The organism is Rufibacter radiotolerans, from assembly GCF_001078055.1.
GTDB lineage: Bacteria > Bacteroidota > Bacteroidia > Cytophagales > Hymenobacteraceae > Nibribacter > Nibribacter radiotolerans.
In genome coordinates, this window is the sequence record NZ_CP010777.1 from 2,810,343 (window position 1) to 2,868,013 (window position 57,671).

Genomic DNA, 57,671 nt, shown 5'->3' on the forward strand with positions numbered 1-57,671 from the left:
CTTCTCACTGTACAGTTTGCAGTCCAGCACCACCGGCAGCAATTGGTACAAGGCCCCGAAAATAACCATGGTAGCCCAACCCAGCACCGCCACGTGGGTAAGGGTAAGTAATTTAGGGTGAAAGTAATGGCCGCCAAAGGCATTGGTGGAGAACAGCAGCAAAATGCTGAGCACCAGAAAGGCGCCCGCCGCGAACGCGTAATGCGGCAGCACTACCCATTTACTGGGGGAATTGGAAATGCTTGCAGTGGCCATGATCAGGTTTCTTTGTAAATCAATAAATGCACCTCAGAAGGGTTCACTTCCTTAATGACAATCTCAAAATGGCGCTCCTGCAGTTTAGGCAGCAAAAACCGGGGCACCCGCTGGTGGGTCACGTGCAGGGCCTCCTCCGGGGCCAGGCGCTCCAGGGCATCCAGAATGGAGACCATGGGCTGGGGCATTTCCAGGTGCCGTACGTCCAGGTGGGTCAGGTGATCCTGGTATTTCTGCAGCAACTGCTCGTATTCCGCGCTGTTGGGGGCCGTAGCCGGAATAGTCTCCGCCGGGGCAGTAGGGTTTCCTTCTTTCCAGAAGTAGCAATAGACCAGGTCCTCGGCTTTCTCCTGGGTAAAGCTGACGTAGCCTCTTTTCTTCAGGATCTGGATGAGGGGCGTGGGTTCAAAGGTATTGATGATCACCAGGGCGTTCTGGCCGTTGATCTGGTCCACCCCTTTCATGATCTCCAGGAACGGGTCATTGCCCGAGGCGATGTCTTCGCGCACGTCCAGTTGGATCAAAGCGTTTTGGGGCAGTTTTTCCAAAAACCGGTGGAAAACAGCCGGGGTCGGGGCGGGTTTGACGGGCACCCCGGCACCCTGCTGCTTCACCGTAAAGCCTAATGGCACCAGTTTTTCAAAGAAGGTTTCTACGTCACAGCCGCCAATGCGGGCGGCATCAGCTATGGTGACCCTGCTGGCCAGAATCTTCCGGAGCAGGGGGTTGCGCAGTTTCTCAAAATGCCGGTTAATGCTGGCAATGGCCTCAATGGCGTCTGGATTGGCCTTGATGAGCGTTGAGATCTTGGTGGCGGCAGCTATTTCCATAGGTAGTGTTGGTTAGTAAGTGGGCAGGCAAACGGTATATTTATCTATCCACCTTTGGTTTTATGTGGCCTTTGATTCCTTCCCTCACAAAGGACCAAATGGCCACATTGGTCTGAAAAGTGGGCAAGGTCTCCTCCCCCATTTGTATCAAACCATTTCTTGTACAGGAGGACCTGGGCCCTCCTATCTATTCTTCCCAGAAAGCAGGCGTAAAATCATCTGCCACGGGTTGTCCTTTATGGTGGTGGGCCATCAGTTGGCCGGCCAGTTCCAGTTCCTCAGGGGCCACCACAGATTGCAGGTAGGGGAACAGTTCCCGCTCCTCCCACCTGATGTGGGCCGTAAGGTCTTTCTGCAGGGTCTGGAATTGATCTGAGGTATGGCGTTTGCCGTCACAGATGAGGTCAATCATCCATTGCAGCAGCCGGTGCTCTTCTTCTATGCGTTCCCGCAGGGTGTCTGTGGGAAGTAAAAAGCGGTCCACCAACCATTCTTCTTCCTGGCAGTGGGGCTTGAGAATGTTCTCCCAGAAAAATTTCACATAGGCCTGCAAGATCAACAGGTCGGTCTTGTTTTTCAGGCCGGCCTTTATCTTCCAGCAGAAGAGCAGCCCAAAATGGTGCTCCCGTGACAGCGGAACTAAACTCTTGTCTCTTTTCTGGGGTTTGATCGCCTTTTCCATGGCATTGGTGGGCTTGGCCCGTGAGGTAATAAGGGGCAGGCTTTTACTGGCCTGCCCTTCTTTTTCTACTTCAATACTTCTTTCTCTAATTCCAGCGCTTTAGGGAACAGGATGTTGTTCTCCAGGTGGATGTGGCGGTGCAAATCTTCCTCAAACTCCTGCAGCTTGGCAAAGGCTACCTGGTAGGTGGCGCAGGCATCGGCGGGCAGGGCGAAGTTGTTGGTTTTTTCTCTGATGGCTTCCAGCTCGCCACCGGCGGCCTCGTGCTCCATCTCCATCATATTGATAGGGCTCTGGATACTGCCAAAGGCGGGCTTGTCCAGTTTCTCTCCTTTCTGCTTGGCCTCATTCAGTTGCTTGATGAACGGGAACAGCACGCGCTCTTCTTTGGGCATATGGGACTCCAGTTCATTGGCCACGTTGGTGAAGTGCTTGGCCACCTCAATCAGTTCTGGGTGGTTGGCGCCGTGCACGCGGGCAATCTTGGTAGTGTACTCATACAGGGCCGGAATGGCTTCCCGCACGTATTTGTGGTGGACGTTCACAATGTAGTCGGCTAAGAAGGAAAGGTCCCAGCTCTGAAAATCGGTCTCGGCACCGGCTTTGGTATCTGGTAAGGCTTCCAGTTCGCGTTCTACCACGGCTGGGTTAATGCCTTTTTCCTCGCATACCTGGGCCACAGATTTTTTGCCGCCGCAGCAGAAGTCAATGCCGTATTTCTTGAACACCTGGGCTTTTCTGAAATCCTTGGCCACCAGTTCGCCAATGCTTTCCTCTTCCGTTGGCGTCAGTTTAGAGATCTTCACTTCCCATACTTCGGGACCCTGCTCCAGGTACTCCCATTTAAAGATATTGCCGCGCTCCCCCAGTAACTGGTAGTACAGCGGTTTAGGGTCATGGTCGTTGTGTATGATAAAAGCCTCGCCGCCGCGTAACGCGTCAAACCATTCAAAGATGGTAGGGTGTTTCATGCGTGGTTCCAGGGTGGTAACGTCTAGGGTCTCAATGGTTTCTGTAGTTGACATAGTAGTAAGTTTTATGTTTTTATTCAATCACCGGGGTAAAGGTAAAGGAGAGATTTATTAAATAAAAGATAAAAAGGTATTTTATTATTTTACTTTACGATTACCTTTACATCGGGTTGTCTGTTACTCCCCTTCCCCTATAGTTCCTGTAAAATATTTTGAGCGTTTAGGCGGGTATTTACCCTGACTATCAATCGTATACAAGTTTACAACAAAGGCCTCAAAGGCAAAATGATGGATGCTATTCTTGAAAGTGACCTTTGTCATGACAGGCGGCGGGACCACCGGTTAGCTTAGCAGCAGATTAGGCTCATTTACTTGCCCAAATCTTACCGTAGGGGTGCCTGATCTGCCTGTATTGGGTGGTGGGGGGAAAGGAATGTTTTAAGGGTGTTTTAGCCAAAACAGGCGCAAAACGCATTTTAGCCGCAGGCTAAATTTCAGTTCATGGGCAGCGCAGGCGCCAGCAACCGGTAGAGACTTTTAGATAAAACGTATTACCTATAGATGATGTCACTATGAAAAAGAGTACCCAGAAGCCCCAGGGGCTGGCCTTCTCCCGCCTCTTTACCCACCCCGGCCAATCGCCTTATGACGCGTTCCGCTATGAACTGCGCTCCTCTACCATTAGAAACCCCGCCGGCGATGTGGTGGCCGAACTGAAAGACGTGGAAGTGCCAGCCCAATGGTCCCAGATTGCCACGGATATCCTGGCGCAGAAATACCTCCGCCGCGCGGGTGTGCCGCAGCCAGACGGCGGCACCGGGGCCGAGTCCTCTGTGAAGCAAGTGGTGCACCGCATGGCTAACTGCTGGCGCAGCTGGGGCAGCCGGTATGGTTACTTCAAAACCGAGGATGACGCCCAGGTATTCTATGACGAACTGGTGTACATGCTGCTGGGCCAATACGCCGCCCCTAACTCGCCGCAGTGGTTCAACACGGGCCTGCATGAATCTTACGGCATCACCGGCAAAGCCGAGGGCCATTTTTACGTGGACCCCATCACGGAGGAACTAAAGGAAACTACCTCGGCGTATGAGCGGCCCCAGCCTCACGCCTGCTTTATCCTGTCGGTGCATGATGATCTGGCCAAGAAAGGCGGGCTCATGGATTTGCTGGTGCGGGAAGCGCGCATCTTTAAGTACGGCTCCGGCGTGGGCACCAACTTCTCCAGCATCAGGGGCAAAGAAGAACCTCTCTCCGGTGGCGGCACCTCCTCGGGCCTCATGTCGTTCCTGCGCGTAGGCGACCGCGCGGCCGGAGCTATCAAATCTGGAGGTACCACCCGCCGGGCGGCCAAAATGGTGAGCCTGGACCTGGACCACCCCGAGATTGAGGCCTTCATCAACTGGAAGAAAGACGAGGAGAAAAAAGTGGCGGCGCTTATTGCAGCCGGCTACTCGTCAGACTACGAGGGCGAAGCCTACAGCACGGTTTCCGGTCAGAACTCCAACAACTCGGTGCGGGTGCCCAATGCTTTCTTTGAGGCCCTGAAAAACAATGCCGACTGGCACCTCACCGCCCGCACCAACGGGCAAGTGATGAAAAGCATTCCGGCCCGGAAGCTCTGGCAGGAAATAGCGGAGGCCGCCTGGGCCTGCGCCGACCCTGGCGTACAGTTTGACACCACCATCAATGAGTGGCACACCTGCCCTGCCGAGGGCCCGATCAGGGGCTCTAACCCCTGCTCTGAGTACATGTTTCTGGATGATACCGCCTGTAACCTGGCCTCACTCAATCTGCTGCGCTTCTTTGATCTGAAGAAGCAGGAATTTGACGTAAAAGCCTTCGCGCACGCCAGCCGCCTCTGGACCGTGGTATTGGAGATATCAGTGCTTATGGCGCAGTTCCCTTCTGAGGTGGTGGCGCAGCGCTCCTATGAGTACCGCACCATTGGACTGGGCTACGCCAATCTGGGCGCCCTGCTTATGATCCAGGGGTTACCATATGACAGTGAAGCCGCCCGGGCCGTAGCAGCAGGAATCACGTCCCTCATGACCGGCACCGCCTACCAGACCTCCGCGGAGATGGCGGCTACCCTGGGCGCATTTGCCAAATATCAACCCAACCGGGAATCCATGCTGCGCGTGATCCGGAACCACCGTTACGCCAGCTTTAACCAGCAAGACCAGTACGAAGGCCTCAGCATCACGCCCCTGGGACTGGACCAGAACCTGTGCCCCCCTACCCTTCTAAAAGCAGCCCAAAACGCCTGGGACGTAGCCCTGCGCCAAGGCGAGATGCATGGTTACCGCAATGCCCAGGCCACCGTTATTGCCCCTACCGGCACCATTGGCCTGCTCATGGACTGTGACACCACCGGTGTGGAGCCCGACTATGCCCTGGTCAAATACAAGAAACTGGCCGGCGGCGGCTACTTCAAGATCATCAACCAGTCCATCCCCGAGGCGCTACGGAAACTTGGTTACTCAGCGGAACAGGTAGAAGCCATTGTCAACTACGCCAAAGGCCACGGTACTTTAGAGGGCGCCCCGCACCTCTCAAGGGAAGTGTTGCTGGCCAAAGGCTTCCTGCCCCAGGACTTGGAAAAACTGGAATCGGCGCTGGCCACGGCTTATGACCTCACTTCTTTGTTCAATGCCTATACCCTGGGCGAGGACTGCCTTCAACGATTAGGCTTTACCCCGGCCCAATACACGGCGCCTGACTTTAACCTGCTCCAGCGCCTGGGCTTTAGCCTGCAGCAGATCAATGAGGCCAATGACTTTGTGTGCGGCACCATGACCGTAGAGGGCGCCCCTTACCTGCGCGAAGAGCATTACCCGGTGTTTGACTGCGCTAACCGCTGCGGCCACAAAGGCACCCGGTTCATCAAGGCCGAGGGGCACATTCACATGATGGCGGCCGTACAGCCCTTTATCTCCGGGGCTATCTCCAAGACCATTAATTTACCGAATGAGGCCACCGTGGACGAAGTGGCGCACTGCTACCAGCTTTCCTGGGAACTGGGCCTGAAAGCCTGCTCCCTGTACCGCGATGGCAGCAAACTTTCCCAGCCGCTCACCGCCAAAAGTTCCGCTACCCAGGAAGAAGAAGCCCCTAAGGAAGAAGTGACCAGCCCCACAGAAACCATTCTTAACCCCGAACAGGTACTGAAGGCCGCCAAAGCCATACTCTCCGAATCGGGCCACCAGGCGTTCAGGCAGCACCTCACCGCCATGGTAGAGCGCCAAAAATTGCCTGACCGGCGCAAAGGGTTCACCCAGAAAGCCAAGATTGACGGCCACACGGTCTACATCAGAACCGGGGAGTATGCCGATGGGTCTTTGGGCGAGATCTTTATTGACATGTACAAGGAAGGCGCCTCGTTCCGGTCCATTTTGAACTGCTTCGCCATTGCCGTTTCATTGGGCTTGCAGTACGGGGTGCCGCTGGAGGAATTTGTGAACCGCTTTACCTTTACCCGCTTTGAGCCGGCCGGCCGCGTAGAGCACCCCAACATAAAATCTGCCACCTCGGTGTTTGATTACCTGTTCAGGTTGCTGGGCTATGAGTATTTGAACCGGGTAGACCTGGTGCACGTGCCGGAACAGGAAAAAGAAGTGCAGGCGGTGGTACCCACCCAAGCGTCTGCCCCGGTAGCCAAAGCGCAGGAGATGGCTTCTACTTCCAACGGGAACACCCACCAGGTCTTCACCCAAACCCGAACCGTTTTAATGGAGCAAACCCAACAGGTACTGGCCAGCATGATGGGCGATGCCCCTATCTGCAACGTCTGCGGTCACATTACCATCCGGTCCGGTACCTGCTACAAGTGCCTGAATTGCGGCAATAGTCTGGGTTGCAGTTAAGGAGATTTGACTAAAAGTCCGCTGTCTGTTTTGAGCCTGTTTTTGTGAAAACAGGCTCAAAACAGACAGCGGACTTTATTTTTCTCTGGTTCAAGTTTCCAACTTGGACCTAAAAATGATCTGAAGTTTCCAACTTCAGTAAGGCGAAGCCTTAAAAGCGCATAACTAATTATTATATAGTGGTAGCATAAAAAAGACAGGAACGTGGGAAGTAGTCATCCAGTCTGCCTGGGAGGAAACGCCGTTCAAGATGCAGACTCTCCCCTTGAGGGGAGCGCAAAAGGGTGTTTACACAGGAGAGCGCACTTTGTAGATAAGCTGAATCTAGTTCTGTACTTCCTATTGCCAAAAGTATTTAGTCAAGAATGCGTGCATCAGCAAATGTAAACACCCCTCTGCGCTCCCCTCAAGGGGAGAGTCTCGTTTATAGACACTTCGGATGATTTCTGACAGTATTAATTAGTCACGGAAGTAACTTCCGCGCCATAGAAAGAAGAATTTGCTTTTCTTTACAAGAGGAGGTAATTGAGAGGACTGCGCCTGTCTAAATCAACAGCAATTCTACTCTGCACTAAAGAACTAACCCAACTCAAGGATGCACCTGCACTTGCCTTACCTGTGACTCACTTTCTTCTACCCTAACCTCCTTTCCACGCAATTGCGCCAGGAAAAACAGCAGAATTCCCACCGGCAACAGCACGCTAAGCCCGAACATTCCTTCATAGAAGTGCGGAATATTCCCCAGGCCCAGCCAAAACAAGGTACCCTGCAGAAAGAGAAGCGCCTCAGTCCCCACAAAGGCAAACAGAAACAAACCCATTCCCCAGCGGCTTACCGTTTTCCGGAAACTCAGCCAGCCAAGCTGGGTGAAGAACGCGAACACAAACAGGCTAATAAAACCGATGAGCACCAGATGCAGGTACCCGATGATAAAGAACCTAAGCTTGAACGCCAGATCAGCCATGTAGGGGAAAGCCGTGAGCAGTTGCATGATGGTCTTTAGGGTGAACGCCAACAGGGCCAGCAGAACCAAGCCGCGGCCCCAAGGGCCAAACAAAGCCAGGATCTGTCGCCGGGCGGGCCAGAGCATTCGCAGGAAAAGGCCCAGCGCCGCTACTTGTACCAACGCTGAAGCTCCGCCTGCTAAAAACACGGCTATATCAGGTTTCGTCCAGAGGACGGAAAGCAGATATGCTGGCAGGCAGGACCAGAACATCTGGAGAAAAAAGGGGTTGGAGGTCTTTACCGGAAAAGTAATTTGATGGCGCTCCAGGAGCCAGAACACCAGCCCCAGCACCGCAAAGGTAAACCAGCCGTTGTACTGGAAGTGCAGGTAAAAGTAGATGGCGTTGTAGTAGAGCTCACTGAAGGTTCGGCCGGTGGCCATGATGGGTCCCATAGCCCAGGGACCCAAGGAAGAAAGCGCCAGAAAAAACAGGGCGGCTTTCACGAACCGAAGCGATACCGGGTGTTTCTGCTGGATGGCGGGAACGGACTTTACATCTTTCAGGAACCGGTAAATAAACCAGTAGCTGAGCAGAATGTGCGCCGAAGAAAACGTAATAGAAGCCGCCGCATAGCCCTGCACTGGAAACGTGAGCAGCATGCCCAGCACCGCGCCTTGCGAGAGCCAGAACTGCCAGGTATAGGTGCGTTTGTGCTGAAGCTCGGGCGGCAGATACGCCACCAGCAACCCTACAAACAGCGCCGAATACAGCCAACCCAGCAAAGCCACATGGGAGTGGGCGTGCAGCAGGAATTTATAGTTAAGCCCGGCCACGGGGGCCACGAACATCCACCGCAGAAGCAGGCCTAAAAAAGCCACCACCACCAGGTTAAGCAGGGCTACCAGCAGCCAGTTTCGTTTGGAATGAATGTTCACGGGGGCAAATTTAAAAAGCGGAAACGGTACTCTTTATACCGCTGCCTCTGGGTTAAGTTGGGCTGTGGCCACGGCTTGCTGTACCAGCGCCAGCAGATCTTGCTGGAAAGCGCGGCTGCGGTCTTTGGCGTACCAGGTATGCACCTGGGTCATAAGTTGCTCGTGTGTGGCATCGGGGTTTTCGGCTTTGTAGCCCAGCAGTTGTTCCTGAATGGCGGTTGGCCGGGCACCCCAGGTAAACAGATGCTCGCCCGTGGCAGCATCCAGACAAATGGCACGGGCCCCGTTGCTCAGGCAGGTATCCATGAGGGCAGGATTCTGGTCGCGGAGCAGGATAGTCAATTCTATAGACGGGATTTCTTCGGCGATGCCCGCCATGGCCGGAACCAGTTGGGCGCCATCGCCACACCAGGCTTCTACCAACACCAGCCATTTCCAGTCGGGTTGGTGGGTTTGCAGGAGCTTGCCAAGTTCTGGGGTAAGCGCAAACTGCTTTTCTACCCGCTTCATGCGCTGCAGGTTCAGTTTGGTGAAGTCAATGCGTTCTGGGGTGGGCTCGTCTCCGGTGGTGGTTTTCTGTTCCACTACTTCCTCCACCAGGGCCCGGTAGGCCACATAGGTCAACGGATTCACTAACTCAATTTCAGATATGGCCAATGTTTTCATCTTGCTGTTTTTTTATCTGACAAAGGTACCTTCCTCCCTTCCGCCAGAAAATGATATCCATCACCCCTGCCGCTGCCATTGCCCTAAAATCCTGACTACTACATACTGTAAAACAGCATGTTAGCGTTGGCCGTTTTGGGCCTGTTTTGGCCAAAACAGGCCCAAAACAGAATTCCTTTCTTCCTCCGCTCCGCGAAAGCCACCTCAAAAGAAAGACGCAGGCCTTGAGCCTGCGTCTTTAACCAACCTTCTAACAAAAAGTATTCATCGACCCAGCCCCAGAAGATGTACTTCTGTTTTGGGCCTACTTTCTACAAAACAGCCTTAAAACAGAACTGTTTTGGATATTTGGTTTTTTAAATGTCCTTTCTGGAAAAGATTCTGTTGGAGCTCAAAACAGGCACCAGAATCCAGACCACCAGCAGTCCGAAGGACAGCGTGATACCCCAGAGCCCGCCCAGTATACTCTTGTACAGTGCGCCTGTGTACCCCATGAGGGCAGACACGTCCAGGTTGAGCAGCACAATAATGCGGCCTAGGTCAATAGGGTTAAGGGCGGTGAGGCCCAGCGTGGCATTTTCCAGGGGATAATCACTGAAGGAATACAGGATGAACAACACAATGCCGTCATAGATAAGCGCGAAGTAAAACCAGAGCAGCAGTGAAATGCCTATGCCCTTTGCCTTGTCACGGGTGAGCACCGAGGCCAGAAATGCCAGCCCTACAAAGATGAAGGTGATGAGCACGCCCGTGAGGACCAGGTAAAGGCCCGTCACGCTGGCCCCGAACAACAACACCGGCACCCCTACCCCCAAAAGAAACGCCCCCGACAGCGAACAGGCCACGCCCAGGTATTCGCTCATGAAGATTTTCTTGCGGTTAATGGGTTGCGCTACCAGCAGCTCAATGAACTCATAGGAGTTGTAAAAGTGCGTGGTGGCAAAGACAATACTGATCAAAGGCACGGTGAGCAGGATCAGGTTCAACAGGCTAAGGATTCCTTTATCGGGGCTGCCGCCCAGGTTGAACAGGCCTATGGAGAGCAATAACAGGAACAGCGTGTAAGCCAGTACAATTTTGTTCCGGACAATGTCATAGAAAACGTATTTGATGATCTTGGTCATGGCTTAGTCCTCCTCGTTCATGATTTTGGCAATGGCCCGGCTCAGGCGTTCTTCCTTGGCCTGGGCCTTAAGGGTGGCAATGGTCTCATGGAATTTAAGCTGTCCGTCCATAAGGCACATCACCTCATCTGCTACCTCCTCCACCTCGCTCATAATGTGCGAGGTGATCAAAATCAGCTTCCCTTTTTTCTTTTCCTTCAGGATTTTGCACTTGAGAATCTCCGCGGAGATGGGGTCCAGGCCGGCGGTAGGTTCATCCAGGATCAGGATCTGGGGGTTGAACATGAACGCCAGGGCCGCGCTCACTTTCTGCTTGGTGCCCCCTGAGAGAGAACCCATGCTTTTGTCATACATGGCTTCCAGCCCGTAAAGGCCAATCAACTCCTCGTCAATCTCCTTTACGTCTTTCCTGATGTCCCGGATCATGCTCACCACCTGCCGTATTTTCATGTTCTCTGGGTAGCGGCCAATCTGGGGCATATAGCCAATCTGGCTGCGGTAAGCGTGCTTGTTAAGGATGCTCTTGCCAGAGAGTTTAATATCACCGCTGTCTGGCAGCACCATGCCCAGCAGGCATTTGCTCAACGTGGTCTTCCCTGACCCATTAGGCCCGATGATGGAAATAACCCGGCCCAGGGCAAAGTCAATGCTCACGTTGCGGAGCACCGGCAACTTGCCGTAAGACTTGCATAAGTTTTCTATCTTAATCATCTTTCTATCCTCCTCATCATCGGTTTTACATCCAGCAGATTCTCCGGAATGAAACTGGGCAGCACCTTTTCCAGGTTATCCATCATGTCTACCATAAAGCTGCGCATGAACATGACAGACGGTGGCACCTTCTCTACCAGCATGGAGTACAGGCTCACCGGCCGGTACGGCACGTCACCCACCTTGTCTTTGTTGAGGTCATAGCCCGCGTACTTGTCCCAGTAGTTGTGGGCGAAGTAGTTGTCTGTGGAGTTGCCGTTGGTGCTCACGTCAAAGGAGTTGCTGGTGAAGTTGTTGAGTTTGAAGGTGTCTTCAATGCAACTGGTGAGCAGCCGAATGGCCCAGCCGTTGTGGTCAAAGCTGTTCTTGTACACGGTGAGCCGGCTGGAGCTTTCCATGTAAATGCCGGCGGTGTTGCGCCTAAAGGTGTTGTGCTTGATCACGCTCTGCGAAATCTCCTTCAAAAGCAGGCCGTAAGACGCCGCGCCCCAGTTTTCTTCAAAGGTGTTGTGCTCCATTCTGATGTTGCGGGTATACATCACGGCCACACCAGCGCCGTTCCGCCGGAAGGTATTGTGGGTGTACACGTTGCCGTTGGAGAACATGAAATGCAGGCCGTAGCGCAGGTTGTGCTGGCTTAGGTTGTCTTTCACGTGGCTGTCTTCCACAAACTCCAGGTAAATACCGTCGCGGTGGCCTTTCACCTGGTTATTAGCGATAAGAGCGTTGTTGCAGTGCCAGAGATGGATGGCATTGCCCAGCGAAGACTCGTTCTGGTCGGTGACATCTTTGCCCCACACCACGTTTCCCCTGATCACGCAGTTGTCTGAGTTCTGCAGGTAAATCCCGAAGTAAGAGTTAAGGATGGTATTGTTCAGGATCTGTACCTGGCTGCGCTCCACCACCCGTATGGCGGCGTCATCCCTGATATAACTGGTTTTGATGTTTTTAAGCGTCAGCCCCTGCACCTTCACCCGGTCGGCGGTAACGGTGATGATCTGGCCTTTGTAGTTTCCGTCAATAACGGCGTTTTTCTGGCCCAAGAGGGTAATGGGTTTGTTGATCTCTATGCCGTGCTCGCGGTAAAGGCCCGCTTTTACCAGCACCGTGTCACCGGGCCGGGCTTTCTGCACGGCCTGTTTCACCGAGCTATAGGCACAGGTCTTGCACACGATAAGCGTGGCGGCTGTAGCCTCAAAAGCGCCCAGCAGCCCCAGCACCATGGCCAGGAAAAAGATATGTTTACTCAGGTCTTTCATTGTTTTGAACCGCCAACACGGCTTCGTTCCAGGTAAGCAGACGGCCGCCGTTTTCTTGTTGCAGCGCCACCGCCGACGATTTATTCTCTACCGCCAGTAAATGCATTCCCATGGGGCTGGGAATGGCTTTGCTTTGCACATAGGTAGCCTGGCGGGCATCTATCAGTTTAGAGGGATTGGTAAAGTCACTCACCAGCACAAAAGCGGCTTTATCCTGGAGCTCTGGTTGCTCTTTCAGATAAGCTATCAGGCATTCACCGGAGTCAAAGAAGAAGGCTTTCCCTTTCTCATTCACTATTTCGGCGCCGAAGCGGTTATCTGCCACGGTCATGTTGCAGTGGGCGCAGTTGGCGGCGCCAAACGGTATTGGTTTGGGCTCCACCTGGCAGCTCCCCATGATCCCAATGAGCAGCATCAGGATAAAAAGAAGGGATAAGTCTTTCATACCAGGGTTGGTTTAGGCCGCAGGATTTCCTGTGGTTTTGCCATTTTAGGCGTGAGAAAATAAATAAGCAGAGAAATCACCACCGCCAGAAACACTCCTAAACTACCCCAGCCGGGCAAAGAAAGCGCGTCAAAGTTGAGCAGGGTTTTACTTCCTAACAGCGGGGGAACATAGGTCATGCCCGGTACCTTAATGGGGGCGGTAGGGCTAAGGTTGGTGCCAAATTTTTCAAGCCACAGGTAGAAATCCAGCAGGCCCACGGCCCCGCCCAGCATGAGCAGCGCAGACCAGGCCAGCACCAGCCTGCGCCGGCCTATAAAAGCCACCAGCACCCCCGTCACTATAAACCCGATCACCAGGTAAGGCATGATGGTAAGTTCTTTGAAAGACTCGGCGTGGATGGGCTCCATGCCAATGTAGTGGTTGAGGATATTGAAGTTTTGGAGGGAGCTTTCGGTGTTACCGGAGATTTTATTGACCCAGATATGCATTTCCAGGCCTTCGGGGTATTGGGGGGCTTTCAGGTAAATCTTCCACATAGGAAAGAGAAACAACAGGCCCAGTGATAAGGCGGCTACCACCATCAGTACTCTAGAAGAGGTTTTCATCCTTAGTTGGGTTAGAAAAGGTTGGTTGGGGTTTCTGCTTGCAGGCTAAGCTGTTTTAAGCCTGTTTTGGCCAAAACGGCCCTAAAACGCACCCCCTGTTTTTGTTGGGCCAGGGCCCGGTCAGGTACCTGTTTCAAGCCAGTTTTTCTGAAAATAGGCCCAAACCAGGAAATTATTGGTGGGGGCTGCCGGAGCAGCCCCACCAATGTCAATCCTCTCTATTTCAGGGCTACACTGGCGGCTTTTTTCTTGCCGGTGGAGAACGAGATAGGCACGTTAGATCCTTTTGGAGACACCCTTAGGTAACCTTGCATCTCCTGGTGCAGGGCAGAGCAGAAGTCGGTGCAGTAGAAGGGGAACACACCCGCTTTCTTAGGCACCCATTTCAGGGTCTGGGTGGCACCTGGCATGATCAGGGTCTCGGCGTTGTTGGCGCCCATGATCGCAAAGCCGTGCGGTACGTCCCAGTCTTGCTCCAGGTTGGTCACGTGGAAGTACACCGTATCTCCTACCTGCACCCCCTCAATGTTGTCTGGGGTCATGTGGCTTCTGATGGCGGTCATTTTCACGCGCACCACGTTGCCCTGGCGGGTCACGCTGGCGTCACTTTCCTTCTTGGCCACATAGGCGTGCTTGTTCTCGTCCAGCTTATGGAATTTCACGCTCTTAGGGGCTACCAGGTCTGCTTTAATGGCCTGCGCGTAGTGCGGTTCGGCCACGGTTGGGAAGTCAAGGAGCAGCTTCATCTTCTCACCGCTGATGTCAATCAACTGCGCGGCGTGGGCCAGTTCTGGGCCAGTAGGCAGGTAACGGTCTTTGGTGATCTTGTTCATGGCCACCAGGTATTTGCCATATGGCTCTTTGGTGTCACCGCCCGGGATCATTAAGTGACCTACAGAGTAGTACACCGGAATTCTGTCTACCACTTTAAAGTCTTTCAGCTTCCATTTCACAATCTCAGAAGACACGAACATAGAGGTGTAGGCGTTTCCTTTGCCGTCAAACTCCGTGTGCAACGGCCCCAGGCCTGGTTCTTTCACCTCGGCGGCCAGTACAGACTCGTATTTCAATACCGGAATGCCATTTTTCTCGCCGTCAAACTGCTTGTTCTTGATGGCTTCCTGCATTTTAGAGAAAGAGAAAACCGGAATAGCCGAAGCCAGTTTACCACTCACCACCATAAACTCACCGCTTGGGTCTACGTCTATGCCATGCGGCGATTTAGGAGCAGGCAGCAGGTACATCAGACCTGGGCAGTCTTCGGGCAGCAGGTAGCGCACTTTTTTCTTCACCGTTGACTTGGCGGTGTGCGTGCCCTTGTCCATTTTGTTGTGGTAGTAGTTAGCCGGCATCTCGCGGGCTTTGCCTTCTTTGGCATATTTAGCCGCCAGTTTCCAGTTCACCGCCGCCAGGTAGTCCTTGTCATTCTGTGAGGCGCCTACTTCTTTCAAAGTACCGGCTTTCTCAGAATTATAGGTGGTAAAGAACACCCAGTCCTCAGAAGGTCCTTTGCCGCCGTTGGCCAGGTCATAGTCAAAGCCGGGCACCAGAATCTGGAAGTCCAGGTCCATGTCACCTTTCTCCTGGTCTACCTTGATAAAGGAGATAGAGCCCCTAAAGGTGTCTTTGTATGAGTCAAGGCTTACATCGCCGGTGCCGCCTTTCATGTCCAGCGGAACGCTGAAACGGGTACCGGCAATCACGTACTCATTGTTGTTGGTAGGGTACGGAGAGCAGTGGTTACCGGCGCTGTTAGGCAGTTCCATGATCTCCACGGTCTCAAACGTGGTCAAGTCAATTCTGGCTACCCGCGGGGTGTTGTTACCGTTCACAAACAGCCAGCGCCCGTCGGTCATGCCTTTGGAGCGCGACAGCTTAGGGTGATGGAGGTCATCCCAGGGAACAAAGCCGTGGGAAGTCTGTAGCATGGCCTTTGACTCTTCTGAGTAGCCATAGCCGTTCTCTGCGTGCTGTGAGAACACCGGAATGATCTTGAGCAGGCGGCCAGACGGCAGGCCATACACAGACACCTGGCCGTTAAACCCACCAGACAGGAAGGAGTACAGCTCATCATGCTTGCCCGGCGCCACATACACCTGTGAGGCGGCATCTGAAGAGAGCGCCGAGGCGGTAGCCCCGGTGGCGTCATTGCCATTGGTCTTTTGGCAGCCTTGCAGGGCCGTGCCGGCAGCTACCGTTAGGAGAAGAGCGGCGGCAGGCGCGGCCTTTCTCAGTTTATTCAGGATTGTTTCCATAGAATAGGGTGAGATTAATTAACCTTTAGATTTATCGTTTTGCCTCAGGTATTCCAGAAGGGCGCGGGCATCTTGCTCATTCACGTTCTGGTTGGTCATTTGCGTTAAGTGCTCGGCCAGAAGTTTCTTGGCGGTGGGGTCCTGCTTGGTCATTTCCTCAGGATTGATGACCATGTTCATGATCCACTCCGGTTTGCGGCGTTCGGTCACCCCGGCCAGGCCAGGACCTACAACTTTTTGGTCAGACAACTGGTGGCAGGCCGAGCATTTTCCCTCAAAAAGGGACTTGCCGGTAGCAGCCAGCGCCTGGTCTACCTCTGCCCCTACTTCTACTGATTTCACCGGCCCCACCCCTTTGCCTTCATCTGCGGCGGGCGCCTCAGCGGCCACGGGTGCCTCTGTGGTGGTCTCTTCCTTAATGTTATATTCTTCTTTGGTTTCTTTCTTTTCTGAGGAGCAACTAAACAAAAGAGCGGCGCACACCAGCGCTACCGCGTTCACTTTCAGCGGAGTTTTGATGCGGTTAATAAATTGGATAAGCTGTTTTTTCATGGGTTTAAAAATTAAGGTTAAAAGGATGGGTGGTGATTGATTTCTGAACAAATGTATTTGCCCCACTAAAATTAATAAAGGACCTTAATCTCTTTTATTAATGACCATTGTCATTTTCTCTCTTGCCCTGCGGTAAGACCTTTGAACAACAAATACCAGAGAAAACACGGGGCAGACCTTGGGTTGGGGTATTGGGGATAATAGCGGGCCAGATCATATTTCACTCTTCAGGCTCTCTAATAACCAAAACCTTAATGCCAAGGAGCCTGCACCCGGTATTCTGGCTCCACTTTTTCAACCCGCTTTTGAATTAACTTTTACCTATTACAATCATGAAGTACAAAAAACTCTGGCTGGGATTCATTGCCGTCATGGTGGGTTCCTTTGCTGTTCTCGGGTACTACGGATCTGAGATTTACCGGAAGGCGCCGCCTATCCCTGACAAAGTGGTCACTGCCTCGGGCAAAACCATTTTCACCGCCCAGGACATCAAAGACGGGCAGAATGTCTGGCAATCTATTGGGGGTCAGGAACTGGGCTCCATCTGGGGCCATGGCGCCTATGTAGCCCCAGACTGGACCGCCGACTGGCTACATAAAGAAGCCATGTTCTTTCTGGACCGCTGGGCCCAGGAGGCCAAAGGCACCAAGTTTGACGCGCTGGACGTAGAAACCAAGGCCATGCTGCAGGCCCGCCTGCAACAGCAGATCAGGGCCAACACCTATGATCCCGCCACCGGCACCCTGGCTATCTCAGACCTGCGCGCCGAGGCCATTGCCGGCGTAAGCGAGCATTACACCGGGCTCTTTATGAATGATCCGGCCCTGGCCAAGTACCGTGATGCCTACGCCATGAAAGACAACACGGTGCAGGACCCCGTGCGCATGCGCAAAATGAACGCCTTCTTCTTCTGGGCGTCATGGGCCTGCGTGACCCAGCGCCCCGGCCTGGACATTACCTATACCAATAACTGGCCCGCCGAGGAACTGGTGGGCAACCGCCCCAGCAGTGACCTGATCATCTGGACCGGTTTCTCCGTGATTGTCTTGATAGCCGGTATCGGGCTGCTGGCCTTCTATTATGCCTCTAACAAAGAAGAGGAGATAGATATAGAAAAACTCCCTAAGGAAGATCCCCTGCTGGGGCTGCAGGCCACCCCTTCCATGAAGGCTACGCTGAAATACTTCTGGATTGTGACCGCCTTGTTTGTGGTGCAGATCACGCTGGGTGTGGTAACTGCGCACTACGGCGTGGAAGGCCAGGCCCTGTACGGCTTTGATCTGGCCAACTTCCTGCCCTACTCCATTACCCGCACCTGGCACGTACAGTTGGCCATCTTCTGGATTGCCACTTCCTGGCTGGCCACTGGTCTCTACATTGCCCCGGCCGTGTCTGGGTATGAGCCTAAATTCCAGCGTCTGGGCGTGAACTTCCTGTTTATCTGCTTCCTCATTATTGTGGTAGGCTCTCTGGCCGGCCAGTGGTATGGCGTTATGCAGAAACTGGGCTACGCGCAAAACTTCTGGTTTGGGCACCAGGGCTATGAGTACGTGGACCTGGGCAGGTTCTGGCAGATATTTCTGCTGATTGGCTTGTTCCTGTGGCTGTTTTTGATGGTGCTCGCTATTTTGCCTGCCTTTAGAAGAGAAGCCGAAGGCCGCCATTTGCTGGGCATGTTCATGATCTCCTCGGCTGCTATTGCCTTGTTCTGGGCCGCCGGCCTTATGTGGGGCCAGCACACCAACCTGGCGGTGGCCGAATACTGGCGCTGGTGGGTGGTCCACCTTTGGGTAGAAGGCTTCTTTGAAGTGTTTGCCACCGTGGTGATTGCCTTCCTGTTTGTGCGAATGGGCTTGCTGGAGGTAAAACTGGCCACCGCCACCGTGTTGTTCTCCACCATCATCTTCCTGTTTGGCGGGATCATAGGCACCTTCCACCACTTGTACTTCAGCGGCACGCCTACGTCGGTGATGGCTTTGGGCGCCACCTTTAGCGCCCTGGAAGTGGTGCCATTGGTCTTGATTGGGTTTGAGGCCTACCATAACTTCAAGATCAGTAAGATTACCCAATGGATTGTGGCCTACAAGTGGCCTATCTACTGCTTTATTGCAGTAGCCTTCTGGAACCTGGTTGGGGCCGGCGTGTTCGGCTTCCTGATCAACCCTCCCATCGCACTCTATTACATGCAGGGGCTCAACACTACCCCGGTGCACGGCCACACCGCTTTGTTTGGGGTGTACGGCGTGCTGGGCATAGGCCTGATGCTGTTCGTGCTCAAAGGTCTTTCGGGCCGCAGACGCTGGAAAGATGGCGTGATCAGCTTCGCCTTCTGGTCCATCAACATCGGGTTGGCCCTTATGGTCCTGATCAGCGTGCTGCCAATTGGCTTGATGCAAACCTGGGCCAGCGTGAAATACGGCCTGTGGTACGCCCGCTCCATGGAATTCATGCAGACAGACACCATGGAAACCTTGCGCTGGATGCGCGTAATTGGGGACACCATCTTCGCCGTGGGCGTGGGCGCTTTGGCCTGGTTCGTGGTGGGGCTCAAGACCGGCTGGTCTCTGGAAGAAGATGAAGACGTGGCCCAAAGCGTAGAACGCAAACGGGAGAAGATGGTGCGGTAAGCGCTTTCTCTTCTTCATAAAAGGAAAAGGAAGGATCTGTTTTCAGGAAAGGCCGCTGTTTTAAGCCCCATTTCCTGAAAACAGGCCCAAAACAGAAAGTCTAGTTCTTATTTCCCGTTAGGCCCTGCCACGAGCAACAAACTGGTTTTAGCGTACCCGTTGCCCTGGCAGGGTCTTTCTTTTTGCAGAAAGCAGAAACCAAAATATTGCTAATACCCGCTCCCCTGTTTTAGGGCCGTTTTTCAGAAAACACCTCTAAAACAAAAACCTCCAAGCCCTTAAATTCAGGCACCATTCACTTTTAAGCCTCATTCCCAAAGTAGGGGTCAAGGCCCGAAATCAGGGGTTTGCCTGGGTTGGTTGACTATACTCAAAAAAGTAATACCTATCATTTTCCCGGGTGACAGGCATCATCCATTACTCTTGAAAATCAACCTACTTTTACATATCTATACAATTAAGAACCAACCTTTTATCAGCCATGAAAACCTCTACCAAAACCAAAGCGGTTCAATTCCTCGGGATTGCAATCTACTGCCTGGGCCTGCTCTTCTCTTGCACCGATGTGAAAAAAGAAAGGGAGATCGCCTCGGCGGCCATTGCGGCCGGCTCTAAAGTTCTTCCGCAGATAGAGGCAGAGCTGACCAACGCACCCAACGTGCCCCGGCCCATTGCCCGGAAGTACCCAGCCAAAGTGGTGGTGCGCCTGGAGGTAACCGAAGTAGTACAAAAATTAGCCGATGGCGTGGAATATACCTTCTGGACCTTTGGGGGCTCCGTACCGGGTAAATTCATAAGAATACGGGAAGGAGACGAGGTGGAGTTCCACTTAATGAACCACCCAGACAGCAAAAACCCACACAACATTGACTTACACGCCGTTTCTGGTCCTGGTGGGGGTGCTGCCTCCACTTTCACGGCCCCGGGTCACGAAACCATTTTTGACTTCAAGGCCCTAAATCCGGGTCTCTACGTGTACCATTGCGCCACTGCCCCGGTGGGTATGCACATTGCCAACGGTATGTACGGTCTTATTCTGGTAGAGCCTAAAGAAGGGCTTCCGGCCGTAGACAAAGAATATTACGTAATGCAAGGCGATTTCTACACCAAAGGTGACTTTGGCGCTCCTGGACTGCAGCCTTTTGACATGACCAAAGCCCTGAAAGAAGAACCTACCTATGTGGTGTTCAACGGCTCTGTGGGCGCGCTTACCGGTGAGAAAGCCCTTACCGCGCAAACCGGCGAAACCGTACGCCTTTTTGTAGGCAACGGCGGACCTAACCTGATCTCTTCCTTCCACGTGATTGGTGAGATCTTTGACAAAGTGTACCAGGAAGGCGGCTCTAAAGTAAACGAGAACGTGCAGACCACGCTGGTTCCGGCCGGGGGCGCCGCCATCACGGAGTTCAAAGCCGATGTACCGGGCAACTACGTGCTGGTAGACCACTCCATCTTCAGGGCCTTCAACAAAGGCGCGCTGGGCATGCTCAAAGTGCAGGGCAAGGAAGACAAAAAAGTATACTCCGGGCAGATCATGGACAAAATCTATCTGCCTGAAGGCGCCACCGTACAGGAAATGCCTGACTCCAAAGCCCCCCTGGCCCCGGTGGCCGCTACCAAAGACGGACGTATAGCCTTAGGAAAAGCGGTGTTCACCCAGAACTGCCAGGCCTGTCACCAGGCCGAAGGACAGGGGATCAAAGGCGCTTTCCCGCCCATTGCCAAGTCTGACTACCTCAACGCAGATGTGAACCGCGCCATTGGCGTAGTGGCCCACGGTCTGGAAGGCCAGATAAAAGTAAACGGCGAGCTCTACAACAGCACCATGCCTAAACTCACCCTCACAGATGAGCAGATTGCCAACGTGCTTACATTCGTGTATAACCAGTGGGGCAACAAAGGCGTGGAAGTAACCACTGAACAGGTGAAAAAAGTAAGGGCCACCCCGCCTAGCCACTAAGCTGTAAGAAACCCTGGGCAGCAGAGGGCCGGAGGCTTCACCCCCTTCGGCTCTCTGCTCCTTTCAGTTGAAGCCTTAATTTTAATTTCAGTAGTACTCTTTACCCTATTGCCATGTACCGCCTCTTTTTACTTGCTATCTGCCTCCTGGCTTTTCCCCCTGCGGGGATGGCGCAGAAAAACCCTTCCACTGGTCTGGTCATGATCAAAGGCGGTAGCTTTGTGCCCCTGTATGGTCCAGACGCCAAGCCGGTGAAAGTGCAGTCCTTCCAGTTAGACGCCTACCCTGTGACCAACGCCCAGTTTGAGGCCTTTGTGCAGGCCTACCCTAAATGGCGCAAGGCTACCGTGAAAAAGATCTTCGCGGATCAGAATTACCTCAAACACTGGGCAACTCCTCTGGGCGTGGGCCCCGATGCGGCAAAGATCAAAAACAGCCCCGTCACCAACGTCTCCTGGTTTGCCGCCAAGGCCTACTGTGAGTGCCAGGGCAAACGCCTGCCTACTTCCAATGAATGGGAGTTTGCGGCCCTGGCCAGCGAGACCAAGCCAGACGCCACCAATGACGAAAAGTTTTACCAACGCAGCCTGGAATGGTACAGCAAACCTAACCCTAAGTACTTGCCGCCGGTAAAAGAAAGCTTCAGGAACTATTACGGCGCCTACGGCATGATTGGCCTGGTCTGGGAATGGACCCAGGATTACAACTCGGCGTTATTGGTGGGCGAAGGCCGGTCCAACGCCAGCCTGGACAAGCAGGAATTCTGCGGGTCTGGGGCCAGTGGGGCCACCAACGTGAAAAACTACGTGGCCTTTATGCGCTATGCGTTCCGGTCCAGCCTCAAGGCCAACTACACCGTGGCCAACCTGGGCTTCCGGTGCGCTTCCAGCATGCCGGTGGCCTCCCGCTAAGCCGGGGTAGTTCGTTTACTTTTATTTACCAGTGCTATGAAACGTTTCTCTTTTTCTACCCCCCTTTTACTGGCGGCATGGCTGCTGGTCGGTTGCCAGGACACTCCCGGTGACCAGCCCGTGCTGGACCAGGCCTCCACCCCTGCTGCCGTGCAAGCCAACGCCCCTGTCTCAGACCTCTCCATCTATAACCTGGAATCTGACTGGACCACCCAGGTTGGCAAGGAAATAAAGCTGGACGCCTTCAAGGGCAAACCGCTGCTGGTCTCCATGGTCTACACCAGCTGCGCCTTTGCCTGCCCTAGAACCGTGGCCGACCTGCAGATCATAGAGAAAGGCCTGGCCGATTACCAAACCAATGACTTCCACGTGGTACTGGTGACCATAGACCCGGCGCGTGACACCACCGCCCGCCTGCAGGCCTTCGCCGCCGAGAACAACCTGAACCTGAACCGCTGGACACTCCTGACCAGCACCTCAGACAACATACAGGAACTGGCCGCGATCTTAAACGTGAAATATAGAAAAGCACTTAACGGCGAATTTGCCCACTCCAACCTGATCACCCTGCTCAACGCCCAAGGCGAAATTGTGCATCAGCAGCAAGGCCTGGGCGCCTCTCCAGAGGAAACCCTCACCAAAATGAAGGAGTTGCTGCCGCCTGTTCAGAAGTAAAACGGGTATTGAGGAATTATCAGCACTTAACTTTCAGCTCAAAAACCATCAGCAGCGTCTCTTACACCAGACTCTCCCCTTGAGGGGAGCGCAGAGGGGTGTTTACACAGGAGAGCGGGCTTTGCAGATAAACTTTATAAAGTTCTGTGCTTTCCATTGGTTCTGGGAGATTGTCAGGAATGCGTGCATCAAAAGATGTAAACACCCCTGTGCGCTCCCCTCAAGGGGAGAGTCTGCATTTAGTAGGTGATATTACGTTTTGAGGCCGTTTTCCAGAAAACGGCCTCAAAACGGTTTTTTTTTGTAAAACGGAGAAATTACTCCTTCTTGAATTTGATCCGGCAGGTGAAGGCTAGTTTATAGACCACTTGCCCGGTTTTGGGATTGAGTAGCGTGATCTTGCCTTCCTCCTTCAGTTTCTCAAAGGCCGTGAGGTAGTTTTCGCGGCTGTAGGGCGTACCCACGTTGTGCTTCTGGTAGATTTTTTCCAGGGTCATGCTGTGGAAAAGGGCCGCCTTCTGGGCCAGATCCTGCGTGAGCTTCATCTGGGAGAACGGCAGGTACTGGTAATACTCGGGCACCAGCACCTTAATGGCTTTCTGGTTCGCCCCGAAGAGCGCTACCCCGTCTTCCTGGTACTCGCAATACGGCAGCAGCTGTTCCTTGAACCGGGTATGGGCCAATTCATTTTTAGAAACCAGCAGCAGGTAAAACTGCGTCTGATCTTTGCCTGGGGCGTTAATCTTAAAGGTAGAAGTCTGAAACTCCCTGTCCAGCAGGCTTTCCTTGAACTGCTCCAGCGCGAACTTCTCTTTTTTAGAGGCGTGGCCTGCCCGGAGGAAAAACTCCCGGATCTTGGGCAAGCGGTCACCCAGCAAAGTGGCCAAGGCACTGCCTTCTTTGGCGGTTTTAAAGGCCGAGGCCAGGCGCTTGTATTCAAACAGCAGCAGAAAATCTGACTGACCCTGTTCCAGCGCCAGGTGCCATAGGTCCTGGGCCAGCTTGTGCCCAAAGGGATCAGTAGCCACAAAGGCCGGGGTGCCCTGGCTGAGTTGTTCCTTTACCCAACCTATGGTCTCAGGCGAATGCAGAAACACGGGTTTATGGTGCAGGTCCTCGTAAAAAGGCAGGGCTTCTACCTGCTCTTGCAACTGCTGCAGCCCGGCTTTGCTGCCGTCCAGAAAGACCGGCTGTACGGCCTTGTTGGCATCATAGCGGGAACCCGCGCTGATGAAAAGGTTCTTGAGTAGTTTATGGGAAGCGGTGGCGGCTACTTCGGGAGTGCTACTAGGAACTGCCTGCAGGTCCAGGTACAACAGGGGTTTGTCTACGGAAATCGTCTCTTCGGCTTGCCTTGCCTCTACCCAGGATTTGAAGAACGGCGGCAGCACCTCTGCTTTAATGGCAGGGGCTTCTGGTTGTTGCTTAAAAAAATCCTTAGGGTCACTCCCGGCCACGTTTTCTCTCCTCCATCAATTTGCCCCACCGTGCAGCGGCAACAAAACTAGCCTGCAAAATTACCTCTCTCCCCTGACATCTGAAAGCCGCCCGCAAACCTGATTTCCGTTTTACGGCTGTTTTCCTGAAAACAGGCCAAAAACAGAAAAGCTGCTCTCAGCCAGGGCCCTTTATGGAGGATTACGCACAGGCTCCCAAAAATGATAAAAGTCATCTTACAGGATGACCTTGGTCTCCGTGGGGGCGCTTTCCTCTCTTTAAATTGCCAGCTATAATCAGTATTAACCGCACTAATTGTATCTTCATTATGCTACAAAATTTTCTGCACACGTTCCATATCCCGGTCATGGGCCTGGCCTTTTCCATTGACTCCCCACTAAAGGTGGCCCGTTTTGGAATTTCCTCCGTTCTTTCCCTTTGTGATGACGCCCTGCTGGAAGACATGCGCCGTTACTATTCTGCCGTATTCCAAAAGCCTTACGTGCCTATTCAGAAAGACGAGGAAGACGGCCGTGCCCGCCGGGCCACCGCTTACCTTGACCTGGTAGATGACGTGGTGAACGAGCAGATAGAGCGCTTGCGCCAGGAAGAATTTGCCCCCGGCACCCAACTCACCAAATACTTTGAACTGCTGCCCGACAACTCCCCGCTCCGCGCGCTGTATGAGCAAATGCTGGCCTCTACTGATGCGCCTTACCAGCAGTACCTGCAGTCCCAATTGCGCGAAGCCGTCACCCCTGGCTCTATTGACGTGAACATCATGACCAAGCTGGACAAGACCAATTACGGTCCAGACGGACAGCCCCTTCCGGCGGAGTTCACCGATGCCTCTGCCGCCCTGCGCGGGTTTGCCAAAAGCAAGGTGCGATCTTCCATCGTGTTTTCAGCGGGTATGAACATGCGCCTCTATGGCTACATGGACCAGTTCCCCTGCTTTCTGCCCAATGCCGCCGGTGAGTTTGAAAAGAAAGTGATTTTAAAGGTAAGTGATTACCGGTCTGCCGCCGTGCAGGGTAAAATATTGGCCAAGAAAGGCATCTGGATCTCTGAATTCCGGGTAGAGTCTGGCTTGAACTGTGGGGGCCACGCCTTCGCCACCGACGGTTTTTTAATGGGACCCATTCTGGAGGAATTCAAGCAGAACCGCCAGGCCCTCCGGACCGAACTTTGGGACATGTGCCAGGCCGTTCTTACCGCCAAAGGCCTTCCGGCACCCACCCAACCCCCGGTGCAGAAACTGACCGTACAAGGAGGCTTGGGCACAGTCCAGGAGCATGAGTTTTTACTGGAGTATTACGGCGCCGATGCGGTAGGCTGGGGAACCCCTTTCCTGCTGGTACCAGAGGCCACTACCGTAGACGCCCACACGCTTACCCAACTCTCTGACGCCACCTCTGATGACCTGTACCTGAGCCCAATTTCCCCGCTGGGAGTACCCTTCAACGCCATGCGCGGCACCACCAGCGAGCAACTGACCCAGAGCCGCATTGACAAAGGCAAGCCCGGCAGCCCCTGCATCAAGAAACACCTGGTTTCTAACACCGAGTTTACCGACGAGCCTATCTGCACGGCCTCCCGTAAGTACCAGCGCCGCAAGCTGGAGCACTTAAAATCTCAGGAACTGTCCCTTGAGGCCTACCAGCGCGAGGAGGCCAAAGTATTAGCCAAAGAGTGCCTCTGCGAAGGCCTGGCCAACACCGCCACTGAGGAATATGGCCTCAACAAGAAAGGCAGCAACCCCGTGGCCATCTGTCCAGGACCTAACCTGGCGTTCTTCTCGGGTATCTTTAAGCTGCAGGAAATGGTAGACCATATCTACGGTCGCTTTAACGCCCTTAACCAGACCTACCGGCCCCACGTGTTCATCAATGAGCTGAACCTGTACGTAGCCTACTGGAAAAACAAGAAAGAAGAGCACCTGGAAAACTTTAACCAAAAGCAACAGAAGTACCTGCAGACTTTTCGGCAGAACCTGCAGGAAGGCATCAACTACTACAAAGAACTGTTGCCTACCCTTTTTTCTTCAGATGAACTGGAACGCCAGGTCATTACCTTAAATGAACTGCTGGAAGCCGAGGATCAACTTCAGCTTTCTTTGGTACACGCCTAACGTTTGAGATGGACACGATCAGACTCACGCGCCGCTTCACTTTTGAGGCGGCGCACGCGTTAGCGCACTATGACGGCCTTTGCCGCCACATCCATGGCCACTCCTACAAACTGGAAATCACGGTTATGGGCAGCCCCATCAAAACACCCGGCCACCCCAAAGACGGCATGGTCCTGGACTTTGGCGACCTCAAGCAACTGGTACAAACCCACGTACTGGAGCAACTGGACCACGCCCTGGTGCTGCGTTACGAAAGCCCTGCCCCCCTGCTGGCGGTACTGCAGGACCACAAACTGCTGCTCCTGCCCTACCAACCCACCTGCGAGAACCTGTTGCTCTACATCAAAGACTGCCTGCAACCCCACCTGCCCCCCACCGTCCATCTGCACAGCCTGCGCCTCTGGGAAACCGAGAATGCCTTTGGCGAGTGGCACGCAGCTGATAATTTTTAGCCAGATTTTCTGGTTTTCCTTTCTTGGTTTAGGTGAGAATAGGCATCATAGCAAGCTTCCCTGTTTTAGGGCCGTTTTTCATAAAACAGCCTTAAAACAGGGAAGCTTGCTTTTAAGAATTTAAGAGGAGGCAAAGTGTGCTTTGAGGCTATTGCCTCACTGAAGTTGCAAACTTCAGCTTATAATGGGTCCAAGTTGGAAACTTGAACCAGAAGAAGGTAGAATTAACCTGTTTAAAGGACTTACCAAAGTTTAGAGAATGACCATGGCACTAGCGACCGCTGATATCATTTACGAAAGTCAATGCAAACATATGAATTACAAGTTCTTGACTTTCCTCTCAGAAATCATCAGCACTGATTCTTCAACGCAGACTCTCCCCTTGAGGGGAGAGTCTGCGCTTAGTACGGCATATCATTGGTATCAGACTGAGTGTTATTCCAAAGGTTCTAGTTGCATTAAGGCTTAAGTTGATTATATAGCGTTAACTGATGTAATAAAACACCATTGCGTAGCTTAATCTTTTCTGCCTAGAAAGCTGAATTTTTAGCCAAGCAAGCTTAACCCGGTCCTACAAAGCCGGAGCATCCTGAAAGAAGACACTGGCCGGCAGTTTGCTTTTTGAAATACCAGGCCCAGACCATTGCAGATCTAAACCAGCGGTGCTGCCCGGCTGACGGGTGTAGTAGAGTCTTACCGGATGAAGGCCTGCTTTCAAGTGAAGCTCTCCTTTTATTTCCTGGCCGACTTTATAGCCATAATCTGCGTCTAAGACAGTGGCCTCATGCAGGCGTAGCAAGGCACCTCCATCGGTGGTAAGATAAAAGGTGTAGGTACCATCTGCAGGAGCGTTGATGTAGCCCTGGAAAAACAGCAGGTTTTGGTTTGGCTTACCAACGTCTCCCATTGGCTGCGGGGTTTGCCCGGTGGCGGTGGCCTGCAGCGAGGTGATCTCGGGTACCCAAAGGAAATCACCGGCGAAGGCTTTCCAGCTCAGGCCTGGTTTGGTTTTGGTGGCTACCACGGCAGGCATCAGTTCCTGGTCATAGGGCCTCGGAGCTTCAGGGTCTGGCCTACGTGCCTGCAGTACCTTGTCTTTCATCTGTTGCTGCAGTTTCTCCATGCCCGGGGCCTTGGCCAGGTTGTTTACTTCCTGGGGGTCCTTCACCACGTTATAGATTTCAAAGTCATTAGAGTGGGCTTTGATGTCATACCGCACGCCTACATAGTCACCTAACCGGATGAGTTGCATCTGGCCGCGTTTCCGTTTCTGGTGCGCGGGGTGAAACTCGGCCAAAGTCGGGGTGCTGCCGTTGTTTTCATATTCTACATACACCAGGCTTTCCTGCTGATTTCCTTTGCCCGTGAGCGATGGCAATAGCGAAACGCCATCGGTACGGGCGGGGGCGGGAACACCGGCGGCGTGGGTGAAGGTAGGCAGCCAGTCATGCGAGGCATTGGGCGTCTTTACCACGGTGTTGGCCGGAATGTGACCGGGCCACCAGGCCAGGGCCGGCATGCGTACGCCGCCTTCCCAGACATCGCGCTTCACCCCGTCAAACGGCCCGAAACTGTTGAAGAAATCTGGGTTGTTGTCTTTCTTGCCCAGGTATGACTCCAGCGATGGCCCGTTGTCTGAGGAGAAAACCACCAGGGTGTTTTCGTCTATCTTCAGGTCTTTGAGGAGTTGCAGCAGATCGCCAATGGCGTCATCAATGCGCCGCACCGAGGTAGCGTAGCGTTTATAGACATCGGGCCAGGCGATTTCTGGGGTTGCCGGGTTCTTGTCATGGTCATAGGTGGCGTGGGCGTAGTCTGGGTGGGTCCAGGAATCAACGGTTCCGGAGGCGGTATTGATCATCTGCCCGGGTTTGCCGGTCCATTGCAGTCCGCCTTTCAAACCACCGCCCGCCGGGTAGGCTTGGGTGGGCAGTTCCAGCACGGCATGCGGGGTATCATAGGCCAGGTAAAGAAAGAACGGGTTCTCTTTGCCTTTGGCCTGGTCTATGATCCACTTTTTAGAGGCGGCGGTCCAGAGATCGGCAGTGTAGCATTTGTCCAGGGTGGCTGCTATTTCCGTGCGGTTTTGGTACACTTCCTTGGCCCCGCGATAGACGCCTTCTTTGGGGTAGTGCTCATGCCCATCGCCGTGCCGTATGTAGCCCAGATAATAGTCAAAGCCCCGGTTGAGGGGATGCCCGGGCCAGTTTTTGTTTTTGCCCTGCAGCCCCCATTTGCCCACAGCCGCCGTGGCATAGCCCGCCTTTTTCAGCACTGAGGCCATGGTGTGGTTATCTTCCAGTGCTTTGTCAAACTGGTTATCCCGCACGTTGGCGTGGCCCTGGCTCAGGCCCAGCAATATAGAAGCGCGCGAGGGTGCGCACACCGGCGCACCGGCATAATGATGGGCCAGCACCGCGCCCTGGGCCGCCATCTTATCCAGGTTGGGAGTGTAGGCCCAGGGCTCACTGCGGTCTTTCCTGGTTTGGCGCTGTTTCTGGAAAAACACCCCCAAATCGCCGTACCCCAAATCATCCGTCAGGATAAAGATAATATTAGGCTGCTTCTTTTGAGGAACCGAGGGTTTAGTTTGTGCCGCCCCAGAAAAAGGCAGGCAGACACTGATAAGGACCAATAAAATAAGTGGGCGGAAAATCCTTTTCATAGCAGGGTTATAGACAAGATTCATCCTTTGGCAGGTAAGCCGTACCAAGGAAATTGTTTATTTAAGAAGCAATCATTTTAACCGCCTATTCATCTTCCTCCTTCGCAGTGCTGGCTTTAGGCACATGGGCGCTGCCGTACAATGGGTTCTTCTGCTGCGGAATTTTGGCTCCGGTTTTCTGCGCCCAGGCCAGCAGGTCCTTTAGTAATTCATCGCGTTTAGCAGGGTTGGCTTCGGCCAGGTTCTTTTTCTCGCCCAGGTCATCTTTGAGGTTATACAGCTCCACCGCCTTGTTGCTGGCCAGCTTACTTTTACCGCCGTCAAGCACCCATTCTTCATGGTAGAGCAATAGTTTCCAGTCGCCTTTTCTGATGGTGGAAACCGGCCGGGACCTGAAATCCTGGTCCCTGGAACCGGGGTGGGCATTGTCCAGGTAACCCGGGAAGTGCCAGAAAATGGCAGGGCGATTTATGGCTTTCTCTCCATTAAAAAGCCTTACCAGACTTTCGCCGTCAAGCACCTTCTCTCTGGGTTTCACTGCACCGGCCACTTCCAGAAAGGTAGGAAACAGGTCCACGTTGATAACCGGCGCCTGCTGCACCGACCCGGCTTTGATCACGCCTGGCCACCGCGCAATAAACGGCACCCTTATGCCGCCTTCATAGTACATGCCCTTAAAACCCCTGAGCGGAGTCTGGGGTGATTCTGGCAGCCCGCCGTTGTCTGAGGTAAACAGCACCAGCGTATTTTCTTCCAGCCCCAGTTCCTTTATCTTCTTAAGCAGGATACCCACGCCATCATCCATCTGCGCGTTCATGGCGGCGTAGGCCTGGTGTTGCTGGTAGGTGCCTTACTTGCCTTTGAATTTGGCTAGCATTTCTTCCCGCGCCTGAATGGGCATGTGGTCTGCGTGGTGGGCCACGTACAGGAAGAAGGGCTGGTTTTTGTTAGCCTCCATGAACTTGACGGCCCCGTTAGTGATGCGGTAGATGCCTTTAGGGTCGTTGGTCTCTGCGAACTGCTTTCTGCTGGGCGGGTTAAAATCATCGGTTACGTCAAAGCCCTGGTCTATAGGGAACGTGCCTTTTTTGTGGCCCACGTGCCACTTGCCAAACATGCCGGTTTTGTAGCCTGCGTCCCGCAACCCTTCGGCCAGGGTGTACATTTCTGGGGCCAGCTCATTGGTGTTAGGAATAGGCTCCAACCGCATTTTATTCACAGGACCGCGTTTGGTGCTGCCAACCGCGTAGATGCCATGCCGAGGCGTGTACTGCCCCGACAGCAAACTCCCGCGGCTGGGCGCGCAGTTTCCGGCGGCGGCATAGGCGTTGGTAAAGACCATGCCCTGCCGGGCCAGGGCGTCAATGTTAGGCGTCTGGTAAAAGTCACTGCCCGTGAACCCCGCGTCTTTCCAACCCATGTCATCAATAAAGATCAACACAATGTTGGGCTTCTGCTTTGGCGCCTGGGCCGTAAGTTGGGCCGCCGTAAAAAAGCAGAGAACGAAAACTACAGCGGAAAGGTATTTTCTGATTTGCATGAATCTGTGGGTTTGCCGGTAAGGGAATCGTTAAAAAAGGGAAAGCGGGCGAGTGGCGTTTTGAGCCTGTTTTCCAGAAAACAGCCCTAAAACGGGTGGAAGCCTTTACGCCTTATTCCTTTATCTTTTTCTCCAGTTGCCTGGTAATCAAGGTGGCTAGTTCCTGGTAGCCTTTTGGGGTATAGTGGACGTTATTCGGGGCCTCTCCGTACTTTTGATGGATTTCCATGGACCCTGCGTAAATATCGTTCACTTCAATGCCATGCTTTTTCATTACTTCCCGGGCCACTGCATTATAAAGAGGCGCGTCTTTCACATATCTTCCCGGTTCATTCTCCGGCACATAAGAGGTAGTGACAAACAGCAGTTTGGCATTGGTTTTCTTTAGGATGGTCACCAGTGAGTCAAGGTTGGCGCGGTACTGTTCTGGGGTGTGGGCAAGGGAGCCGTTCACTTTATCGCTTTTCCCGGCTTTGTTTCCTTCCCAGGGCAGGCGGTAGCACAGGTCCCACAGGCCCCAGTTAAACTGGATTACGTCCCACTTTTCCTGGCCCAGCCATTCATGAATTTTCTTCAGGCCGGTACCGGTATGCTGGGCGTTTCCTTTGTTATGCACAAGCACCGCCTTGTCTGCCAAACCTTGCTGCACAAACGGGAAGTAGCCAATGGAAATGGAGTCACCAATCACCAGCACATTCTTTTTGCGCGGCGCCCAGCCAGACAGCAACACGGTTAAAAGCAGAAGTAACCCAATCTTTTTCATGGCAAGATTCCTGTCTTTTATAATAAGCCTTTAGGCAACTTGTTCAGGTTTTGGTTCAGGTCCATGAGCACCTTGGCCGGGTACACCGCACTGTTCAACCACAAAGGCAGGTTATACTTGGTAAAGAACGTAGGGAACTCGCCCTCATGTGCCTGCTGCACCACAGTAAAGGAGTTGGCCAGCGATTTGGCCTTGGCCAGGTAAAGCGGCTTTTTGGTTACTTCATAGGCGTGCCAGAAGGTTTCTACCATAATGCCTGCCGAACGCCCCACCGGGTACCAAAACACGTATTGTTCCTGCACGCTGGGCGTGATCCAGTCTTTGGAGTTTCGGCCGGGGGTTTTATTGTCGGTGGCGTACGGGCGGGGCTGTTCCCAGATCACAAACTGATCTTCAGAGAAGCGCACCAGTTCCTCGGCTAAGGCCACATGGCCGGGGTTGTTTTTGCTGTTGTTAAACAGGTAAATAGCCAGGTCGCAGGCCTGCTCGCGGCTCAGGTTTTTGTAGGGCGGCCGCGCGTACACGTCTTCAAACTGCCCCTGCCAGTCAAAGGTCTTCACGGGGTTATCCAGAATGTATTGGAGCGCTTTTTTGGTAGGCGTCTCCAACCCCTTTACCCCGTAGTCCGTTCTGAGGCGATCAAAGTAGTTGGTCACGGCCGTAGGAATAGCAATGTTATCGGCTACGGGCTTATTGGTGGCGTGGTGCACAAACTGGTACCAGCTGCCGTTGGGCATCTGATTTTTAAGGTAGGTCTGCGAAATACGCTGGGCGGCTTCCAGGTACCGGACGTCTTTGGTGTGGTCGTACAGATCCAGGAAAGCGTAGCCGGCATCCACCCCCATCATGGTGAAGTTGTTCACATCATTCATGTGGGCCTTTTTCCCATCCAGTTTCACGCCATAATATGTAGGCACAAAATACTCCCAGGCCGTGCCCGGCTTATACCGCAGGTCCAGCATAAAATCGGCGACAATACGGGCCAGCTCGGTGGCTTTCTGCGCTTCTGGGGTATTGGGTTTGAGGCGGGCATACGTGATGGCCCCAATGACCAGTGCGCTGTGTATTTTGGCGGGGTACCGGTAGTTAAGGTATTTAGGGTCCGGCTTTTTATAAGTAAACCAGTACTGCACATATTTTTCGGCCATGAGCTTTTCCAGCGCCACCAGAGCGCTCTGGTCATAGGCCAGGGCGGTGGGCTCATGATAAGGCCCATTGAAGGGCGATGCCCGATAAAAGCTCCCCTTCCCGGCTAGCCCCAGGCTGTCTCCGGCGGCGTTCAGGCCTACCACCTGCACAGAGAAAGTACCTACCGGCACCTGGGCCCAAATGGGGCTAAGCGCCTCATACGGCACCTTGGCCTCAAAACTGAATTTCTTTTGATCCCTGACAGAAACCACGGTATACAGGTACTTCACCGCGCCCTGAAGAACTTTATAGTCAAAAGCCGGGGCATAAATAAACAGTTTGGCCTCCTCGTTCCAGAACGGCACTTTGCCCGGCACCCCTGGCCTGACCGGAACCTTTGACTCTTCCAGCGCTATCTCGCCCAGAGACTTTCCTTTGGTGGTGACCACTGCGCTACTTGCCGCCCCGGCCGGAGCTGCGGACTGGCAGGAATTCAAATACCCAGCCAAGGGTAACATGAGGCAAAGAAGTAGTTTTCTGTTCATCCAGTAGGTTGTTTATTAATGCAAATGGTTCCACACGGCCAAGCCATCTCGCCCTGCGAAATGCCGGTTAACAATAACTTATTTGGTAATGGGTAATTTCATGGTGAGCCGATTTTCCAGCGGAAAATCAGTCGTTAGACATCTATGTAGGTACAAAGCTTAAGGCCAGCTTTTCCCTTTGGTAATTTTTTCAACTTGGAGAAGGTATGCGTTTCTTACGATGCGCCTGGTAAAATAAAACCCACGGAAAGGCTTATAAACCTAGCCTCCTAATCCTAACCTGATGATAAGCAATGTGACTTAACTAGCCACCTAAAAAGCTTGCCAACGCTCCTCAATTCTGCATCAGCTTTTTACGCTAGCCGCGTGTAAACCCAGCAAGAAAGCTCGTCAACTGCCAGCTTATCCCCTCCTCAGAATCAACAGCTTTCGCCTCCACTGCATAGGTAAAACCTAAAGGTCCGGACACCGCAGGGCTACCAGAAGAATCTCCTTTTCCGTTTTGGGCCTGTTTTTCTAAAAACAAGCCCAAAACGGATACAGTGAAATAGACTAATGTCTGCTGCCTTTCCGTTTTACGGGCGTTTTCTCAAAACAGGCTCAAAACAGCGTTAAGCTCCCGTAGCCTTTACTGGCTCCTGCACTGCCAGCGCCTGGTACAGAATCTCGGCGGGGTGCAGGGCTTTCCTGGCGGTGCCGTCTTTAATCTGATGGCGGCAACTGGTGCCGGCGGCGGCTATCAGAACGTCTGCTTGCGCCTGCCGTACCGCCGGGAACAAGACCAGCTCGCCTATCTGCATAGACACGTCATAATGCTCTTTCTCATAGCCAAAAGACCCGGCCATACCGCAGCACCCCGAAGAAATCATCTCCACCTCATAATTCTGGGGCAGGGACAGAATCTTCTGCGTGGGTGTGAGCGCCTGCAACGCCTTCTGGTAGCAGTGCCCGTGCAGCTTGATCTGTTTTCTCTCCTGCGTGAAAGCCGAAGAAGAAATGTTTCCGGCCGCCGCTTCCCGCAGCAGGAACTCCTCCAAAAGAAACGAGTTGGCGGCTACTTTTTTGGCGAGCGGCACTAAATCCATTGGCACCAGGTCCAGGTACTCATCGCGCAGCGTGAGCAACGCCGATGGCTCTATGCCTACCAGCGGGATGCCGCTTTCCATGGCCTTGCCAAGGAGCTGCACGTTTTTGATGGCGATCTTTTTGGCGTCCCGCACCAGCCCTTTAGAGAGATAAGTACGGCCGCTTTCCAGGTGCTCTGGTAGCTGAACGTCATACCCCAGGGCCGATAACAATTTCACCGTAGTCTGGCCTATCTCTACGTCATTGTAATTGGTGAATTCATCGCAGAACAGGTATACCGGTTTGCCGGAGGCTGGCACGCTCTTTTGCTCCTTCTTCCAGTTGGCAAACCAGCTTCTGAGCGTGGTGGAACCCACGGTGGGCAGAGAACGGTCTACGGCAAACCCTACTGTTTTCTTTATTAATTTCCCAGTCACCGGATTGGTGATCATGAAATTGTAGAGGCCCGGCACCCAAGAGGCCAGCTGCTGCATTTTGGTGAAGTTCCCGATCATTCGGGTGCGCAGAGGCACGCCGTTGGCGTCATGGTAATGCTGCAGGAACTCGGCTTTCATCTTGGCCACATCTACGCTGCTGGGACACTCAGACTTGCAGGCCTTGCAGCTCAGGCAGAGGTCCATCACCTCCTTGATTTCCTTATGGTCAAACTTGTTGAGTTTCTCTGAGTTGGTGAGGAACTGGCGAAGGATATTAGCGCGGGCGCGGGTAGTGTCTTTCTCCTGGCGGGTGGCCATGTAACTGGGGCACATGGTGCCGCCGCTCACGTGGGTCTTGCGGCAGTCGCCGGAGCCGGAGCATTTTTCGGCCATGCGCAGAATCCCCTCCTGGGCCGAGAAATCAAACAGCGTCTCTACGGGTATCACCGCCTGCGCTATTTTCTCTTCGTACCGCAGGAACTCGTTCATAGGCGGGGTGTCCACAATCTTGCCCGCGTTGAAAATGCCCTTGGGGTCAAAGGCGTGCTTTACCTCTTTCAGCAGCTGGTACACCTCCTGGCCCAGGGCCGCGGGAATGAACTCGCCGCGCAGGCGGCCATCCCCGTGTTCACCGCTGAGAGAGCCGTTGTATTTTTTCACCAGCTCGGTGGTCTCGGCCAGCACCGTCCGGAAGAGTTGCTTTCCTTCCTCAGTTTTGAGGTTGATCATGGGTTCCACGTGCAGCTCGCCGGCGCCGGCGTGGGCGTAGTAAGAAGCCTGCAGGTTGTACTTGTTTAGCACCACCTGCAAATCGGTGATGTAGGCAGGAAGGTCTTCGGGAGACACGGCGCAGTCTTCAATGAGGTTCACGGGCTGCACATCGCCGGGCAGGTTCCTGATCAGGCCCAAGCCTGCTTTGCGCACTTCCCACACCGGTTTGGTCAGCGCGCCCCGCACCAGCGGATAGGCATAGCCCAGTCCGGCAGCCTTTAAATCGGCTACCAGGGCCTCGGCCTTTTCGGTGATCACGTCCTGGCTATTGGCCATGAACTCTACCATGAGCAGCGCGGCCGGATCGCCTTCAATAAAGAAGCGGTTCTGCTCATAGGTTTTATGGCCCTTGGTGAAATCCATGATGTACTTGTCCACCAACTCAGAGGCCATGGGCTGGTGCCGCAGGATGATGATATTGGCCTCCAGGGCTTCCAGCAGGGAATTGAAATGCACGCAGACCAAACCCTCTTCTTTGGGCGGCAAGGGAATGAGGTTCAGTTTGGCCTCCAGAATGAACGCCAGGGTACCTTCAGAACCGGCCAGCAGTTTACAGAGATCCAGGGTGGTCTGGCCTTCGGGGCCGGCGCCTTCGTCTACCAGAAAATCAAGGGCGTAGCCGGTGTTGCGGCGGGTAAGGGTCCTTTTGGGGTAATTCTGCTCAATGACGGCGCGGTTATGGTCATCGGTGACCAGGCCGTACACCTTGCGGTAGATATCGCCTTCCAGGTTCTGGAGGGTGAGTTTCTGCTGGAGTTCCTCGCGGGTGAGCGGCTTGAATTCGGCTTCTGAGCCATCGCTGAGCAGTACTCTTGCGGAAAGTAAATGCGTGCGGGTATCTCCCCAGACAATAGAGTGCAGGCCGCAGGAATTGTTGCCAATCATACCGCCCACCATAGCGCGGCTGGCAGTAGAGGTCTCAGGCCCGAACAGCAATCCGTAAGGCCGCAGCGTGGCGTTCAGGTCATCCCTGATCACGCCCGGCTGCACGCGTACCCACTGCTCTTCCTGGTTTACTTCCAGCACCTGGGTAAAGTATTTGGAGATGTCTACCACCAGGCCGTGGCCCACCACCTGTCCCGCCAGTGAGGTACCGGCCGCCCGGGGGATTAAGGTAAGATGGTGTTGATTGGCGAATTTGACCAGCGTTTTAAGGTCTTCTATGGTCTGCGGAATAGCCACCGCCACCGGCTTCTCCTGGTACACCGAGGCATCTGTGGAGTACACCATTTTCTGGGCCAGGTCCAGCGAGGAGGCATCATTAAAATACAGCTCACCGGTCAAGGCGGACTGAAGGTGAGAGAAAGCGGATATGGAAGGGGAAACGGTCATAAGTTCAAGCAAAAGGGGTATGCCAGCGGTCCATCGGCAAAAAGCTTCCTGCTGGCCAGGTCTGGGCTACAAACCTCCCTAAAAAACCTTAAATATCCGTCATGCGGAGCAGGTTTTTACAGGGTTTGCCACCAGGGCACCAGGCAGACCTCTGCCCGGGCTGATAAGCCTATAACCCTGAAAAAGCCTCTGGAATTCCATGCCTCCGTTTCCCTTACGGCGTCTGGTGGGTGAGCGAAAAGGAATTGAAGGTAGCCGTGGCATTGGCCGGACCCTTGGCGGTAAGCCCTACACGCACGCCCCGGTCCCACGGGGGCAGGAAAGAACCGTCCAGGGCCTGACCGTTGTTAAGAGGGTTCCAGGTTTTGTTGTCACTGCTCCAGGCAAAGGCCAGCTTGTTGCCGTCTTGCACCGTGAGCCTGAATTGCAGCGACTTCTGCGCGGTAACCGGCACTTTGGCTAGCTCGCTTTTCTGCTTTCTCTTCACCTGCCACAGCACAATATTTCCGTCCTGCACACCCACGCCCACCGAGTTATTGGGGTCGCCAAAGGCCGAGAGCCCGGCCAGGGTTCCTTGAGGCAAAGAAGCCAGATCTACCGAAGTATGCGCGGTATAGTTACCGGTTTTGGTGCGCTGGCCCAACATACTGCCAATCTCAGACGAAGAGGCCGTTAAGACCAGTTGGCCGTTATTGGCGCTTTTCACCTGGAACAATGGAGCCTGCGTCACGGACCATTGCCAGCTGGGCGCCAGCGTGGAGCCGGTAAACTCATCTTTAAGATCTAACACGTCTGGGGCATTCTTGCCATAGGGCACCACCGCCGAAACGCTGGGCGCATTTTTCTGGAACGAAGGCCAGTTGTCTGCCCCCCAGGTGACCTCATCCAGTAATCCCTGGCGGCCAGGGTACACAAAGGTATTGGTGGTATAGGCGTGGTACAGGAAAAAGTCGCGGCCCTGCTGGTCTGTGACCATGGTGCCGTGGCCGGCACACTTCCAGGCATCGTTCTGTTTCATGATCGGGTTCCCGGCAAATTTCTCCCAGGGCCCTCTCAAGTTTTTGGCCCGGGCCACGCCCACGCCGTAGGTACACTCGCGGCCGCAGCATTTGTCACCTGCGTAGAACATATAAAAATAACCGTTGCGTTTCATGAGGGCCGGGCCTTCCACCAGACCGCCTTCCCAGGTACCCACCTCATTGCGGAACAGTTCAAATTTCTCCCCTTCCAGGGCGGTGCGGGCCTCGTTCATGCGCTGGCCCCAGATGGGCGTGGGCAACTGGCGGCTGTTCCCGTCTTCTTTCCAGATCAGGTACAGGTCACCCTTCTCATCTCTGATGGGGAAACCGTCAATGGAGCCCACTTCCTGGCAAACCAGGGGGCCATGGTCTGTGTAAGGGCCGGTGGGCTTGGAAGCACTGGCTACCCCCACGCAGAGGTTGCCGCCTTTTTTCTTGGCGGTATAATAGATGTAATACTTGCCGTTTTCATAGGAGATCTCGGGGGCCCAGAAGTGCGCATCTGCCCATTCCGGAAGCTTGGAGGGGAACACATGCCCTACCGTTTCCCAGTCGATCAGGTTTTTGGAGTGCAGCAGCGGGAACAAAGGCGCCCACTCAGAAGAAGTGGCTGTGGCCCAATAGTCATCCCCTACCCGCACCACCGAGGGGTCTGCGTAGTCACCGGGCAGCACCGGGTTGCTATAGGCCACAGATTTAGAGGCCGCTGCCGTAGAGGACTGAGCTTTGTCTGAACTAGCCTGGGGGGAAGTGCTTTTCACGCCGCAGCCATAGGCAAACAGAAAGGAAAAGCTAAGGAGGGTTACTATTCTTTTCATAGACTTTTAAAAGGGCGCAGACTGGCCCGTAAAATGACAGCCGAGCGGCCTACACCTGGAGATTCTTCCCGATTAGGAAGAAATGCTGAAACTGGTTTTCACAACCACCTAACCACTTTTGGCCAGCAACTTAGGTAAAAACGTTTTAGGCCTGTTTTCCTGAAAACAGGCCCAAAACGCCTGAGAACACTTTAGATAAAAAGTACCCGAACCAACCTGGAAAGACCGGCCCGGGACCTGGTTATTTCTGCGCAGTGAACTTATAGATGCTGCTGGTTTTGTAGGTTTGGCCGGGCTTTAGCACCGTAGACGGGAAAGAAGGCTGGTTAGGAGAATCTGGGAAATGCTGGGTCTCCAGGCAGAAGGCCGTTCTGAATTCATCTTTGCTGCCGCCTTTGAACGTGTTCTTACCGGCCATAAAGTTACCGCTGTAGAACTGCAGACCAGGCTCCTGGGTAAGCACCTCCATCACAATGCCGCTTTTCTCCCCCACCACGCGGGCGGCGGGCGCCATGCCGGCAGATTTGCCGGCACTTAACACATAATTGTGGTCATAGCCATTGCCAAACTTCAATTGCTCATTGTTGGCGTTGATTCTGGCCCCAATAGGCGTAGGCTTTCTAAAGTCAAAGGGAGTGCCCGCCACCGGCTCAATTTTGCCCGTCGGGATCAAGGTAGAATCCACTGGGGTGTATTTATCGGCGTTGATCTGCAGCACGTGACCCAGAATATCACCGCTGCCCTCGCCGTTCAGGTTGAAGAAGGCGTGGTTGGTCAGGTTCACCACGGTAGGCTTGTCTGTGGTGGCCTCGTAATCCATTTTGATCTCGTTCTCATCGGTGAGGGTGTAAGTCACCTTGGCTTTCAGGTTACCGGGGTAGCCTTCTTCCATGTCTTTGGAGGTGTAAGTCAATACCAGCGTATGGTTGTCGGGCTGCTGGGCCTCCCAGTTCACGTACTGGAACCCTTGCTTGCCGCCGTGCAGGGAGTTCTGGCCGTTGTTGGTAGCCAGGGTATATTCTTTGCCGTCCAGCTTGAATTTACCCTTGGCGATGCGGTTCCCGAACCGACCGATGGTAGCGCCAAAATAGGGCTCAGTAGAATTTTCATACTCCCCGGCATTCTTAAAGCCCACTACCACATCGGTCATCTTTCCGTTCTTGTCCGGCACCAGCAGGCTGATCATGCGGCCACCGTAATTGGTGAACGTCACCTTCACATTGTTTTTATTGGTGAGGATGTACAGCCTGGCTTCCTTGCCGTCTTTGGTCTTGCCAAAAGCAGTAGTGTCTGCCGCGGCGGCTTCTTCACTTTGAGTAGTGGTGCTGGTGCTTTCAGTGGTTTTCTCCGTCTTGGTTTCACAGCTTACCAGGGTACCGGCCACGCCAACTCCTAAACACGTAGTGAACAGGAGAGAACGCATTGCATTGCTTTTCTTCATAGTTTGGTTAAATGTTTTTATTGAAAAATGGGGCCCACCGTAAAGGCCGCATACAATATATTAATATTCAGGTGAAAGACGGGAAGCTTTGGCAATTCCTGCAAAAATTAAGTGTAATAAAGACACCAAGCTTATCTGCAGCTTATTTTCAAGGCTTCCTTTCCTTCTTTTACACCAGCAATTTTACAGTTTCCTCTTCTCTCCTTTTGTCACTTTTGTGCGAATTGCTGTCAGAATTGTAGCCACAGGTTAGTTTCACCGGGTTAAAACGTTCTTGCCCGCTTTTCTCTGTTTGTTTTCACAGGCTTAAAAGCCGAAACCCGTTTTGAGCCTACTTTTCTGAAAGTAGCCCCAAAACGGGTTTCCGGTTAATTGCTTCCGCCTGGTTAACTGCACCCAAGCAAAGGCTTTGGGCCTTTATTGATCGGTCCGGAAGGAAGAGGCGGGCAGGCCTTCTTTGTTGTAGAGGTTGGCGCCTTCGGGGTTGTTGGCCCAGGCATAGCGCACGGCCACCGGGTTGGGCACCGACTCATGCCACACCACCACTTTGTCACCTTCAATCCTGGCGTTGGCCCACACAAATTTCCGGTCTGGCCCGGCAATCGCGAACTGCTTTAACTCTCCGCCGTCTTTGGCCACCAGACCGCCGCCCACGTGCTCAAAGGTTAATACCAGCTTATCTTTCTCTGATTTCATAGACTTGAACAGGGGGCCGGAGTACACAACTTTCGCATCGCCGTAAGCTACCTTTTTAGCGACCTGGGCTAGCCGAAGCCCCACGTCTTTTTTGTTTTTAGGGTGAATGTCTTTGGCCTCGCCGAGGTCATGGATCACGGCCATACCGGTATTGGGCAGGGAAAGAGTCATGGTCTGGGATTCCCGCAGTTCGGCCCACTTGCTTTCAGCGGGAGTTTCTGAAATGGCCTGGAAATTGGCCAGCTGCACAAACAGGAACGGGAAATCGCCCTGGCCCCAGCGGGCCCGCCAATCTGTGATAAGCGCCGGGAACAGCCTGCGGTATTCCTTGCCTCTGTTGGCGTTGGCCTCCCCCTGGTACCAGATCACGCCTTTGATGGCGTACGGCAGCAAGGGGGCCACCATAGCATTGTAGAGCACGGCAGGTTTGCGCTCCTCCTTTTTAGGGTCTACGGTTTCGGTGCTAGCCGCGGCCGGAATCTGCTTCTGCAAGCCCGGAAAAGGTTTCAATGCCTCAGAAGATATCCAGGCTTCGGCGGGCGTACCGCCTACCGAGGTATGCAGCAAACCAATAGGCACCTGGTATTTCTCAAACAGCTCTTTCGCGAAAAAATAGCCTACGGCCGTGAAATTAAGCACGGTTTTAGGGTCCGCCGATTTCCACCCTGCTTTTGAGGTCACATCCTGGGCCGGTTCATAGGCCACGGTATGGTCTACCAAAAAATGACGGATCTTGGGGTTGGTAGCCGTGGTAACTTCGTCTTTGTATTTTTCGGCCACCTTGGCCATGGTGAACTGCATGTTAGACTGCCCAGAACAAACCCAGACATCCCCCACCAGAATATCCTGCAGGGTAATGGTGTTTGTGCCCTTCACGGTCATGTTGTAGGGCCCGCCGGCTTTGGTGGCGGCCAGGTTCACTTTCCATTTCTTGTCTTCCGCGGTCTGGGCGCTGTAGGTTTTTCCGTTGAAGCTGATGGTCACTTTCTCACCGGGCTGGGCCCAGCCCCAGACCGGGATAGGCTTGTCGCGCTGCAGCACCATGCCGTTACTGATGAACCGCGGGAGCGTCACCTCCGCCGAGGCGGTAACGGCCAGGAAAACAAAACTCAGTAAGAGGGGGATTTTACGTAAAACTGCCTGCATGTTACTAGGTTAGGGTTGATAGGTTCATCAAAAAAAGCCGGGACCAGACAACGTGCCTGGCCCCGGCCCTGGAAAATTTTCTGTTTAGCTCTGGCGCATCACGCCTATTTTCTGGCCGTTCCAGTCTGGGAACAGCACGCTCTCCTTCTGGATATTCAGGTGCCGGCCGGCTACTTCACTGAACACACTCCTAAAGTCGGTGGTCACGGGAAGGTCGCGGCCGTCTTCCAGGTTTTCTACCGCCAGGGCAGGCACGGTGCCGTGCACCAGACCGCCGTTCACGTTATTGCCCAGAATGAACATGCAGGAACCCCGGCCGTGGTCGGTGCCGTTGCTGCCGTTCTGCCGCACGGTCCGCCCGAACTCGGTCATGGTCATCACATCCACGTCATCCTGGTAAGCCTCCAGATCGGTCCAGAAAGCCGTGATGCTCTGGCTCAGGTCATTCACGTTGCGGGCGAAGGTGCCCTGGGCAGTGCCCTGGTTAAAGTGGGTATCCCAGCCGCCGGTCTCCGTGAACGCCACTTCCAGGCCCACGTCCATCTTAATGAGCTGCGCTATCTGCTTGAGCGAATTGCCCAGCGGGCTGTTGGGGTACACGGCGTTGTTGGCCGGAATGTAATTTTTTACGTCTGCTTTCTGCAGCATTCTCAGCGCCTCAAAACTCTCCTTGCCGGTCTTGTTCAGCAACTGGGAAGAGGTCTGGTCATAGAGGTCTTCAAAGCTGTGGGAGGTAGCATTGGCTGCCCGCGGGTTCCCGCGCATCTGAATGGCAAAATCCTGCAGGTTACTGATGGCCACGGCCGCATGGTCGCCATAAAAAGACTTGGGTAGCGAGGAGGTAAGGCTCACGGCCTGAAATGGCGTGGCAGCCTCATGGCCCAGCAACCCCACGGCCCGGTTAAGCCAACCGCTGGGCGTACCTTTGTGGAACGGGGTACCGGCCTCCATGTAATCCTGGGCATCAAAATGCGACCGGGTGGGGTTGGGTGAGCCTACGCCGTGCACAATGGCCAGGCGCTTTTCCTGGTACAGCGGGGCGAAGGCCTGCATGGCCGGGTGCAGCCCAAAGCGGCCGTCCAGGTCAATGAGAGGGTTAGCCGCCGACTTTGCGGCCGACATGAACAGGCTGGGGCGGGCCTTCTTCAGGTATTCATCTGTGAACGGACTCACCGCCATAAGGCCGTCCATGGCCCCGCGTTGGAAAATGGTCACCAGAATCTTATTCTTTTTGTAGGGTGCCACTATTTTGTGGCTGCCGGCCGCCTGGGCCAGAAAGTTAGGCACACCGCCTATCCCGGCGGCGAACAGGGCAAGCGCCCCAGATTTCAGAAAACCCCTTCTTGATGTCATGGCTTCGTACTTTAAGGTTTTAAAAGAGGCTTATCGGCGCTGAAATTCCGGAGACCCAATAATGATGCCCACTACCTGGGCCAGCATCATGTTCTGGTTTTTCCCGCCTTGGGGCTGCATGGCGGCGTACTGGCCTTTGCGCCCCTGTTTGGCTTTGGCGGGGTTCTGCTTTCTTTCTTTGCCTTTCACGTTCATGCGCGTGGTCTCGTCTTCCATCATTTCCTCTGCCTGGGCCGGCACGGCTTTGTTGGCCGCCGCGTCTACTTTCTTACTAAAGTCCGGGTCGTTCAAAGACGGGGTGAGGCGTTTAATGGTCTCCTGCAGGTCGCGCTCGGGCATAAGGTATCCGCTGTAAACTTTCAGGGCCGCCTCAGCGCTTTCGGGTTCACGGTTCTGGTTGAGGGCCGGCAGGTTGATCTTTACCCCTGGTATGCGCTGGCTAGCCAGGGCCAACCCAAAGTTCATGCGGGTAAGCAAGGAACCGGTATTGATCCAGTACTGCCCTTTGTCCGGGAAGCCGGTAGGTGCCTGGTAGGAGTACATCTTCTCCCCCATTCTGTTGATCCAGTTGTAGAGCTGGGTAGGGTCAGTGACCTCGGCGTTGAGGCTGCGCACCGAACTGATGGCCAGCTCAAACGGCGACTTGGTTTTTTCGCGTAGCGCCTCTTTGCCCCAGAATTCTTTGGAAGACACCATGGTAAGCAGCACCTGTTTGATATCACCGTCAGTTTTAGTGAAGGTCCTGGCCATTTCCTCTATTAGTTCTTTGGAAGGGTTATCATTCACAAAGCGGGTGGCAATCTTAGTGGAGATAAAGCGGGCGGTGGAGGGATGGTGCGCCAGCATATGGATCAGCTTCTGGCCTTCCTCATAGCCGCCGTTGGCCGGAAACTTAGTGCCTAGCACCATTTTCTCGCCTTTGTCATGCCTGTTGCCGGCGAAGAGGAAATCGCCCTCGCGCACAAACCCGTTCTGGCTGAAATTGGCCTGTTTTAGGTATTTGGCCGCCTGGGGGTTTTTCTGGTCTCCGCCGTACCCATTCAGGCCCGGGAAGATAGTCCAGCCGGTAAAGATGCGGGCCGCCTGGGTGACATCGCTTTGGGTGTACCCGCCGTCTACGCCCAGCGTGTGCAGTTCCATGATTTCACGGGCGTAGTTCTCGTTCAAGCCCTGCGCCTTGCGGGCCTGCCGTAGTTTCTCTACCGCCTGCATCTGCTGCATGGTGGTATCAGCGGCCTGGCGGCGGCGCAAGGCCTGCATCCGGCGCTGGTCTCGTTGCTTTTCTTCAGCCGTCATGGCTTCCATAGGGGCCGAACTCCTGAAGTTGTCCAGGTAGGTAAGCATGGCCGGCGACTTGGCCGTTGCCAGCAGCATGGTCTCAAATTTACCCAGCGCATTGGGCCTGATGGCGTCGCGCTCATAGGCGGTGATAAAATGCGAGCAGTCGTTGTCTGTAAGGGAAACGTTGAAGTGGTTAAACCAGAAACTGGTCATAAGTTCCTGCACTTGGTTCTGGGTATAGGTGGCCCGCAGGATCTTCTGGCTGATGAGTTCTTTGTAGAGTTCGCGCTGGGGCTGTAAGTCGTTTTTGCGCATGTAGGCGGCCAGCGTCTTGCGGTATTCCTCCTTGTCTCCTTTGTTGACTTCGTCTTTGTTGACTACCCCGTCTTTAATGGCCATGCGCAGCACCTGCCCTCCTTTGGGGAAGGCCTTCACCATTTGCTCGTTGCTCATTTTAAGGGTAGGGAACGCGGCCAGGCGCTGGTCTAGCGGGGCATCAGACAGGTTGGCGCCCAGTTGCTGGTCTAACCAGTTTTCCAGGCCCATCTTTACTACCTCATCTACCTGCCCGAGCGTGGCGCCATAGGTGAAACGGCCAAGTAAATGCGCCGCCGCCTGCCGCTCCGTTAGACCTACTTTTTTGTAAGGGAAAGCCTTTTTGACGTAGCGGGTACCGGCCGTGAAGGAAAAGAGCAGGACCCCACTCAGGAGTAGCACCAATAGGGTGCACAGGTACTTAGCCTTGTTTTGCATAATATGAAAGTTGAGGTTCAACACTTCTTTACCAGACACCCTATCTGCTTTCTCCCAAAAGGTATTAGAGGAAAGGTAGCGGGCCGCCCTACTCACTTAGACCTGGCAGACAGCCGAAAGTTAAATGCGGAACGTAAATAAAAATTAAGAGCCTCTGCGTGTGGTCCAGTGCGTTTTGGGCCCGTTTTCCTGAAAACAGGCCCAAAACAGAAGCCGCTTTGGCCACAAACGGAATTAGAACTCCAATACCTTTTCTTTTTTACTGGCCTTCTCTTGCTTGTGGTTGGCGGAAGGTTCAGTCATAGGTGTGCCGGCCGGAACGGGGGTCCCAAAAACAGGGTAGCCTTTTTTGTCCCAGGTGAATTTCTGCAGCCTGATGTCCCGCTCCCAACCGGGGGTGGTGGCTATTTTAGAGTGGTAGACAATCCAGTTCTCGGTGTCATCTGGAGAGGTGGTGAAGCTGGCGTGCCCTACCCCAAACACCTTGTCGGTGCCCTGAAAAACCGGGCCGGTCTTGGTCCAGTTTTTAGGCTCCATTGGGTTGAGGGTGGTATCGCGTAAGGTAAGCTGGGCCAACCGGTATTCTTTGAGCCAGGACTCGCGGCAGGAGTAGATGATAAAGGCTTTTTCATTTTTCCGGAGCACTTGGGGGCCTTCGTTCAGGTCCAGGGGGCCGCCGGTTTCCCAGGGCTCTTCTGGCGAGGAGATCTTCACCCGGTTGCCGCTGATGGTCCAGGGGTTGGCCATGGGCGCTATGTATAGGTGCTGCTTGGTTTTGTCAGTGGTGGCGTTCTTTTCCCAGCCCGACCACACCGCGTACAGTTTTCCGTTCATCTGCAGGGGCGTCATGTCTATGGCCCACACCGGAGCGGCGGTGCGGTGCTGGATGCTGTCGCCGGTATAGAGCATGCCTTTGTCTACGTAAGGTCCGAAGGGGTCATCAGAGACAGACTCCAGCACCCCGGCCCGCTGATGGATGAACGGGGGGCCGCTCTCTTTGCCGGCGGCGTAGTAGATGTACCATTTCCCCTGCAGGAAATGCAGTTCAGGGGCCCAAACCGCGGCCCGGTTCCAGCCCTGCGCCGGCGCTTTCCAGACGCCTTTCCTTTCGCCCAGTTGGGTGAGGCTCTCAGATTTAGACACGTAAATGCCGCCTTTGCCGGAGCCGCAGGAATAGTACACCCCGTCTTTCTTAATCACCCAAGGATCGGCCCCTTTGGCAATAGGGTTTGTGAAAAACGTGGCCTCGGCTTTGGCCTCTACCGAAGCCGAGCCAGGCTGCACCACCGCTGGGGCGCACCCCACAAAGAAGATGCAGGAAATTACCAGGGCCAGCACCTTACCGGTCAACTGCCTTTCCTTGCTGTATGTAAGTGAATAGCTCATAAATGTTTACGCAAATGACCAGAGGCTACTTTTCTCGGGGGCTTTCTCCCCCGGAAGAGCCAGGCTCTGTTTACAACTATTCTGCCTCCTTACCCGCATTGTAGTACCGGCAAGAAGGCAGAAAAAAGGTGGGCTTCTCAAAGAACCTGCTGCCCAAAGGGCGAAGCAAGATCCTCAGAAACTAATTAAATGGCCGGCTGCTCGGCTTTCACTTCTATTTTCCAGGCATCCAGGAGTTTTTGCAGTTCGGCTACTTTCTCCGGCATTTTCTCGGCTAGGTTGGTTTTTTCAGAAGGGTCTGCTTTCAGGTTGAAAAGCTCTACCCGCGGGGTGGCGTAAAACTGGATGAGTTTATAGTCTCCCTTACGCACCGCGCTAGACATTCTTTCTTTCCAGTTGCCGGTCTCTGAGGGGTAATGCCAGTACCAGGTATCACGGGTGGGTTGCTCGCCTTTGGTCAGGAACGGCGCCAGGCTGATGCCGTCCAGCTTGTACCCGGCGGCAGGCTTGCCTTTGGCCAGCTCTAAGAAAGTAGGGTAAAAGTCCATGGTGGTTACGGGCAGGTCTGTCTTGGTACCAGCTTTGATCTGGCTAGGCAGACGCATGATGAGTGGCTCTCTTATTCCGCCTTCATACAACCAGGTTTTGTTCATGCGCAGGCCACCGTTGTTAGCCACCCCGCCGGCCCCGCCGTTGTCTGAGTAGAAAACCACCAGGGTATTGCTGGCAAGGCCGTTTTGCTCCAGTTCTTTCATGATGCTGCCCACGCCCACGTCAATTCTCTCCAGCATGGCAGCCAGGTACGGGTTGTCCAGGTGCTTGGCCTGGTGCTTTTTGTTTTTCTCACCAAACACCTTTTCGGCCTCGCCGGCGCCGTACTTGGCGTCAAACTTCTTTTTATACTTACTCACCAGGTCCTCGGGAGCCTCTAAGGCGGTGTGCACGCTGTAATAAGAAAGGTACAGGAAGAAAGGGTTAGCTTTGTTACGCTGAATGAACTTTACCGCTTCGGCGCTCTGCCGGTCTGTGAGGTACTCGTCTTTGCTGCCGGCGGCAAAGGTGCTGATCTTGTCATAGGGGAAGAAATAGTCGCCATCGGCGATGTACTTGGTCTCTGACCCGATCACCTCATGGAAGCCGTGCTTCTCAGGGCCTCCAATGCTTTGGTTATAGTTGGTGTCCAGGTGCCATTTCCCTACCAGACCGGTGCGGTAGCCGGCCTGGCCCAGGGCCTCATTAATGGTCACGTACTTGGCCGGGTCCAGGGCGCGGTCTGTTTTGGTGCCCATAAAATCAGTGATGCCCACCCGGGCCGGATACTGGCCCGTGATGAGACCGGCACGGGTAGGGGAACAAACCGGGGCGGCCGCGTAGGCGTTGGTGAATTTAATGCCCTGCGTGGCTAGCTTGTCCAGGTTAGGGGTTTCATTGAAGCTATTGCCGTAACACCCCAGCTCGCCCCAGCCCAGGTCATCGGCCATGATGAAAATAATGTTGGGCTGCTGCGCGCTGGCTTTGGCCGCGGCGCCCGCTGAACTTTTACCAGAGGAGGTACTTACCGCTTTGCTTTGGCAAGAGGCCTGGTGCATGACCAAAAGGGCAGCCACGTAAAGAAAGGTCTTTTTCATAAAAAAATAGAGGTACTGAATGTCATGTCAACCAGCCCCGTACAGGCATCGGTCTTACAAAATCTGAGGTTAGATGGTGGCTTCTGCGCATGGTTTAAAGCCCGGCGGTGCTTTTCCAAAACAATGGAATTTCACCCTGGTGGCTGAGGGAAAACTACGCGGCCTCCTGAAAACAATATTAGCGCAAACGCTGCACCCACACTATCACATTTGTGGCTATGATTGGTAAAATTGTCGAGGTATTAGGGAAAGCGCCTTTGGAGCGGGTGTTTAGGGGGTTTCTTCCCTTACGGGGCCTTTCTGTTGGTCCCAGTTTTTCTGGCAGTTTATTTAGCAGACTTGCTGCTTGCGAGTGGCATTGTTTGGTTTTCGCCAAAGGGAAAGTGCCATCTGTTTTAAGCCTGTTTTCTGGAAAACATGCTTAAAACAGATGCGGCCTACCAGGTGAAGGAAACCGTCTGAGCTGGTGCTGTTTGTTGAATCAGAAAAAAAGCCCTAATTTGATAGTCCATAATATGAATTTCTAAAAAATGAAGAGTTTAGGTTAGGAAAACGGCAGTTCCAGCGCTGTACCCGGAAAAACCTGCCCACCGTCATCGCCCTTTTTAAGCTCTCCAACTTGCAAATGCTTACCCTATGTTGCCCGCTCCCTTTAGGTTTACCCTCGCTTTCCTATTCTTTTTAACCGCCGTCTGCTTCAGTTCTTCTTCGCAGGAACGCATTCGCTTCAGAAATTACACGGTGACTGACGGGTTGAGCTCCAATACGGTCTGGGCCATTGCCCAGGACGAGCAGGGGTACATGTGGTTCGGGACCAAGGACGGGCTGAGCCGGTTTGATGGGTACCAGTTCAAATCTTTCAAGTTCAACAAGAACAACCCTTCCTCGCTGGGCAACAACTTCATCAGGAAAATCACCAGGTTTGACAGCAAGACCTACTGGATAGCCACCGAGGAGGGCGTGTACCTGCTGGATCTGGAAACGGAAAGCTTCAAGCCCTTTAAGCCGCTGGGTGCACAGATGGTGTTTGACCTCCTGAAAGACAAAAAAGGCAACTTCTGGATTGCCACCGGCAGCAAAGGGCTCTACCAATACAACCCCACTACCAAGGCGCTAAAGAACTACGTGCACCTCACCAATAACCCCAATTCCATCACCATGAACCTGGTCCGGAAACTGGCCGAGGACAACGACGGAAACATCTGGGTGGGCACCGTGAACGGGCTGGACGTCTTCAACCCGGCCAAGAACACGTTCCGGCATTACTACGCCACTGGCAAACCTGGCAGCATCTCTAACAGCAACGTGATTGAGCTCTACAAAGACCTGAGCGGCACCATCTGGGCCGGTACGCTCACGGGCGGCTTGTGCCGGTACAACAAAGCCACCGACACGTTCACCAATTACCTGAAGTCCAACGGCAATTCCATCAATGACAACATTGTCAGGGCCATTTACCAACCCAGCCCCAACAAGCTTTACATTGGCACCGAGAAAGGCCTCAACATCCTGGATATTCCAACCCAAACGTTTAAGCATTTCACCAACCAGAACAATGACCCCTTAAGCATTAGTGACAACGCGGTGTATTCCATTCTGGAAGACAAAGAGGGCGGTATCTGGCTGGGTACCTATTTTGGCGGCGTCAATTACTTCCACAGCAAAGACACCAACTTTGACCTCTTCTACCCTACCGGCGACAAAACCGCTTTGTCGGGCAACGCCGTGAGCGCGTTTCTGGAGGAGGCGCCTGGCAAGATCTGGGTGGGCACCGAAGACGGGGGCCTGAACCTGTTTGACACCAAAACCAAGACCTTTCAGCAGTACCCCTTCGCCCCCAAACAGGAGCACCTGTCTTACCACAACATTCATGCGCTCTACAAAGACAAAAGCGGCAACCTCTGGATTGGCACTTTCTCTGGTGGCCTGAACGTGTACAATCCCCAAACGGGCAAGATCAAAAAATACCTTTCCAACCCCGCAGACCCCACCTCGCTCAGCAACAACACCGTCTACACCATTAATGAAGACCGCAAAGGCCGCATTTGGGTGGGTACCGTGGCCGGGGTGAACCTTTACAACCCGGCTCAGGACAACTTTACCCGCATTACCCAGAAGAACCTGGACCGGGCCTGCCTCTATGATATCTATGAAGACCGCCAGGGCCTGATATGGTTTGCCACCTACAACTACGGGTTAATAGCCCACAATCAGAACACCAATGAGTGGAAACAGTACGGAAAATCTGCCAGGCCCAAATCCATCAGCAGCAACAAAGTCATCTCCATGTTCAGTGACAAAGCCGAGAACCTTTGGCTGGGCACCGAGGGCGGCGGCCTGAATTACTTTGACCGCAAAACCCAGACCTTTACCGTGTTTGATGAGCAAGATGGCATCAATAGCTCGGTGATCTATGGCATTCTGCAGGACAAGAGCGGGCACCTCTGGCTCTCTACCAACAACGGCATTATTGAGTTTGACCCTAAAACCCGGCAGAGCAAACGCTTTGGCAAGTTTGATAACCTCCAGAGCCGGCAGTTCAACTACAAGGCCTTCCTGAAAGCCTCAGACGGAACCTTCTATTTTGGCGGCATTAACGGGTTCAACGCGTTCCGGCCAGACAGTGTCAAGAGCATCAGCTCCCGCACGTCGGTGGCGTTCACTAACCTGCAGCTTTTCAACAAAGACGTGTCCATTGCCGCAGAAGACAGCCCGCTGCAACGCATGGTCAACTATTCCCGGTCCCTTACCCTGGATCATGACCAGTCTGTGGTGAGCTTTGAGTATGCGGCCCTGAGTTACGTGGCGCCCCAGAAAACCAGTTATGCCTTTAAGATGGAAGGGTTTGACAAAGACTGGAACTACGTGGATGACCAGCGCAAGGCCACGTACACCAACTTACCGGCCGGTAACTACGTGTTCAAGGTGAAAGCCACCAACAATGACGGCACCTGGAACACCCAGCCCGCCACCATGCAGATAAGAATCAGGCCGCCCTTCTATAAAACCAACCTGGCCTACGCCCTTTATCTCTTACTGGCTGCCGGGGCCTTCTATGCCATAAGGGCCAGCATCATTAAAAAGGCGCGCACCCGAAACAAAATGAAGCTGGAGCGGCTCAAGAACAAAGAGGAGAAAGAGTTCTACAAGCAGAAGATGGACTTTTTCACCACCATGGCCCATGAGGTCCGCACCCCGCTTTCGCTTATCACCGCGCCCCTGGAGAAACTTATCCTGTCCGGGCAAGGTGGCCCCGAGGTGCAGCAACAGCTCAAGATCATGGATGAGAACTCCAACCGCTTGCTTACCCTGGTGAACCAGCTGCTGGATTTCAGGAGGATAGAAAGCAAGATCTACACCATCAACCTGGAGAAGATGGAGCTGGTTTCTATGGTGCACTCCCTGTACTCCCGGTTCTCCCCTATCGCTTTCCAGAAAGACCAGCAGTTCTCCATGAGCACCAAGTTGGACCGCCTGGAGGTAGAGGCCGACCCTGAGGCCCTGACCAAGATCCTGAGTAACCTGCTCATCAATGCCTTTAAGTTTACCCGTACCAGCGTGCAGCTCAGCATTAATGAGCCCCTAAAAGAAGAGAGTGGCCGCCATTTCCTGTCTATCAGTATTGAAGATGACGGTATAGGCATCCCCAAGGAACAGCTGGACAGTATTTTCAAGAAGTTCTTCAAGATCACCTCGGGCAAGCACCATTACAGCAACCTGGGCGGTACCGGCATTGGGCTGGCGCTGGCCAAATCGCTCTGCGTGAAGCACGGCGGCGACCTGCTAGTAGACAGCGAGGAAGGCGTTAAAACGGTATTCACGGTGCTTATCCCGTTCCAGAAATGCGAGCGCATGGCGCAAGCCACCGCGCAGCCGGCGGCCGAGCTTCCCCAGGAAGCCCCGGTAACCACCCCTGCCCCAATAGAGGCCGAGGAGGAAAAACAGAGGTCCACGATCTTACTGGTAGAGGATGACGCCTCGCTGCTGGACTTTATCTCCAAAGGCCTGGAGGCGGAAGACTACCGCTGCATTACCGCCCGCAACGGTCTGGAGGCCTTGCAGCTGCTGGAGACCGAAGACGTGGACCTGGTATTATCAGATGTGATGATGCCAGAAATGAACGGTATCTCGCTCTGCCAGCACGTGAAAGGCAACATTAACTTCAGTCACCTTCCGTTTATCCTGCTTACGGCCCAGTCCAACTCAGACGCTGAGATTGAGGGCATTGAAAGCGGCGCCGATTTCTACATCACTAAACCGTTCAAGTGGCGGCACATTACGGTGGTGATCAAGAACCAGCTGGAGTCACGTTCTAAACTGAAGCTAAAGTTCTCGCAGCAGCCGTTTGCAGACACCAACACCCTTACTACCAACACCCGTGACAACCAGTTCCTGCAGAAGATTGTAGATATTATTGAGGAGCGCATCACAGACCCTAAACTGTCTGTAGAGGAGCTGAGCCGTGAAATGGGCATGAGCCGTTCTTCGCTGCACAAGAAGCTGAAGTCGTTGGCGGGCCAGGTACCCAATGAGTTTATCCGGTTGGTGCGCCTGAAACAAGCGGCCCGCCTGCTCCTGCAGAACGAGTACAACATCTCTGAAATTGGCTATATGGTGGGCTTCAACTCTCACTCCTACTTCTCCAAATGCTTTTTCCAGCAGTTCCAACTGACCCCTAGCGAATTCACCGAGAAGCACCAGGCAGAGCAGAACCAACCGGCGGGGTAGCCCTTCTGGTTTAGACAAAGCTTATAAATCCTAAAAATCCTGTTTTGGGCCTGTTTTCATGAAAACAGGCCCAAAACAGGATTTTTAGGTCTAGGGGAAAAGGAGGCAGGACCCGGTAACGCAGCCTAGCCTGCCTGGACAAAAACAAGGGCGCCTACCTACAGGGTTAGACTGCTCTGGCCGGGTTTAAAACATTCCCAACCCGGCGCTCACCCCAATGCCAAACCAAGGCTTATGCTGGTAAATCCAGAGGGAGGAATTCTTCCCTATGCTGGCATCAAACCCAAAGGAAAGGGAAAAGCCGAAGTTGTTTCTGCCTAAAACAGCACTTAGTCCATAAGAGTACGCCACATTACTCTGGTCTTTTGCCAGTAATTGGGGATTGGTGACGGTTTCGCTGGTAAGGCTGGCCGAGGTAATGCCCACAAAAGGCCCAATGGTGGTGTAGTAATTGGTGATGGACTCATGGTCAATTTTTGAAAACCCAAAGGTGTAGCCGTAAATAACAGAAACCAGCATAGAGGCCGGGTCACTTACCGCAAAGACTGGGTTGCCGTTTTGTCCGGGCCTTATTTTATACAGGGTAAGGGAGGCGTTCCAGTTGATTGCCCTGAACGGAAGCTTGGCTATCTTATGCGTATCACCAATCTTCCGCTTTCTCAAATCTATCTCAAAACGACCTAAGGGGGTAGAGTTAGAGATACAGTCTGGGACAGCATCAAACTCTGTAGAAGGTATTCTCCTGAAATGGAACACGGGCACTCCGTCTTCTACATACAACCCCTCGGCCTTCAGTCTGGGGTAACACATCTGGATGGGCCTTACAGAATCATTCTGGTCTCTGTATACCAGCTTCAGGCTCCCGTCCTCTACCTTCTCCTTTTTAATGATATAATAGAGGTTGGCAGTATTCTGGGCCTTAACAGAAATGGAAAAGAAGGTCAGGAAGACAGTGAACAGCAGACAACTAGCAAACCGTATCATAGTGCCATGGGTAGCAGACTGAGGGCATTATGTAAAACTAATTCCAGCGCAAGCCTAAGAACAGAGGCCCATAAACAGCGAAAGAAAAGAGAAGCCTGCGCTATAACGGCAAACATGTCCCCAAAACCTTTCCTGTTCTTCTTTTAGCAGCAACACGTACTTTCCTTTTTCTTACGCCGCATAGTCTGCAAAGGATTCTGCCATACTAAAACCCGCCACAGGTGACAAACGGTTGTCCCGATGTTTACCCAGAATCTGAGGTCTGACAGGTGACGCCTTGAACAAAACCACTGTTTGCCATAAAAAAAGCCGCTGTTTCAGGCCTGTTTTTAAGAAAACAGGCCTGAAACAGCGGCAGAGAACAACCATTGTTTTAAGTAGCTATTCTGCCTTCCTAGCCTGCTTTACCTCAGCGGGCCGGTTGGCCTCAATGCGGTAAGTGATCTTGTCTGTGAACGTGCGCCCAAACATATCCTTCACCTGTACCTCAATCACGTGTTCGCCCACTTCCAGGTCCGCGGGAATGGAACCGCGCCACAGGTGGGTGCTTTTCACGGCATTGCTGGGCCGCCGCACCGGGCCCGGGAACAGCGTCTCAATTGTGTCCCATTCGTAGAGCCGGTCCAGAAAGGTGGGGTCAGACTCGGGGTGGTAGGCCATGTTGCTCCACTTGCCGTTATCTACCCGGTAGCGCAGGGTGTCGCGCTCGCTGCCCATGAAAAAATTGGCGTACACACTGGCGGTGGTGCTTTTGCCTTTGCCTACCACCTTGGGCGCCCTAAGGGACATGCGGTACTCTTTGGGCTGGCCCGCCACTTTGTAGTCAATGGCGTACTGGTTACCGGTAACGGTTAAAAAAGCGTAGCCTTTGGGCGTGCCGTCTGGCATATAAGATTCAGGGGTGCCGTCTTTGGCCAGCTTGCCAGAATACCAGTTGCCCGAGGTGGTGGCGGCATTGTACTCATGGTGCAGCCGGTCCTGCTGCCAGCCATCTTCCTTAGAGAAAAAGTCCTGCTTCTGAATGTGCGTGTGCGCCGAGATAGACAGCGTGTGCGGGTAGTCTTTCAACAGCGTGAACAAACGGTCCAGGTCCTTTTTGCGCATGGTAGGTTTAAGCGGAATATGGAACGCCAGCACCACCAGGCGGTCTTTGGGCACGAACTTCAGGTCATTTTCAATGAAGTCCAGCTGGTCTTTCCGGAAACCGGCGCCATAGTTGCCTTTCACGCCGCGGGGCGCCGGGTACAGAATGTCATCCAGAATGATGAAGTGCGCCTTGCCGTAGTTGAACGCGTAGTTGGCCGGCCCGAAATGCGCCTCATACGTTTCATCTGACAAAGAATCTGCCTTCACGTCTTTGTTCATGTCATGGTTGCCCATGAGGTTGTACCACGGAATGCCCACTTTCTGCACCGCCGTAATATAAGGGTTCATCAGGTTCAGGTTATCACCTACCAGATCGCCCAAGCTTAGCCCAAAGGCCACGTTTTTCACTCCTTCCACCTCAGAAACCACGCCCTTGGCGAAGAAATCGACCTCCTCCTGGCTGTAGGGCTGCGGGTCCCCAAACAGTAGGGCCGTAAAGTTTTCTTTCTCCGCCGTGGGCGTAAACGCGAAGTCAACGGAGGCAGGAAGCGGCCCCGTGGGCGCCACCCCCTTGAATTTCATTTGCGGAGAACCGCCTGGTTTATGGATGTAGAAGAACTGCGGCAAGTTTTCCTTATTCACCCTGGGCTTGTAACCGGCCGGCTTTATCACGGAGATAATCTGATCCTTGCCGATGGGCAGCGTGTACTTTCCCTTTTTATCAGTAAGCACCACTTCGCGGCCATTGCTGACCGCCACCTGGGCCAGGCCTTTCTCGCGGCTGTCTTTTTTGCCGTTTCCGTTGGCATCTGCAAACACATACCCCGTCACGGTGCTTTGCGCCTGCACGCCCCAGGCCAGCAGCAGCCCGCCGGCCAAAAGGGTAAATTTCTTATTATTCATCATGGCTGTAAAGTTGGCCCTCAAATTACTTTCCCAGCCTGCAAAGGCGGCTGTCTTCTAGGTTATGCTTGTGTTACTTTTTTTGGGGAGCGCTTTCCGTTCTGGAGCCGTTTTTGGCAAAACAGGCCCAAAACGGGCTTTTTAGAGACAGAGTACGCCGGCTTAGATCTTAGCGCCTACCTGCGTTCTCCAGGCGGCCAGGTCTTTCTGCAGTTCTTTCACCTTTTCGGGGTATTTTTTGGCCAGGTCGTTCTGTTCGCCAATGTCTTCTTTGAGGTTGTAGAGTTGCTCCTTGTCCTTGTCAAAGAACTCAATCAGCTTCCAGTCACCCTTCCGGATACTGCCCGCCGACCGGCCGCCCAGAAAGTGTGGCTCTGCCAGTGGGTAATGCCAGTAAAAATTGCGGGCCGGTAAAGAGGCACCCGGGGTTTTCAAGAGCTTGGCAAACGACAGGCCGTCAAACTTCTGGGCAGTGTTTTTGGCGCCAATAGTTTCCAGCAAGGTAGGGTAGAAATCGAAGTTCACCACGGGTTCCTGCACCACCGCGCCCTGGGCAAACCGGCTGGGGTTCCAGACAATCAGAGGCTCCCGCACACCGCCTTCATACAGGGTGCTTTTGCCCGCGCGCAAGGGGGCGTTGGAGGTCACGTTAGACTCGCCGCCGTTGTCACTGGTAAAAATCACGATGGTGTTTTTGTCCAGCCCCAGGCTCTTGAGTTTTTCCATGATCATGCCCACGCCCTCGTCAATAGAGTACAGTTGGGCCGCCAAATGCGGATTGTTTTTGGGTGCCCAGTAATCAGAGGGGTATTTTTTGTAGGGGTCGTTGTCTGGGTTCTCTTTGGAGGGCGCGCTTGTGCCGGCCCCTGGCTTCTTCCGGAACTTGTCTACCAGGGCAGGCTTGCCGTGCAGTTGGGTGTGCACGCCGTAATGGCTCAGGTACAGAAAGAACGGTTTCTCTTTGTTGCGCTCAATGAACTCCACAGCCTCCACGTTCTGGCGGTCGGTGAGGTATTCCTTGTCGCCGGGCAGCTTTTTGGCCACCTCGCGGTTAAAGTGGTAGGGGTGGAAGTAGGTCCCGTTGGCGATGCCCCGGTTCTCACTGATAAGCACTTCGTCAAAGCCGTGCTTGTCGGGCAGGGTTTCTTCCGGGGCCTTGTGGTTAAGGTACCCCGAAAGGTGCCATTTGCCCACAATACCGGTTTTATAGCCGTTCTGCTGGAACATCTCGGCCAGGGTGACATAGGCGGTATCCAGGTGACCGGCGGCATCTGGCCGCAGGTAGTCTGTGATGCCAATACGGGCCGGGTACTGCCCCACCATGAGCGCGGCGCGGTAAGGCGAGCAGACGGGCGCGGCAGCGTAGGCACTGGTGAACCGAACGCCTTCGGCGGCCAGTTTGTCCAGGTTAGGCGTCTCATTAAAGGTATTGCCATAGGCACCCAGTTCAGAATACCCCAGGTCATCGGCTAAGATAAAAATAACGTTGGGTTGCCGGGCCTGGGGCACGCTGGCCGTCCGGGAGTTGGAAGAAGAACAGCTTGAAGCCAGCGCCACTACGCCCAGCACGGCCAGAAATTTCTTTATGTTATGTGGTAGGTTGGTCATAGAAATAGATCCACTAAGGGTTTCTGTTTTGAAGACGTTTTTGGTAAAACAGGTAAAAAGGAGGGGCTCCCAAACTGTCTGTCAGGCGGGGTAGCCACCCTCCTTTTCTCACCTATGCTTACCGGAGAATATGAAATCTTATTTAAGGCTTGCCTGGCTGAAATCATTTCCTGGCTCAGGCAAACGGTCATGGTCTTTTAATGTCCGCCACTGCGGGGCAACTCCTCTCCTTTCATGAAGCGCTCATAGTACCCGCGGGCTTTGTCATTGGCGCTTTTGTATTGGTCAAAGAGGTC

General features: G+C 53.8%; 37 protein-coding genes and 1 pseudogene (2 of these 38 cut by a window edge). 8 read left to right on the top strand and 30 right to left on the bottom strand.

The window, feature by feature from the left end; genetic code table 11:
* The 4 genes from TH63_RS11685 to ric form a co-directional block, all read right to left on the bottom strand.
* Positions 1-255 carry the start of a cbb3-type cytochrome c oxidase subunit I gene (locus TH63_RS11685; RefSeq protein WP_048921095.1) on the bottom strand. Its footprint begins 1,053 nt before the window's first position, so the window shows 255 of its 1,308 coding nt (coding positions 1-255); its start codon is at positions 253-255; the stop codon falls past the left edge of the window.
* A 2-nt stretch (positions 256-257) separates the two neighbouring features.
* Positions 258-1,085 carry a DUF2249 domain-containing protein gene (locus TH63_RS11690; protein ID WP_048921096.1) on the bottom strand — a complete coding sequence of 276 codons (828 nt, stop codon included), beginning with the start codon at positions 1,083-1,085 and terminating at the stop codon, positions 258-260.
* 187 nt (positions 1,086-1,272) lie between these two features.
* Positions 1,273-1,767 (bottom strand): hemerythrin domain-containing protein, encoded by a 495-nt coding sequence (locus TH63_RS11695; RefSeq protein ID WP_048921097.1) that lies wholly within the window; start codon positions 1,765-1,767, stop codon positions 1,273-1,275.
* 65 nt (positions 1,768-1,832) lie between these two features.
* Complete coding sequence (ric, locus tag TH63_RS11700; protein WP_048922786.1) at positions 1,833-2,792, bottom strand: iron-sulfur cluster repair di-iron protein; 960 nt, start codon at positions 2,790-2,792, stop codon at positions 1,833-1,835.
* 518 nt (positions 2,793-3,310) lie between these two features.
* Between ric and TH63_RS11705 the strand changes: the two genes are divergently transcribed.
* Complete coding sequence (locus TH63_RS11705; protein ID WP_048921098.1) at positions 3,311-6,604, top strand: vitamin B12-dependent ribonucleotide reductase; 3,294 nt, start codon at positions 3,311-3,313, stop codon at positions 6,602-6,604.
* Positions 6,605-7,193: 589 nt separating this feature from the next.
* Here TH63_RS11705 and TH63_RS11710 read toward each other — a convergent pair.
* The 9 genes from TH63_RS11710 to TH63_RS11750 form a co-directional block, all read right to left on the bottom strand.
* A complete protein-coding gene (locus tag TH63_RS11710) occupies positions 7,194-8,486 on the bottom strand; it encodes a hypothetical protein (protein WP_048921099.1) in 1,293 nt (430 codons plus the stop codon).
* A 33-nt stretch (positions 8,487-8,519) separates the two neighbouring features.
* Positions 8,520-9,152, bottom strand: a complete 633-nt coding sequence (locus TH63_RS11715; protein ID WP_048921100.1) for a thioredoxin family protein — start codon at positions 9,150-9,152, stop codon at positions 8,520-8,522.
* 356 nt (positions 9,153-9,508) lie between these two features.
* On the bottom strand, positions 9,509-10,276 hold the full coding sequence (locus tag TH63_RS11720) for an ABC transporter permease subunit (RefSeq protein ID WP_048921101.1): 768 nt from the start codon (positions 10,274-10,276) through the stop codon (positions 9,509-9,511).
* A gap of 3 nt (positions 10,277-10,279) precedes the next feature.
* Complete coding sequence (locus TH63_RS11725; RefSeq protein WP_048921102.1) at positions 10,280-10,987, bottom strand: ABC transporter ATP-binding protein; 708 nt, start codon at positions 10,985-10,987, stop codon at positions 10,280-10,282.
* Entirely contained in the window at positions 10,984-12,246 is a 1,263-nt protein-coding gene (locus TH63_RS11730; protein ID WP_053093796.1) for a nitrous oxide reductase family maturation protein NosD, read from the bottom strand. Before TH63_RS11730 ends, TH63_RS11725 begins: the two co-directional genes overlap by 4 nt.
* Positions 12,230-12,691 (bottom strand): nitrous oxide reductase accessory protein NosL, encoded by a 462-nt coding sequence (locus TH63_RS11735; RefSeq protein WP_048921103.1) that lies wholly within the window; start codon positions 12,689-12,691, stop codon positions 12,230-12,232. The genes TH63_RS11730 and TH63_RS11735 overlap by 17 nt, the downstream gene beginning before the upstream one ends.
* Positions 12,688-13,299 (bottom strand): hypothetical protein, encoded by a 612-nt coding sequence (locus TH63_RS11740; protein WP_048921104.1) that lies wholly within the window; start codon positions 13,297-13,299, stop codon positions 12,688-12,690. The genes TH63_RS11735 and TH63_RS11740 overlap by 4 nt, the downstream gene beginning before the upstream one ends.
* Positions 13,300-13,517: 218 nt before the next feature.
* A complete protein-coding gene (gene nosZ, locus TH63_RS11745; protein WP_048921105.1) occupies positions 13,518-15,554 on the bottom strand; it encodes a Sec-dependent nitrous-oxide reductase in 2,037 nt (678 codons plus the stop codon).
* A gap of 18 nt (positions 15,555-15,572) precedes the next feature.
* Positions 15,573-16,106, bottom strand: coding sequence for a c-type cytochrome (locus TH63_RS11750; RefSeq protein WP_048921106.1), 534 nt, complete (start codon positions 16,104-16,106; stop codon positions 15,573-15,575).
* 332 nt (positions 16,107-16,438) lie between these two features.
* Between TH63_RS11750 and TH63_RS11755 the strand changes: the two genes are divergently transcribed.
* The 4 genes from TH63_RS11755 to TH63_RS11770 all read left to right on the top strand — a co-directional run bounded on the left by TH63_RS11755 (position 16,439) and on the right by TH63_RS11770 (position 22,279).
* A complete protein-coding gene (locus tag TH63_RS11755; RefSeq protein ID WP_048921107.1) occupies positions 16,439-18,733 on the top strand; it encodes a nitric-oxide reductase large subunit in 2,295 nt (764 codons plus the stop codon).
* Positions 18,734-19,214: 481 nt separating this feature from the next.
* A complete protein-coding gene (gene nirK, locus TH63_RS11760) occupies positions 19,215-20,693 on the top strand; it encodes a copper-containing nitrite reductase (protein ID WP_082161656.1) in 1,479 nt (492 codons plus the stop codon).
* A 167-nt stretch (positions 20,694-20,860) separates the two neighbouring features.
* The gene (locus TH63_RS11765; protein ID WP_048922789.1) at positions 20,861-21,604 is read left to right on the top strand and encodes a formylglycine-generating enzyme family protein; all 744 of its coding nucleotides are present in this window, start codon (positions 20,861-20,863) and stop codon (positions 21,602-21,604) included.
* Between the two features lie 36 nt (positions 21,605-21,640).
* Positions 21,641-22,279, top strand: coding sequence for an SCO family protein (locus TH63_RS11770; protein ID WP_048921108.1), 639 nt, complete (start codon positions 21,641-21,643; stop codon positions 22,277-22,279).
* A gap of 317 nt (positions 22,280-22,596) precedes the next feature.
* Here TH63_RS11770 and TH63_RS11775 read toward each other — a convergent pair whose 3' ends face one another.
* The gene (locus TH63_RS11775; protein WP_048921109.1) at positions 22,597-23,736 is read right to left on the bottom strand and encodes a hypothetical protein; all 1,140 of its coding nucleotides are present in this window, start codon (positions 23,734-23,736) and stop codon (positions 22,597-22,599) included.
* A gap of 308 nt (positions 23,737-24,044) precedes the next feature.
* Between TH63_RS11775 and TH63_RS11780 the strand changes: the two genes are divergently transcribed.
* Complete coding sequence (locus tag TH63_RS11780) at positions 24,045-25,847, top strand: nitronate monooxygenase family protein (protein ID WP_048921110.1); 1,803 nt, start codon at positions 24,045-24,047, stop codon at positions 25,845-25,847.
* An 8-nt stretch (positions 25,848-25,855) separates the two neighbouring features.
* Positions 25,856-26,299 carry a 6-pyruvoyl trahydropterin synthase family protein gene (locus tag TH63_RS11785; RefSeq protein WP_048921111.1) on the top strand — a complete coding sequence of 148 codons (444 nt, stop codon included), beginning with the start codon at positions 25,856-25,858 and terminating at the stop codon, positions 26,297-26,299.
* Positions 26,300-26,870: 571 nt separating this feature from the next.
* Here the strand turns inward: TH63_RS11785 and TH63_RS11790 are convergent.
* From TH63_RS11790 to TH63_RS11850, 12 genes and pseudogenes are all read right to left on the bottom strand, one after another.
* A complete protein-coding gene (locus tag TH63_RS11790) occupies positions 26,871-28,964 on the bottom strand; it encodes a sulfatase-like hydrolase/transferase (protein WP_048921112.1) in 2,094 nt (697 codons plus the stop codon).
* Between the two features lie 85 nt (positions 28,965-29,049).
* Positions 29,050-30,504: pseudogene (locus tag TH63_RS20920) on the bottom strand (sulfatase).
* A gap of 112 nt (positions 30,505-30,616) precedes the next feature.
* Positions 30,617-31,267 carry an SGNH/GDSL hydrolase family protein gene (locus TH63_RS11800; protein ID WP_048921113.1) on the bottom strand — a complete coding sequence of 217 codons (651 nt, stop codon included), beginning with the start codon at positions 31,265-31,267 and terminating at the stop codon, positions 30,617-30,619.
* Positions 31,268-31,284: 17 nt separating this feature from the next.
* The gene (locus TH63_RS11805; protein WP_156180567.1) at positions 31,285-32,940 is read right to left on the bottom strand and encodes a hypothetical protein; all 1,656 of its coding nucleotides are present in this window, start codon (positions 32,938-32,940) and stop codon (positions 31,285-31,287) included.
* A gap of 611 nt (positions 32,941-33,551) precedes the next feature.
* Positions 33,552-36,545, bottom strand: coding sequence for an FAD-binding and (Fe-S)-binding domain-containing protein (locus TH63_RS11810; RefSeq protein ID WP_048921115.1), 2,994 nt, complete (start codon positions 36,543-36,545; stop codon positions 33,552-33,554).
* A 214-nt stretch (positions 36,546-36,759) separates the two neighbouring features.
* Positions 36,760-38,382: a family 43 glycosylhydrolase gene (locus TH63_RS11815; RefSeq protein WP_082161658.1), complete on the bottom strand. Its 1,623-nt coding sequence runs from the start codon at positions 38,380-38,382 to the stop codon at positions 36,760-36,762.
* A gap of 241 nt (positions 38,383-38,623) precedes the next feature.
* Positions 38,624-39,823 (bottom strand): aldose epimerase family protein, encoded by a 1,200-nt coding sequence (locus TH63_RS11820; protein WP_231583471.1) that lies wholly within the window; start codon positions 39,821-39,823, stop codon positions 38,624-38,626.
* A 417-nt stretch (positions 39,824-40,240) separates the two neighbouring features.
* The gene (locus TH63_RS11830) at positions 40,241-41,665 is read right to left on the bottom strand and encodes a sialate O-acetylesterase (RefSeq protein WP_048921117.1); all 1,425 of its coding nucleotides are present in this window, start codon (positions 41,663-41,665) and stop codon (positions 40,241-40,243) included.
* Positions 41,666-41,749: 84 nt separating this feature from the next.
* Positions 41,750-43,018: a DUF1501 domain-containing protein gene (locus tag TH63_RS11835; protein WP_048921118.1), complete on the bottom strand. Its 1,269-nt coding sequence runs from the start codon at positions 43,016-43,018 to the stop codon at positions 41,750-41,752.
* Between the two features lie 30 nt (positions 43,019-43,048).
* Entirely contained in the window at positions 43,049-45,052 is a 2,004-nt protein-coding gene (locus tag TH63_RS11840; RefSeq protein ID WP_048922792.1) for a DUF1800 domain-containing protein, read from the bottom strand.
* Positions 45,053-45,286: 234 nt separating this feature from the next.
* Positions 45,287-46,438: a glycoside hydrolase family 43 protein gene (locus TH63_RS11845; protein ID WP_048921119.1), complete on the bottom strand. Its 1,152-nt coding sequence runs from the start codon at positions 46,436-46,438 to the stop codon at positions 45,287-45,289.
* A 185-nt stretch (positions 46,439-46,623) separates the two neighbouring features.
* Positions 46,624-48,066: a sulfatase gene (locus TH63_RS11850; RefSeq protein WP_197088551.1), complete on the bottom strand. Its 1,443-nt coding sequence runs from the start codon at positions 48,064-48,066 to the stop codon at positions 46,624-46,626.
* Between the two features lie 636 nt (positions 48,067-48,702).
* On the opposite strand from TH63_RS11850, the gene TH63_RS11855 reads away from it, so the two are divergent.
* Positions 48,703-52,794: a hybrid sensor histidine kinase/response regulator transcription factor gene (locus TH63_RS11855; protein WP_048921120.1), complete on the top strand. Its 4,092-nt coding sequence runs from the start codon at positions 48,703-48,705 to the stop codon at positions 52,792-52,794.
* A gap of 186 nt (positions 52,795-52,980) precedes the next feature.
* Here the strand turns inward: TH63_RS11855 and TH63_RS11860 are convergent, their stop codons facing one another.
* From TH63_RS11860 to TH63_RS11875, 4 genes are all read right to left on the bottom strand, one after another.
* Positions 52,981-53,778 (bottom strand): hypothetical protein, encoded by a 798-nt coding sequence (locus tag TH63_RS11860; protein ID WP_048921121.1) that lies wholly within the window; start codon positions 53,776-53,778, stop codon positions 52,981-52,983.
* Between the two features lie 381 nt (positions 53,779-54,159).
* On the bottom strand, positions 54,160-55,770 hold the full coding sequence (locus TH63_RS11865) for a calcineurin-like phosphoesterase C-terminal domain-containing protein (protein ID WP_048922794.1): 1,611 nt from the start codon (positions 55,768-55,770) through the stop codon (positions 54,160-54,162).
* 159 nt (positions 55,771-55,929) lie between these two features.
* On the bottom strand, positions 55,930-57,375 hold the full coding sequence (locus tag TH63_RS11870; RefSeq protein WP_156180569.1) for a sulfatase: 1,446 nt from the start codon (positions 57,373-57,375) through the stop codon (positions 55,930-55,932).
* A gap of 197 nt (positions 57,376-57,572) precedes the next feature.
* Positions 57,573-57,671, bottom strand: partial view of a sulfatase family protein gene (locus TH63_RS11875; protein ID WP_053093866.1) — the 3' end only. 1,467 nt of this gene lie beyond the right edge of the window; only the last 99 of its 1,566 coding nucleotides appear in the window; its start codon lies off the right edge, out of view; its stop codon occupies positions 57,573-57,575.

What these genes read in the sequence shown, in the direction of transcription:
- TH63_RS11730 (WP_053093796.1), bottom strand. Translation starts at nt 12,246, where the DNA reads ATGAAAGACCTGAGTAAACATATCTTTTTCCTGGCCATGGTGCTGGGG.
- TH63_RS11810 (WP_048921115.1), bottom strand. Translation starts at nt 36,545, where the DNA reads ATGACCGTTTCCCCTTCCATATCCGCTTTCTCTCACCTTCAGTCCGCC.
- TH63_RS11860 (WP_048921121.1), bottom strand. Translation starts at nt 53,778, where the DNA reads ATGATACGGTTTGCTAGTTGTCTGCTGTTCACTGTCTTCCTGACCTTC.
- TH63_RS11735 (WP_048921103.1), bottom strand. Translation starts at nt 12,691, where the DNA reads ATGAAAGACTTATCCCTTCTTTTTATCCTGATGCTGCTCATTGGGATC.
- TH63_RS11690 (WP_048921096.1), bottom strand. Translation starts at nt 1,085, where the DNA reads ATGGAAATAGCTGCCGCCACCAAGATCTCAACGCTCATCAAGGCCAAT.
- TH63_RS11780 (WP_048921110.1), top strand. Translation starts at nt 24,045, where the DNA reads ATGCTACAAAATTTTCTGCACACGTTCCATATCCCGGTCATGGGCCTG.
- TH63_RS11865 (WP_048922794.1), bottom strand. Translation starts at nt 55,770, where the DNA reads ATGATGAATAATAAGAAATTTACCCTTTTGGCCGGCGGGCTGCTGCTG.
- TH63_RS11815 (WP_082161658.1), bottom strand. Translation starts at nt 38,382, where the DNA reads ATGAAAAGAATAGTAACCCTCCTTAGCTTTTCCTTTCTGTTTGCCTAT.
- ric (WP_048922786.1), bottom strand. Translation starts at nt 2,792, where the DNA reads ATGTCAACTACAGAAACCATTGAGACCCTAGACGTTACCACCCTGGAA.
- TH63_RS11740 (WP_048921104.1), bottom strand. Translation starts at nt 13,299, where the DNA reads ATGAAAACCTCTTCTAGAGTACTGATGGTGGTAGCCGCCTTATCACTG.
- TH63_RS11845 (WP_048921119.1), bottom strand. Translation starts at nt 46,438, where the DNA reads ATGAGCTATTCACTTACATACAGCAAGGAAAGGCAGTTGACCGGTAAG.
- nirK (WP_082161656.1), top strand. Translation starts at nt 19,215, where the DNA reads ATGAAAACCTCTACCAAAACCAAAGCGGTTCAATTCCTCGGGATTGCA.
- TH63_RS11720 (WP_048921101.1), bottom strand. Translation starts at nt 10,276, where the DNA reads ATGACCAAGATCATCAAATACGTTTTCTATGACATTGTCCGGAACAAA.
- TH63_RS11770 (WP_048921108.1), top strand. Translation starts at nt 21,641, where the DNA reads ATGAAACGTTTCTCTTTTTCTACCCCCCTTTTACTGGCGGCATGGCTG.
- TH63_RS11805 (WP_156180567.1), bottom strand. Translation starts at nt 32,940, where the DNA reads ATGAACAGAAAACTACTTCTTTGCCTCATGTTACCCTTGGCTGGGTAT.
- nosZ (WP_048921105.1), bottom strand. Translation starts at nt 15,554, where the DNA reads ATGGAAACAATCCTGAATAAACTGAGAAAGGCCGCGCCTGCCGCCGCT.
- TH63_RS11765 (WP_048922789.1), top strand. Translation starts at nt 20,861, where the DNA reads ATGGCGCAGAAAAACCCTTCCACTGGTCTGGTCATGATCAAAGGCGGT.
- TH63_RS11750 (WP_048921106.1), bottom strand. Translation starts at nt 16,106, where the DNA reads ATGAAAAAACAGCTTATCCAATTTATTAACCGCATCAAAACTCCGCTG.
- TH63_RS11785 (WP_048921111.1), top strand. Translation starts at nt 25,856, where the DNA reads ATGGACACGATCAGACTCACGCGCCGCTTCACTTTTGAGGCGGCGCAC.
- TH63_RS11705 (WP_048921098.1), top strand. Translation starts at nt 3,311, where the DNA reads ATGAAAAAGAGTACCCAGAAGCCCCAGGGGCTGGCCTTCTCCCGCCTC.
- TH63_RS11835 (WP_048921118.1), bottom strand. Translation starts at nt 43,018, where the DNA reads ATGACATCAAGAAGGGGTTTTCTGAAATCTGGGGCGCTTGCCCTGTTC.
- TH63_RS11800 (WP_048921113.1), bottom strand. Translation starts at nt 31,267, where the DNA reads ATGAAAAAGATTGGGTTACTTCTGCTTTTAACCGTGTTGCTGTCTGGC.
- TH63_RS11725 (WP_048921102.1), bottom strand. Translation starts at nt 10,987, where the DNA reads ATGATTAAGATAGAAAACTTATGCAAGTCTTACGGCAAGTTGCCGGTG.
- TH63_RS11695 (WP_048921097.1), bottom strand. Translation starts at nt 1,767, where the DNA reads ATGGAAAAGGCGATCAAACCCCAGAAAAGAGACAAGAGTTTAGTTCCG.
- TH63_RS11830 (WP_048921117.1), bottom strand. Translation starts at nt 41,665, where the DNA reads ATGCAGGCAGTTTTACGTAAAATCCCCCTCTTACTGAGTTTTGTTTTC.
- TH63_RS11820 (WP_231583471.1), bottom strand. Translation starts at nt 39,823, where the DNA reads ATGAAGAAAAGCAATGCAATGCGTTCTCTCCTGTTCACTACGTGTTTA.
- TH63_RS11840 (WP_048922792.1), bottom strand. Translation starts at nt 45,052, where the DNA reads ATGCAAAACAAGGCTAAGTACCTGTGCACCCTATTGGTGCTACTCCTG.
- TH63_RS11850 (WP_197088551.1), bottom strand. Translation starts at nt 48,066, where the DNA reads ATGAAAAAGACCTTTCTTTACGTGGCTGCCCTTTTGGTCATGCACCAG.
- TH63_RS11755 (WP_048921107.1), top strand. Translation starts at nt 16,439, where the DNA reads ATGAAGTACAAAAAACTCTGGCTGGGATTCATTGCCGTCATGGTGGGT.
- TH63_RS11715 (WP_048921100.1), bottom strand. Translation starts at nt 9,152, where the DNA reads ATGAAAACATTGGCCATATCTGAAATTGAGTTAGTGAATCCGTTGACC.
- TH63_RS11790 (WP_048921112.1), bottom strand. Translation starts at nt 28,964, where the DNA reads ATGAAAAGGATTTTCCGCCCACTTATTTTATTGGTCCTTATCAGTGTC.
- TH63_RS11870 (WP_156180569.1), bottom strand. Translation starts at nt 57,375, where the DNA reads ATGACCAACCTACCACATAACATAAAGAAATTTCTGGCCGTGCTGGGC.
- TH63_RS11855 (WP_048921120.1), top strand. Translation starts at nt 48,703, where the DNA reads ATGTTGCCCGCTCCCTTTAGGTTTACCCTCGCTTTCCTATTCTTTTTA.